Origin of the sequence: Mitsuokella apri (assembly GCF_047974105.1) — a bacterium.
Classification (GTDB): domain Bacteria; phylum Bacillota; class Negativicutes; order Selenomonadales; family Selenomonadaceae; genus Mitsuokella.
In genome coordinates this window covers 1-56091 of record NZ_JBHYRS010000006.1, presented here as the reverse complement: position 1 = coordinate 56091, position 56091 = coordinate 1, and the positions used below count along the sequence as shown (strand labels likewise).

Here is a 56091-nt window from a genome sequence, read left to right as displayed (position 1 = left end):
GGCTGTGGCTAATTATACTTTGCAGTCAGCTTCACTTTCTCCCGCAAGGAAGCCTGCATCGCCACTGTAATCCCTCTCCAATCCTTTCCAAAAAATGGCCTGCTGTTGCTGCAGGTCATTTTTTTGTGCGCATCATGCTTGCTATATCGTGTTCATATTGAATAGTGAAATGCGCTGTTTTTATGAAAACTGAACATTGTTCGAGTACATGGAGTCTCCTATAATAAAACCATCGAGAGCAGAGAACAAGGCACAAGCTCTTGAGAATAAAAGAACGAGCAAGACTTTGCAATGGCGCAAACCTGATTATAATCGGGCTTGCGCCTTTTTCGTTTGTGTGTGCATTAAGAACTTAGGAGGGAAAACAATGGGTGTGGAATTTCAGTACGTTCACAAAGCTTTTGATATTGTCAATGGCAAGCCCAAATACATCCTCAAAGATGTCAATCTCAAGATAGAGACCGGTGAATTCATCTGTGTGCTCGGCAAGAGCGGCTGCGGCAAATCCACGCTTCTGAATCTCTTGGCAGGCTACCTGAAGCCGGATAAAGGACGCATCAGCGTGGATGGCAAGGATGTCGATGGGCCGTCAGAGGAACGCGGCGTCGTGTTCCAGCAGCACGCACTTTTCCCTTGGTACACGGTCCGGCAGAACATCGAGTTTGGGCCGCGCCTCAAAAAACGCGATGACGCTAAGGAGCTCGCCGATAAATACATCAAGATGATCGGCCTCGAGGAATACGAAAATTCCTATCCGGCTGAGCTCTCAGGCGGCATGGCCCAGCGCGTTGGCATCGCAAGAGCCCTTGCCAATGATCCGAAGGTCCTCCTCATGGACGAGCCTCTTGGCGCCCTCGATGCTCTGACGCGTGATTCCATGCGCAAGGAGCTCATCCGCATCTGGCAGCTTTCGCAGAAAACGGTGTTCTTCATCACGCACAGCGTCCCCGAAGCCGTTTATCTGGCCGACCGCGTGGTCATCCTCAAAGATGGGCAGGTTGCCCTTGATGAGCGCATCGAGCTGCCGCGGCCGCGCAATATCCGCAGCCCGAAATTTGAAGAATATGTGGACCTCTTCTCACACAGCATCGCCGATGCACCGGCCGATGAAATGGTCATTGCAGAATAAGCCGTGTGAGGAATTGATCAATAAAGGAGAGCAGAAACCATGGCAACGATGAAAATGAACGACGCAGCAGCCATACCGTATGTACCCGCTGATGCGGGTGCGGCTGATATGGCTGCGGCGAAGAAAAACAAGAATCTGGAGCTCATGTGCTTTGACGGCCTAGTCCTTTCGCAGTACGCACCGGAGCCGGATTTTGAGGAAAAAGTCATTCCGCGAAAATACCGCGATGCACGCAGAGCCAAGGCAGACCGGTTTTACAAAATCCTGTCGCTGTTTTTCTTCTTCTGCATTTGGGAGCTCGTAGCTTACCTCAACACGCAGAGCGGCTGGTTCAATCCGGTGTTCCTGCCGTCGCCGGTTACGGTCATTGAAACGGGCTATGATTACCTGCTTGACGGTACGCTGCTCCTGCACATCGGCATCAGCTTCTACCGCATGATCGTCGGTTTTGTCATCGGCGTCGTCGCGGCACTGGTTGTCGGCATCATGATTGCCATGAGCCGGGACGCGGACAACATCTTATCGCCGATTCTAAACATGGTCGGTCCGATTCCAGTCTTCGCGTTCCTGCCGATTTTCATGATCTGGTTCGGCATTGGCGAAGGTTCCAAAATCGCCCTGATTGCATATGCTACCTTCATTCCGATGCTCATTTACATTGAAAATGGTATTCGCGATACCGACCCGCTGTTGATTCGCTCTGCGAAAAGTCTTGGTGCAACCGATAAGCAGATTTTTACGAAAGTCATCCTGAATTCCGCACTGCCGACGATTTTCGATGGTATGAAAATCAGTCTGGCCCTGACGTTCTCGGCACTCGTTGTCGCGGAAATGATGGGCGCCGATAAAGGCCTTGGCTACATCATCGTCAATGCGAAGAACTGGTTTAAGATGGCCGATATGTTCCTCGCAGCAACGCTGATCGGCCTTGAATACACAGTTTTCTATGCTTTCCTTTCCATCCTTGAAAAGAAGCTCTTCCGCTGGAAGAACATCAACGGTGGCAAGGCAGTAGAAAAATAAATGATGAAGGGATCTATATTCAATCATTCATGAAATGGAGAGAAAGGTGGAAGTCCTTATGAAGATGGAATGGAAGAAAATCAAGAAGCTCGCCTGTGTAGGCCTGGCTTTGACTATGGCAGCCTCCATTGTAGCGGGGTGCGGTTCCGATACGAAAAAGTCCGCAGGTTCCGGAGACAGCAATGAGATTGTTGCTTACGGCGTCATTGACCCGCAGATTTCTGCTCAGCAGATCATTGCGGATAAGAAGGGTTATTTCAAAGAGGAAGGCCTGAATGTCACGAATAAATTTGTGCAGTCCGGCGGTGATATTTCGCCACTGATTTCCGGCGGCGAAGCACAGGTTTCGTTTGAGTCGCCGTATACGGATATTGCCGTAGCGGCCAATGGCGTCGGCGTCAAGATTGTAGCGCCGATGGCTGATATCGGCAACACGCAGTGCGTTGTAGCACGCAAGGATTCGGGCATCGTGAATGCCAAAGACCTGGAAGGCAAGAAAATCGGCATGGCCGCTGGCTCCGGCGTCCTCATTGCCATTCGCAATATGTGCAAAGAGATGGGCGTTGATGTCAACAAGATTCAGTTCGTAACGCTGAGCCCGAGTGATCAGATTGCAGCCATGGAACACGGTGATATTGATGCCATGGCCTGCTGGGAGCCGTGGGTCAGCAACGCGCAGAAGTCAGGCGGCAAGCTGCTCTTCAGCGGTCTGAAATCGTACCTCGGCGATAAGCAGGGCGATGTACAGTGGCTGAGCTTCTATACGACGATGCAGGTAACGGATCAGTTCTTAAAGGCACATCCGAAAGATGTCGAAGCCATGCTTCGCGCTCTGAAGAAAGCAACGGATTTCATCAACGAACATCCGGACGAAGCTGCTGAGATCGTAGCGACGGAGCTCAAACTCGACAAGGAACAGGTTAAGCACATCATGTCTCAGAACAAGTACAATATGACGTTTGACGATCATTTCAAGTCTTCCTGCGATGAGATGGCAGGGTTCATGCATGAGATGAAGAACATCCCGTCGAAGCCGGATTTCAAGAAGTATGCAGATCCGAAGGAACTCAGCAAAGTGGACGCTTCCCTCGTTACCGTTAAGTAACAGAAATTGGATTCCAGAAAAGAAGTGAACCAAGATATGTTTGATCTTCTGGTGAAGAATGGACAGTTTGTAACGCCTTCTGGCATCGTTCATAAGCATATGGCTGTAAAAGACGGCAGGATTGCAGGCTTCCTTGATGAAAAAGACAAGGCAGAAGCCCAAAAGATTGTCGATGCGAAAAATAATTTCGTACTGCCGGGCGTTGTCGATGAACACACGCATTTTGATGAACCTGGTTATGCGGAATGGGAGGATTTTTACCATGGCAGCCGTGCCGCCGCGAAAGGCGGCGTCACGACCATCCTGGATATGCCGCTCAACAATGTCCCGCCTGTTACATCGGCTGTGCGGCTGCAGAAGAAGGCCGCGATTGCCAGTGGCAAATCGTATATCGACTATGGGCTGTGGGGCGCGCTGATCCGCACCAATAAAAAGGATTTGCTTGGCTTAGCCGAAGTCGGAGCGATTGCCTACAAAAGCTTCATGTGTGATGCCGGCCCTGACTATACGGATTTGAATCTCGAGGAGATTGCAGACCGCCTTTCTTACTTAAAAACATGGCATGGCCTTGCAGGTTTTCACTGTGAAGACTATCAGATGCTCAAAGAGGCCGAGGAAGATTGCCTGAAGCAGGGGAAAACATCGCGGCAGGATTACCTCAATGTGCATTCCGTTGCATCCGAGAAGAAAGCCGTAGCCGATTTAATCCGCATCGTGCAGAAGACAGGCACGAAAGCACATATCTGCCATGTTTCCCATCCGGAAGTTGCAGCTCTTGTAGCAGAGGCAAAGAAAAACGGCATTGCCGTTACGGCAGAGACCTGCCCGCAGTACTTGCTCCTGAACGAAGAGGATTATCTGAAACGCGGAGGGATTTTCAAGTGTTCCCCGCCGCTGCGTTCGGAAGAGGCCAGGAAGAAGTTATGGCAGTATGTCGCCGATGGCACGATTGATGCCGTGGCCTCGGATCATTCTCCCTGCACGTTGGAGAGAAAAGACGAGTCAGGCCCGAAAGGTGCTTTCGGTGCCTGGGGCGGTCTTTCCGGTGTGCAGACGACGCTGCAGGGCTTCTGGAATCTCGCCGTCGAGGAGCACGGGGCATCGCCTTTGCTTGTGGCCAAGGTCCTTGCCGAGAATCCCGCGAGAATCTTCGGCCTCTGGGGCCGCAAGGGCGCGCTCCTGCCGGGCTTTGATGCGGACTTTGTATTCTTGGACGCGGAGCACGGCTGGGAGATCAAGGCCAAGCAGCTTGAGTACCTCAATAAATTTTCCGCTTTTGTGGGCCTGCAGGGAACGGGCCTGCCCGTGGCAACATATCTCAGAGGGCGCTGCATCTATGAAGACGGCGTCTTCCCCGAAAAGCCGCAGGGACGTTTCGTGCCGGCCAAGCTTCCGGAACCCGTAGAATGAATAGGCAGAATGAATAGAAAGATATGTAAGGATTTGGAGGAATCATCATGAGTCAAAAATTGGTCATCATCGAGCCAATCGGTATTTCTGCAGATGAGGCACAGGCCCTCAAAGAAAAATACCTGCCCGATGATGTGGAGATGGTTTATTACGAGACGAAGGCCAAAGACGCAGAGGAGCAGGCTGCAAGGCTCAAGGATGCCTCGCTTGTCATGCTGGCCAACTCGCCGCTGCGCGAAGATGCCCTGTCTAAGGGTCAGGACGTAAAGTTCCTGAGCGTAGCATTTACGGGTGTCGACCATGTGGCCATGGATTACTGCCGTGAGCAGAACATCGTCGTTTCGAACTGCTCCGGCTATGCCAATGAAGCCGTCAGCGAGCTCGTCTTCGGCCTCGCCATCGGCATTTACCGCAAACTCGCGGCCTGCGATGAAGCGGTGCGCAGCGGCAAAACGAGAGCAGGGCTCTTGGGGCTCGAACTTTCCGGCAAGACGTTCGGTGTGGTCGGACTCGGCGCGATCGGCCGTCAGACGGCCAAGGTCGCACAGGCTTTTGGCTGCAAAGTGCTTGGCTATAACCGTTCAAAGAAAGACATCGAGGGTGTCGAGCAGGTGGACCTTGAGACGCTCCTAAAGGAAAGCGACATTGTTTCGCTGCATGTGCCTTTGACGGCAGCAACGAAGGGCCTGATTGGCGAGAAAGAGCTCTCTTTGATGAAGCCTTCGGCCATTCTCATCAACACGGCGCGCGGTCCTGTCGTCGATACAGCAGCCCTTGCCAAAGCTCTGACTGACGGCACGATTGCTGCTGCCGGCATCGATGTTTTTGACGGTGAGCCGCCAATCCCTGCTGACAATCCGCTCCTGAAGGCGCCGCATACGCTCTTTGCCCCGCACGTCGGCTTTGCGACGAAAGAAGCTCTTGCAAAGCGCGCGGTCATCGCTTTTGAAAATGTTTCGAAGTATCTGCAGGGCCAGCCGCAGAACGTCATGGGCTGATAGGAGATAACAAGCAGAAAGAAGGTCATTCGCATGAATCTGGCATATGAACAGGAAGACAGCCTCCAGACGGATTTACTGCCAAAAGCCAGTGCTGCCAATATCGAGCGCATCCTGCGCAATCTCAATCATTTTAATTCCACACCGGAATTCGGCACGACGCGCGTGCTCTTTACGGAGCTTGAAGTCGCAGCCCGCAATTACATCAAACAGGAAATGCAGCAGCTGGGCTTAAGCATCCGCGAGGACGCGGCCGGCAATATCTTCGGCACGTACGAAGGTACGGAGCCGGTGCTTGCGCCAATCTGGACGGGCTCTCATATTGACACGGTGCTCAATGCCGGCATGTTTGATGGCATGAGCGGCGTGGTCGCGGGGCTTGAGTCCATTCGCCTTTTGGAGGAAGCACAGCTTCGCCCGAGACGCAGCATTGTCGTAGTCGTCTACACGTCCGAAGAGCCGACGCGTTTTGGCCTCGGCTGTCTCGGTAGCCGTGCTCTGGCCGGTAAATTAGGCGCTGAGGAAGCCAAGAAGCTCAAGGATAAAGATGGCAAAAGCCTCTATGAAGTCTTGCAGTCCCTCGACTTCCCAGTGGATCATTTCGATGAAGTCCCTGTCCGCCGCGGCGATGTCAAAGCAGCGGTCGAGCTCCACATCGACCAGACGGGTGAACTCGAGCGCGAAGGCAAGACACTCGGCATCGTCAGGACCATCTGCGCGCCGAGTGTCTACGATTTCAAGGTCACGGGCCGTCAGTCGCATGCCGGCGGTACGAGCATGGCACGCCGCCGCGATGCTCTGATGGCCAGCGCGGAAATGGCGCTCGCAGCTGAGGAACTGACAAAAGCTTCCCTGGGTCCCGATGACTATGCGACGGCTACGGTTGGCCGCATGAATGTCATCCCGGGAGCCGTCAATGTCATTCCCGGTGAGGTTGATTTTTCCCTCGATGTGCGTGACGCAAGTTTCGCGCATAAAAAAGAACTCACCCAGAAAATCTTAGGCAAGTTCGAGGAAATCGCCGCGAAGCGGCAGGTGAAACTCACGGGCAGGGAATACAACGACGATCATCCGATGCCCTGCAGTGAAGAGATTCAGGCAAAACTCACAGCAGCAGCCGAAGAACTCGGCATCCCGTACATGAAGACCATCAGCGGCGCCTTTCATGATTCCATGCTCGTCGGTGAATTTGCCCCCGTCGGCATGCTGTTCGTGCCGAGCCGTGACGGCATCAGCCACAGCCCGCAGGAATGGACAGATTTTGAAGACATCGCAGCCGGTACGGATGTCCTCGCAAGAGCCCTCTATGCTCTGGCCGATGAATAAGGTCTGCAATGTTTTTTATTCCTGCTCATGCGAAAGCAGGCTTAAGTAAATCAGGAAATTCTCATCGGCATTGCTGAAATCCGTATCGAGGAGTTCGCGGATTTTTTCCAGTCGGTTTGTCATGGTGTTCCGGTGCAGGTACAGGGCCTTGGCCGTTGCGGCAGCGTTGTAATTGTGCTGGAAATAAGCCTTGAGCGTTTCAACGAGCTCCGCGCCGTTGGCCGCATCGTAGTCAAGCAGGGGCTTCAGGATGTTCATGCGCAGGAGCAGCGCGAGATGCGAAGGCTCCGGCTGATTGCTCAGGAAATGGAGCGGCAGCTGCGTCAGGTAGTCGGCAGGTCCGTCCTGTCCGAGTTCGCGCGCGAGATTCATGGCGCGCAGGCTCTCCTTGAGACTTTCGGCAAGGTCTTCGACACGGCGGTGACAGCCGCTGAGGCCGATGGGAAGCGATATTCCCTTAGCCTTGAGGTCTTCTTTCAATTCCTGCATAGCGTGCTTTACTTCATGCATGGCATGCAGGCGATGGCAGCTTGAGGGAAACAGCAGGAAGAAGACACAGAGATTGTCGCTGTGGCAGAGGAAAAGCGTGGCCCCTTCCGGTACATGCTGGGGAATATTTTCCTGCAGAATGGGAAGAAGCTTGCGGCGTTCGTCGGGGTCATCCGGCAAAGGCATGGCGAGACAGATCCAGGCTTTGCGGTAGTCGAAGCCGTAAAAGGCACAGAGCGACTTGAGCTCGTTGATGCCGCGCCGACCGCGGCTGTGGAACAGGGCCTGCAGGAAATAAGCACGCCCCTGCCCGCCGGAAAGGCTGATATCGGGATCCGGAATTTCCGCACTTGCAGCTGCCGGATGTTCGTCCGAAGTCAGCTCATCGACGCCTTCGCCGCGCAGTTTCTCCCGGTAAATCTCTTCAAAGATGCACTGGGATATCGTCGAAAAGCCGTAGAAGAAAGGCAGCTCGACGACGGGAAAGTCGAGGCGGCTGGCTTCTTCGAGAAGCGGCACCGGCACGGTGCGGAAAAAACGGCGCACTTTAACGCCGAGGCCCGCACAGCCGATTTCCTTCATATTGCGGATGATGCTTTTCTGCAGTTCTGGTGAATCCTTAAAGACATAGCCTGTTGTCAGGATGAATTCATCTTTCTGGAACCATTTCAGGACGTCCGGATTATCGAGCACGTTGACACTGCGGATGATCTGTTCGCCGTGGGAAAGGCCAGTCAGGAGGCGCAGGCTGCTGAGCCCGCTCTCCTTGATGAGCCAGGATATCGTAGGCATGAGAATTTCCCCCTTTTGCGATAATTATACCATGTAGAAGGGCTTATGGGAGGTATACATGTGATGTTAGAAGAACAAATGGTTGGCAGTATTGCCCGGCGCATCCAGCAGGAGCTCGCTGCGCTTTCCCATTATTCTGCCACGGAAAAAGGCGTGACGAGGCTGCCCTTTACGAAAGAAGCGGAAGATGCCCTTGTCTGCCTGGAAAAAATGATGAAAGAAGCAGGCCTTTCGACCTGCCGCGATCACAGCGGTGCCCTGCACGGCTTTCTGCCGGGGAAAAGCGAGAAACGCTTTATCATCGGCTCGCATTATGACAGTGTCGTCGAAGGCGGTGCCTACGACGGGATTGCCGGTGTGGTCTGCGGCATTGAGATTGCACGTCATTTTTCTCCGAATACCCTGCCCTTCACGCTGGAAATTGTCGCTTTCAATGATGAAGAAGGCGTGCGTTTTGGTGGCGGCTTCCTTTCGAGCAAGGCTTTGCTCGGTGAATTGAAACCCGCGGAACTTAAAAACTACTGCGATGCAGATGGCCTCAGCTGCTATGAGGCTATGCAGAAATTTGGCTATGACCCTGAAAAAATAGCAGAAGATGTCTGGCCCGTCGAAAATATCGCGGGTTTTCTGGAAATCCATATTGAGCAGGGAGCAAGGCTTTATCAGTCGGAGCTTCCTCTTGGCCTTGTGACCGGCATTGTCGGCATGCGGCGTTTTGATATCGAGATCACGGGACGCGCCGACCATGCGGGCACGACGCCGATGACGATGCGCGCCGATGCCCTGACAGCGGCCGCCGCCTTTATCCTGACGGCACAGAAAGCCGCTGCGGAGCGCGCTGCTCCTGACGTTGTCGCGACCGTTGGTGTCTGCGAGGTAAAGCCGGGGACGGTCAATACGGTGCCAGCTTTTGTTCATTTGACTCTCGATGTGCGCAGCCTTGACGCTGCTGTCCGCGATGAGGTTGTGGAAACATGCTTTGACGCTTTGCACAAAGCAGCTGCTGCAAATGACCTTGCGGTCAAGACGCAGGAAAAGCTGACCGTGGCCCCCGTCAAGATGGATGAAACGCTCATGGCACGCCTCAGCGAGGCCATGACAGAAGAAGATATCCCCTATATGGCCCTGGCGAGCGGCGCCGGCCACGATGCCCTGCCGATTGCCCGCAGGGTGCCTGCAGCCATGCTGTTTGTCCCAAGCCGGGACGGACGCAGCCACTGCCCAGAAGAATACAGCGAGCCCGAAGATTTCGCGCGTGCTGTCCGTGTTGTGATTCACATGTTAGAAGATTGGAGCGAATAAATTATGAGTTACCCAGAACATCCCCTTTCCACCCGTGCTATTGTAAAACCAGGCCTTTGGGCCGTGCTGCCGGAAGGCGGGCTCGTCAATAATGTCATCCCAGCCATCAAGGGCTGCCGCGTCAGCATCGTCGCTTCGCCGAAAATGGGCGCCAGCTTCGTCCAGTACATCATCACGGCACAGAAGGACGGCCATACGGCGACGCCGCTGGCCAGCGAGGAAGGCGTTGAGAGTTTCATCTATGTAGTCAATGGCAGCGCTAAAGTCAAGGCCGGCGACAATGTCTATGATTTGACGGCCGGCGGCTACCTCTTTGCTCCGGCAGAGTACGGTGTTGACTTCACGGCAGAGGATGGCACGAAGCTGTTATTCTACAAGCAGAAATACATCCCGCTTGCCGGCACGAAAGCCCATATCGTCACGGGCAATGTCAACGAGATGAAGTATGAAGTCTATGAAGGCATGGATAATGTCGGCATCAAGGACCTGCTGCCGAAGGATGATCTCGGTTTTGACATGAATATGCAAATCCTTTCCTTTGAACCGGGTGGCTGCCATTCCTTCGTTGAAACGCACGTACAGGAGCACGGCGCTTATGTCCTGACGGGCTCCGGCATGTACATCATGGAACAGCAGTGGCTGCCAATCGAGAAGGGCGATTTCATGTGGTTCGGTCCGTACGTCCCACAGGGCGCCTACGGCGTTGGCCGCGAGCCGTTTGCCTACATCTATTCGAAAGACTGCAACCGCGACGTGCTGCTCTGAGCTTTCCCTGTCTGACAGGTGACAAGCGAATATTAGCAAGTATTTAGGAATGAGACCTTGCCTTTCGGCAGGTCTTATTTTTTTGAAAAAGTCCAGCGCTGGACTTTTTCAGCTTTTCACGTTCATTTTTCGCTTAGGCGGTTGTGTTTGACACAGGCGGGTGATATAATTTTTGTATGATAGTTTTGTACCGAAAAAGTTAAAAAAGTTTTCAATTATCCGATAGCAGGGGAAGGATGGGCGTTCATGTCCCGAAACAATCCTCGGACCAGATTCTCATCGTCGGTATCGAAGGTGCTTTACGAAAAGTTCTGCGTGGTGGCAGATGCCATGGGCAGGCAGAAGACAGCGCTTCTCGATGAGGCCTTGCAGTTAGTGGTTCAAAAGTATAGAAGCCGCGTGCTGGAAAGCGGCGGAGAAGGAGCATCTATTTTTATGGCTAAGACTATTGCATTCTGTTCCCACAAAGGCGGCGTCGGCAAGACGACTTCCGCAGCGGCTTTTGCGGATCTCCTCGGCAGACGCGATTACCGCGTGTTGCTCATCGACGCGGACCCGCAGGGCAATCTCTCGAAACGCTTTGGCTACCATCCAAAGGAATACCGCGGCGATGTGCAGCTGAGTTCGGCTGTCCTCAACATCCTTTCGGACAATCCGAAACCGATGAAGGAATTTACGCTTTCCACGCAGAATGCCAATGTTGACATCATCCCGAATGACGACCGCTACACGGCGACGACGAAGACGCTGCTCGATGCCGTCATGCTCGGCATCAACGCGTATAAAATCATGTTGCAGGAGCTCAGCGGCTTTTACGATTACATCATCTTTGACTGCCGTCCGGCCGTCGACAACGAGATTGCGCAGGTCATGCGGGCCGTGCAGTACCTTATGATTCCTGTGAATGCTGCCGACGATTCCGTCGACGGCGTCGATACGGTGCTTGGCTATGCCGCAAAAATTCGCAATTCGAATCCGGATCTCCGCGTGGCCGGCATTTTCTTTGAATCCATCAACATGCGCACGGCCGTGGCCCATGACTATGTGCCGCAGATCCGTCAGAAATACGCGCCTTTGATTCTCGATACGATTGTCCCCCATTCGGAGGATGCGCATAAAGCCGAAGCGCGTCATCTGCCTGTGACGGAAGCCTATCCTTCGGGCAAAGCGACGCGTGCTTATTCGAAACTCGTAGAGGAGGTATTGAACCGCATTGGCTAAGAGACAGAAATTCTCCATTTCCGCACAGCAGACGCCGGTATTTGATGATGTCGGCGCCATGTCGTCGGCTCCTACGCAGAAAGCTGGGACGAGTATCTCGCCGGAACGCCTCGCCGAACTGCAGGCCTTGATGGCCAAGCCTGTGTCGGCTCCCGCAAAGGACGAACAGGGACAGGAAGACCGCGTGGACTCCCTGCTGCCGGCTCATCATGAGGAGCTCATCGACATCGACAAGCTCGAAGCAGCTCCCGATGAGTGGAACTTCTTTGGCAAACCGAGCCCCGAGCAGTATGCCCTGATTTTCCAGTCGGTCTATAAATACGGCCTTTGGCATCCCTGCACGGTCTGGGAGCAGGAAGACGGCAAATACATGATTCTTGGCGGCCACACGCGCCGCATGGTTTATCAGGAACTTTACGAAGTCACGCAGGACGAGAAGTACAAGAAAATCCCCTGCAAGGTCTACAAGCACGACCAGATCACGGAACCGACGGCCCGCCGCATCGTCATTCTGACGAATATCGCGCAGCGCGCCAAGGAAAATTCGGCCGTGCGCATTCACTGCTACAGCGAGATGGCCCTGCTCGAGAAAGAAGAGGCCTTCTACGGCTCCGGCGTTGACGTCAACACGGCCGTGGCCAAGTTATTTGGCGTCAGCCGCGCGACGGTCTTTTTCTACCGCCGACTTGAAAAACTCATCCCTGAACTCCTCGATGCCTACGACCAGCGTAAAATCTCGCAGGCCGCGGCGAACATGCTCTGCGACGTTCCGCAGGAACTGCAGGAATACATCTATGAGATGGGGTATTATCTTGAACTCAAGCCTGCCATGCGTCAGGAGCTCAAGCAGGCAGAAAAGCCCGAGGATGTCGATGCCATTTTCGCGCAGGCGAAGAAGCCGCTCGAAAAATACCAGTACGTGTTCTCAACGAAAGTCAAAAAGCCCAGCGACTTTGACTTCGTGCCTCTTGCTGTCAATCACGATGAGGTGCAGGCTTTTAAGGATTTCATGGAGCAGACGCTGGATTTGGCCGACAACCTTTCCGACCATACGAAAAAGGTCATTCGCGAAATGCTGAAGAACTGAGAAAACTGTGATGCTGTGATTCTTAGAAGGGAAGCGGTTTTTATGAAACGCGATAAGATTGCCTGTCATTGCCGCCGTGTGAGTTACGGCGATATCGTCGATGCCGTGGCAGCCGGTGCCAAAACCTTTGATGAAGTCTCTGCCAAGACGGGCTGCAGCACGGGCTGCGGCAAGTGCAGAGAGTTCATCACGCATATGGTCGAGGATATTCAGCGCTATCCGGAGGACTATGACCTGCCGGCGAAGACAAAAAGTTGATTTTTGTTTGTCCATTGAGTACATACCCATGTTACAAAAAATCGAGAAATTTTTAGCAAAAACTTGACAATATTACACCTTCCTGCTATAATACAATTAAACAAAGGAAGAAAGTCATAGACAAAGGTCAACGAGAAATGACTTCTTACCTCTTGTGAATATCACTTCCAGCACAGCAGGGAGGCGAGTCCGATGGGCCGTTAATTGGTTCATGCGGTAAGAATTACATGGACAAACAAACAGAAAGCAAATAGCCGCTTAGTCGAAACAGATTGAGCGGCTTTTGCTTTGCCTAAAAAACATTCCTGCGTTTTCAGCAGGATGCAGCGGTATTTTCTTTAGGAAAATCTCATGTTTCTTTCAGGGGATTCCTATTCTTGTTGTGCTATATTATCGTCATAATGACATACGGGCTGTGTTGGAGCCTGACCATTTAACGGCAGCTTGGCTGCCGCAGTATGGCGAAAAAAATCGACGCATCTTCCTTGGCGAAGTGCGTCTTTTTTTATGCGAAAGGGGAACTTATCGTGAAGAAATGGAAAAAAGCGGCACTTTGTGCCGGCATTGCCACAGGGGTCTTGTTTAGCGGTGCACTGCAGGCGGAGCCGACGGCCCAGGCAGCAGCGGCTGTCACCACACCCGCAACGGCGCAGAATGGCATCCAGTCGGTGTCGGTCATCGCGAGAGTCTACGGTGATGGTGAGAAACCAGCCTTTGCCGTGGTCACATATCCAAAGGCTATTGATGGAACGAAACTTTCCGCAGATGATTTCAGTGTGGAGGGTCAGACAATTGAGAGCGTCACGACAAACGTCACGCCGAACCCGACACCAAATAAAGTCTCGGGACGTTATGTACTCCTGAAGCTTGCACATACGAATATGGTCTATGATGGCGATCTTGCCAAACAGCCGGGGCATGAGAAAAAGATGGCTGCTGGCGCGCAGAGAAATAGCGATAAGATGCAGCAGGATGCCCCGATGCATTCGGACCGCCAGCTGCCGGACCTTACGGTGAAAGTTAAGCAGCTCAAGGACATCAAGGCCATTGACGGCACGGTTTACCATGCCAAAGGCAAAACGGTGACGAGCAGCAGCGTCTCGGAGCCGGAAATCGAGCAGTTCCAGCAGTTCACTTACACGGACCCAGAGACGGGCTATCAGCTGCCCTGCAATATCTATCTGCCAAAAGGCTACGACAGCAGCAAAAAATATCCGCTGCTCTTCTTTGTGGCCGATGCCAGCGCGGATATTAATGTGACGGCGACGCCGCTTTTCCAGGGCAATGGTGCGACGGTCTGGACGGAGCCGGAGGCGCAGGCAAAACATCCCTGCATCGTCTTTGCACCGCAGTACACGGATGATCTCATCAATCAGATCGGCATGCTGACGGCCGACAGCAACACATGGACACCGGGGCTGACGCTCGTTTCCCACGCCCTGCAGTCCGTCATCGACAATTATGCCGTTGATACGAACCGCATTTACGGCACGGGCCAGTCGCAGGGAGGCATGACGAACATTGCTCTGAGTGACAAATATCCGAACCTTTTCGCCGCGCAGTGGCTCGTGGCCTGCCAGTGGAATACGGACGAAATGAAAGTACTCAAGGACAAGAACCTCTGGATCACGGTCTGCGAGGGCGATACCAAGGCGCATCCAGGCATGGATGAAGCCGTGGCTAAATGGGAGGCCCTCGGCACAAAGGTCGCGAAGAACGACACCTTCTGGGACAGCAAAGCCCCGCTTTCTACCATTAACCAGCAGGTTAAAGACCTCGAAAAACAGAATGCCCATATCAATTACACGGTTTTTGCCGGCGGCAACCACATGTATACATGGTCCTTTGCCTATAACATCGAAGCCATCCGCGACTGGCTGTTCAGCCAGTCCAAGGACGGCACGCCCGTGAAAAATTCATAAACATGAGAAAATGCATCAGCAGCATTTTGACAGTCAGCCCTGTTCTACACAAAAAAGTAGGACAGGGCTGTTTGTATATACACACGCATGAATTATCACTAAATTTCAATAAATTTGCTTGTTTTGTTTCGTTGTTTCGATTCCATCGGCTTGTTACCTATTGTTATTTTTTTAACAAATATGCGTGATACCTCTGGACTTTATCGGATGGTATGTTATAATATGAACAAATAAAATTGATGAGATAAATAGGAGGATAAATCATGGCTATCGTAATTTGGGGAATCATGATCGCGTTTGTTCTTTGCATTGGCAGAAACATCGCTGCAAGATAAGAAGCGACGGGATTCATAGGACAAAAAAGAAGCTGGCCTGAGCCAATTGACCAGTTTGTAACCATCTGTAACGTTCTCAAGTGAAAAAGAGAACTTTCTAGCTTTCTTAGGAGGAATTTATCATGGCTATCGTAATTTGGGGTATTATCATTATGTTCACGCTCTGCCTGCTCGGGAAATTCACGACGGACTGACTTTCAGAACAGAGGAACTCTAGCAAAATAACAGAAAGAAGGTTGTCAGCTGGTCAGACACGGACTTGTTTCCTGTCGCCGATTGCGCTATACTGAACACATCGATGCAAAAACAAAATAGAAAGCAGAGTAAGTGCCTGTGCGTAAAGTGCCGGATGAACGGGGAGTTGACATCTGGACGAAGGCTAAAAGCCGCGGTACAGGCATTGCATCCCGCTGCTGCAGATATGGAAATCAAAAAGGCTTTTCTTGCTGCGGCAACGCTGCAGAGATCCTCGATTTAATGAATCGGGAATTCAAAAGGAAGGTCTTTTTTTATGTCCAAATTTTCCGTGAAGGCCATGGTCTATGCCGGTGTATCGGTGGCTCTGGCCGTATTGTTCTCGTATGTTTTCGCCATCCAGACGCCGTTTGTGCGCGTGACGTTTGGCTTTTTGCCCATCGCCATTTACGGCGCGATGTACGGCCCGTGGAAGGGAGGGCTCGTGGCGGCAGCGACTGACTTTATCGGCACGGCCCTGCTCGGCACAAGCATCTTTTTCCCCGGCTTTCTCGTGTCCGGTTTTCTGACAGGATTTGTCTATGGCTGGTTTTTTCATCGTCATCGCGTGACGATCTGGCGCGCCTGCGTGCCGTTTTTCCTTGTCATGATTTTCATCCATCTGGGGCTCAACACGCTCTGGCTGACTATCTTCTACCATAAGGCAGCTTCAGCGATTTTTCTGAGCCGCCTTATCAAGAATATCATCTGCTATCCAATGGAAGTCGGACTTTTCCTCGCCGTATATCGTCCGCTCGTGCGCTTTCTGCCCGAGCAGTTCCCACAGGCTATGGCCGTCAAATGAATACAGGGAGCAGCGGCATGGTGATGCTGACCATTGTTGTAAAGAAATGATAATGAACAATATTGTTTCGGTTTGCACGATAATAAATAATAAATAGAAGATAATGAGAGAAAAAGCTTGAAAAATGAAGGATATAGGATGATATTTTGTTTCTTACATGTATTTCGCTCTTGCTGATTCGCTTCGTTTGTGGTGTAATATACGTGTAAACGATGTTAATCGATTGCGTAAATCGATTGCTAAGGAGATGAGAGATTTGCCAAGAGGAAAAAAAGACAGCATCACCATTGCGGATATTGCCAAACGGGCAAATGTCTCAACGACGACGATTTCCCGGTATCTGAACGGCAAGTACGAATACATGTCGGAAAAATCCCGTGAAAAGATCGCCGGCATCATCAAGGAGACAGGCTACCGTCCGAATAAGATGGCCCGCGGTCTCAAGATGCAGCAGAGCAAGATCATCGGGTTTGTCGTGGCCGATATCGCCAATCCGTTTTCTTCGATTCTCGCCAAGGGCATCAGCGATGCCTGCCGTCAGCATGGTTATTCCATGACCCTGGCCAACACGGATGAAGATCCTCATCGGGAACGCAGTGCAATTCGTTCCATGATGGACCAACAGGTAGATGGTATCATCGTGCACCAGTCCGGTGAGAACGAAGCCTTCTTTCGGGAACTTGCCAGGGAAGGCGCGGCCGTCATTTTTGCCGAGCGTCCTTTGGGCAATCCGCCAATTTTAGACGCCTTCCGGACACAGGATGATGCAGCCATCAGGCAGATGCTTCTCTGTATGAAGGAAAAAGGCTATGAGCGTGTGGGGTACTTCACCGCGCCGCTGCGTCACTTCGATACCCGCATACGGCGCAGTCAGGCCTATCACACGTACAGCAGAGAATTCTTCGGGCAGGAGCCGCTTGAATACGTCATCGACCTCAAGCAGCCCGACTTGTTAAAAGAACAGCTGAAAGGGTTTCTGAATCAGTCCGGCAGGCTGGCCTTGCTGACCAGCAACGGCGTGATGACCCTGCAGGTTCTAAAAGCCCTGAAGTCACTTGGCGTGCAGTATCCCCGCGATGTCGGTGTCGGCAGCTTCGATGACTGGGACTGGATGGAACTCGCTGATATCACAGCCATTCATCAACCCTCTTATGAACTGGGCTGTGCCTGCGTCAAAAGGCTGATGGAGCGCATCGGGCAGCCGGGGCTTGCACCCGCGCTGCAGGAGCTTCCCTGTACTTTGACGATTCGCAACTCCCTCTGATACGGAGCTGCTTCTTTTTCCCCTCTTTGTTAATCGATTGCTATAAATTGTCACAATCTTTTATAGCATCGAAAAAATAATAATAACGCGTATTTGTTCGAATATCACTTCGAATTTTATTTTTATCCTGTTTGTTAATCGATTGCGTTAATCGATTTCTGAATGATTTAGAAAGAAGGGTTTCTCTTGACAAGATTGATTCTCCCGACCTTGATTTTTCCTGATCAGGCCGGACTAAAGGCAGACATCGAACGAATTGCAGCGCTGGGCGCTGATGGCATTGAAATCCGGCGTGAGCGGCTGGAACCTGAGGAAAGCTTATTCCAGCAGGCGGGCCGGCTGCTTCGGGAAAAAAACTTAAGTCCCGTCGTTTATTCCGTACCAGCCGATTTCTGGCAGGACGGCAGGATAAATCCGGATTTCGAGCTTTATGCCAGAGAAGCAAAGAGCCTTGGTGCTGGCTTCATCAAATTCGGCTTGGGCAATCCGCCGGAGCAGATGGATGCAAAAAGTCTTGTCGCCATCCTGCAGAAGCTGCCCTGCCGCCTGCTGGTGGAAAACAGCCAACTTGCCCTGCATGGCGGCACTGCTAAGGCCTTTGCCCGCTTCTTCCTGCAGCTGCCGCAGGGGCTTGCAGCCATGACGTTTGACACGGGCAATTGGCAGACCGTAGGGGAGTCCGCAGATGAAGCGTATGCAATGCTGCAAAAATACATCACCTACGTCCATATCAAAGGGGTTCGGAAAAAAGCGGCAGGCTGGGACAGCATCCCGGTGAAAGCAGATGATGTCTGGTTCAGCCGCTGCCGCGGGCACGCGCTGGCCGCTGTGGAATTTCCGCTGCAGGACCCCGCAAAAGAAGGTAAGTTCTGGCTCAGCCAGTTGAGAGGAGAGAAGAAAATGAAACGATTCCTGACATTTGGTGAACCGATGGTCATGTTTACGGCACAGTCGGAAGGCGATCTGGCCGACCAGATGATGTTCCGCAAGTTCGTGGCCGGTGCGGAAACGAACGTTGCGACCGGCATGGCGCGTCTGGGCTACGAATCGTATTTTGCCAGCCGCGTCGGCAGGGATTCGCTGGGACGCTTCATCAAGAAGGCCCTCGCAAAAGAAGGCATCCATATGAATTTTGTCTCTACCGATGACAAATGGCCAACGGGCTTTCAGCTGAAATCGCATACGACACACGGAGACCCCGAAGTCGAGTACTTCCGCGAATTCGCGGCCTTCCGCCATATCCCATGTGAGGGCATGACGGATATGCTGATGGGCATGGACCATCTGCATGCCACGGGCATTCCGCTGGCTCTTTGCGAAAACACCAGGCAGTACGGCTTTCAGATGCTGAAGGCCGCGAGAGCCGCGGGCCTAAGCATCAGCTTTGACCCGAATCTGCGTCCGAATCTCTGGTCTTCGCGCGAAGAGATGGTTCGCGTCACGAATGAAGCCGCGGCCCTTGCCGACTGGTTTCTGCCGGGCATCCATGAGGGCGAAATCCTTACTGGTTTCAAAGAGCCTGAGGCCATCGCCGACTTTTATCTGAAACGCGGCGTGAAGCTCGTCATCATCAAGCTCGGTAAGGAAGGGGCCTTCTTCAAGGCCAAAGACGGACGCAGCGGCATGATGCCGGGTGTGCAGAACGTCAAGGTGGTCGACACGGTCGGTGCCGGCGATGGCTTTGCCGTCGGCGCGGTCAGCGCTCTTTTGGAAGGCTGTACGGAGCTTGAGGCACTGCAGCGCGGCAATGCGATTGGCGCTTTGGCCGTGCAGTTCCCCGGCGACAGCGACGGCCTGCCGACAAGGCCGGTTCTTCGAGATTATATGAATGCCGTTTACGCCAGGATTGCCTGAAAATAGGGGTTAGGGAAAAATGAAAGGATGAGATTTCCATGGCAAAGGTTTTAAGTGCAAAAAGATGGTATCGTTTGATGCCTGTTGTATTCATTACGTATAGTTTGGCCTATCTGGACCGCGCAAACTTCAGCTTCGGTTCAGCCAGCAGCATGGCCTCGGATCTTATGATTACGCCGGCCGTTTCCTCGCTGCTCGGTGCACTGTTCTTCCTCGGTTACTTCTTCTTCCAGGTCCCGGGTGCTGCTTATGCGGAAAAACGCAGCGCGAAAAGACTGGTTTTTGTCTCGCTGATTCTCTGGGGCTTCCTGGCTGCCGCTACGGGCATGCTTTCGGACCCGACCCAGCTGATGATTGTCCGCTTCATGCTCGGCGTAGTCGAAAGTTTCGTCATGCCGGCCATGCTCGTCTTCCTCTGCCATTGGTTCACGAAGAAAGAACGCTCCCGCGCGAATACCGTTCTCATTCTCGGCAACCCTGTCACCGTCCTTTGGATGTCCATCGTTTCGGGCTATTTCCTTCATCTCTTTGGCTGGCGCATGATGTTCATCATCGAAGGCATTCCTTCCTTGATTTGGGCGTTTGTCTGGTATAAACTGGTCAACGATCACCCGCGTCAGGCAAAATGGCTGAAAAAAGAAGAACGCGATGCCATTGAAGAAGAACTGGCAGCCGAACAGAAGGGCATCAAGCCGGTCAAGAATTACCGCGAAGCATTCCGCAATAAAAAAGTCATTGCACTCTGCGCACAGTATTTCCTCTGGAGCATCGGCGTTTACGGCTTCATGATGTGGCTGCCGTCCATCCTGAAATCGGCTCCGAACATGGACATCGTCACGACGGGCTGGCTCAGCTCCGTTCCGTATCTCCTCGCCATCATCGGCATGGTCGCCGCTTCGTATTTCTCGGATAAACTCCTCAACCGCCGCGATTTCGTCTGGCCGTTCCTGTTCATCGGTGCCATAGCCTTCTACGGCTCGTTCCTCATCGGCAGCTCCAGCTTCATCATCTCCTATGTCCTGCTCGTGCTGGCCGGCGGCATGATGTACGCACCGTATGGTCCGTTCTTCGCCTTCATCCCGGAGATGCTGCCGTCGAACGTTGCCGGCGGTGCCATGGCCCTCATCAACAGCTTCGGCGCACTTGGCAGCTTTGTCGGTGCTTTCCTCGTCGGCCTGCTCAACAGCTATACGGGCAGCTACGGTGCCTCCTATATCTTCATGGCCTGCTCGCTGCTCATCGCCTCGGCCATCACGTACCGCGTCTTTACGGTAAAAAAAACGACAGCAGAAGGAGCTCTGAATCATGACAACAACGAAATTTCAACTCGCGCTTGACCGCTTTTCCATTGAAGAAGCCTTAAAAATCGCCCAAAAGGCAGCCGACGAAGTGGATTGGTTGGAAATCGGCACGTCGCTCGTGAAAGAATTTGGCATGGCAAGTGTCAGGGCCTTTCGTCAGGCGTTTCCTGACAAAGTTCTGTTAGCGGACACGAAGACCATCGACAACGCCATTTACGAGGCAAAGATTGCCTACGATGCCGGCGCAGACGTCATTACGGTCATGGGCTGCGGCCCTGAGGTCACGATTGAGCTCGTGGCAGAAGAAGCACGGAAACGCAAAAAAGACTATATGATCGATTTGCTCAACACGACGCCGGACTGTCAGCGAAAACTGAGGGATGCTTTCCCAGATGCCGTGTTCTGCCTGCATACGAGCAAGGATGTGCAGGAACACGGGCAGGCTGCAGCTGCAGAGAATATTTCCTGGCAGGGACGCCGCTTGGCCGTGGCCGGCGGCATTAAAAAAGAGACGATTGGCACCATCGCTGCCCGTCTTGCCCCTGAGGTCTATATCATCGGCGGGGCCATCACGAAGCAGGAAGACCCGCGCGCTGCAGCAAAAGCCCTGCGCAGCCTCATCAAATAACGCTGTAAATAGAAAGATAGGAAGGATTCACATCATGGAAAATACAATGAAAAAAATTCTGGCAGAGATCGCTGGTGTCATGGATAAAATGAACGAACAGGATGTCGAGAATGTGGCAAACCGCTTGGAAAAAGCGCCGCGCATCTTCGTGATTGGTGAGGGCCGCAGCGGCCTGATGGCCCGTGCCTTTGCCATGCGCCTCATGCATCTCGGTGCTGTCTCCTACGTCATTGGTGAGACCATCACGCCGTCCATTGCCAAAGGCGATGTTTTGGTTGCCATTTCTGGCTCGGGCCGCACGCATCATGTCGTCTGGACGGCCGCGAAGGCCAAAGAAGAGGGCGTTTTTGTACAGGCCCTGACCACGAATCCGGATGGGGACCTCGCCAAGACGGCCGATGCGGCTCTCATCGTGCCGGCCGCGACGAAATTCCGTCGCGAAGGAGAAGCTCCGAGCATCCAGCCGCTCGGCTCCCTGTTCGACCAGAGTGCCCATATTGTCTTTGATGCCATCTGCCTGAAATACGCTGAGGCAAAGAAAATCAGCCAGCAGGCGGCGTTCCAGAAGCACAGCAATCTGGAATCCTGAGTCTCAGTTTAAGTGAAATTTCTATCCTATAAAGAAAAGGATGGTCTTCATGCATTATCTTGAAAAATATAGGACCTTACAACAGATTGCAGCGCAAGGACTCATTGCCGTGGTGCGCGGCCGCACTATGGAAGAGGGCATCCGCACTGCAGAGGCCTGCATTGCCGGCGGGGTCAGGATCATCGAGCTTGCCTTTACGACGCCGCAGGCAACAAGGGCCATCGAAACGCTGACGAAAAAATACGCTCAGATAGATGATGTTGTCATCGGTGCCGGCACGGTGCTCGAACCGACTTCCGCGCGTCTCGCCATTCTTTCCGGTGCCAAGTTCATCGTCTCCCCGACCTTTGATGAAGAAGTGGTCCGGCTCTGCAATCTCTACCGCGTAGCCTGCTGTCCCGGTGTCATGACGCCGGATGGCGTCACGAAGGCCTTGTCCGCAGGTGCCGATATCATCAAGATGTTCCCCGGCGACCTGCTAGGTCCGCGCGCAATTAAGGACATCCACGGCCCGCTGCCGCAGGCCCCTCTGATGCCGTCCGGCGGTGTCTCTCTTGAAAACATCGCAGCCTGGCTGCAGGCCGGCTGCATCGCTGTTTCTGCCGGCAGCAGCCTCACAGCTCCCGCGAAGCACAGTGATTTCCAGGGCGTAGAACGGATGGCCCAAAAATTCACGGCGGCCGTAAAGGAAGCGCTGGGGCAGGTGCCTGCAGAGCCTGTCCTGACGCCGGTTGCTTAAAAAAGACGATGTACCAAACAGCGTGGCTTGGTACATCGTCTTTTTATTTTCTGTTTGAAAAAGTCCAGTACTGGACTTTTTCAGCCAATCATGGTTTCAGGAAAAGTAAGGAATGAGCACCTGTGGCAGGATGGCACGGAACCAGCGAACCATTTCTTTGTCCGAAATTGTCATGCCGTCCAGAATCCATTTGCGCATGGCGTAGGTGCCGCTGACATCTTTGGCTTCAAGGGCAAATTGGATTAAGGGCTCCTGAATGTCAATTCCTTTTCTCTGCAGAAAGCCGCGGTCAAATTCTAAAGTCTGCTGAATTTCGTGCTCTACAGCACACCCTTGTGCACGGCTTTTGTAGAGATGCTGGACGAGTGTCAGGTGCTCGCGAAAAGCGGTAAACTGCTTCAAATACAGACTTTCCCATTCTGCCATGGTCGTGGCGGGAGTCTCTGGATAAATTGGCCTCGTGAAAAAGTCATCGTAAACATCATTGCCCAGTGCGTATTTATCTGCATAATAGCGGTAAAAGGTCTGCTTGCTGACTTCGGCAGCATTGAGGACTTCCTGCACCGTGATGTCATCGATGGTTTTTTGCTGCAGGCAGGAAATCATCGCCTGCTTCAGGAGTTTTTTGCAATTCATGGTAAATTCCTTTCTGAGCCTAGTATAGCACAGGTGCTTTGTTCATAGAAAGTCAGCCGATCCTATGTGATAGAAACTCCAAAAAGGAAAATCACAACGACGCAATGCCTCAGTCTTTGGTGAAAATATCGAGGCCTTGCATGGTCTGCTGCAGGCGGATGGCGTCCCAGGGCAGGTATTCGGCAATCGTCAGTCCGACGATATCAGCTGCCTGCTGGATGGCCTGCAGCTTTTCGCTCATCTCGCGGATCGTGCTGATGCCATGCGAGCTGCCTGCAAACATCGGCACGTCAGGCTCGGCAAAATACTGGGCATGGAAATCGTTTGGTGACAGAACGTCAATATCCCAGTGTATCGCGATTTTGCTGAAATGATGCTGCTTAAGCCAAGTAAGGATGGCATCTGTCGGCAGCATGCCGTGCTCCTGTACCGTGTAAGTTACGCCAAGGCGATGGAGCTCCTGTGCTTCGGAAGCGAGAAGCGGCTGCAGGCCGGCATAAAGGATTTGTGCAGGCCGCAGCGGATGCTCAACTTCCGCATGCAAAACAGGGTCACCGGCACCTAGAAGGTTGGCCACGACCATTGCATGCTCATGATTGAACATCTGTGGATTGGAAATATCGGGATGGGCATCAAACCAGATGACGCCGAGAGTTTCGCCGTATTTGCCATGCAGATAATCAAAAGGAGCCTGCGACACGAGGCAGTTGCCGCCGAGTGTGATGATGCGGTCAGGCTGTTCTTTTCGAATGACAGCCTTGGCATGCTGCACATTGCCGAGAACAGCCTGCTGCGCTGTCACACCATTTTCCTCTTTTAACGGTACATCCGTCGGGGCATCAATAGGCACGACGATATGCTTCTGGTTTGGGTTTTCGGGCGCGAGCATGGAAAGCAGCTGACTTCCTTTATAATACGCTGTCTTGGCACCAGCCTGCCAATCGCCAATCTGCAATCGTATGGTTTTGCTCATTTTTTCACTCCATTTCTGCAAGAATCAAGCTGTGCTTTTTGGATAAGTTCATCATAGCGATTTTTCGGGGGCTCGGCCAGTCACATTTTTTACCAGACGTCTGATCTGTGACGTTTTCATGGAAAAGTCACTTTGGCAGTACAATGAAAAAAATCCCGATACACGAGCCATGTATCGGGAATATTTCTGTATCAAGGGGAGAGGGTGGGATGTATGATTTAGTAGCGCGGCGGGAAGGAGACGACGAGGAGCATCTTGAAGGGCTCAACGCCGTAGACGGCATGCGGGTGATTGGCCGGCATGACGATGGAGTCGCCTTTCGTGAGCTCGTAGTCCTTGCCGTCAATCGTAATGCGTCCTTTGCCGTCGAGGGCAACGACGAGGGCATCGCCCTTTGATTCGTGCGTGCTGATGCCTTCGTCTTTGGCGAAAGCAAACAGCGTGATGCCGACGCCGTCATTCTGTATGAGGGTCTTGCTCACGACCTGACCGTCTGCATAGGCGACCGAGTCAGCCAGTTTGAGTACTTCGGCTTTTGGGATATTTCTAAGGATTTCACTCATGTTGCATGACCTCGCTTTCTTTTTCTGTCTTTATCATAGAACGGAACACCGCCTTTGTTTGTCATCATGGCAACAATTCACAAAATACGCGCTGACAATCGTTTTCCGCAACTGACAAATAACCCGGCGCATGAGCAGTACGCCGGGTTATTTGCTGTGTATTATATCTTAGGAGAGCTTTGCGCTTCTTGAAAAGAAGTGCTAACGAAAGCCTATAGATAATATAGCATATATGAGAATGAATATCAATAGTATTTTTAAAATTTTTATAACGAAAGAGGACCCGGCTCTGCTCAGCCAGGTCCTCTCTTCCGTTTCATCGTTAGCGATGAAAGCTCTCCTGAAAAGTATTGTAACACAGGATGCAAGTTTTGTCGTGTGATTGAGTCGCAAAAGGATTTTTTCCAACTTTGTCGAATACAAAAGTAGAGATGTAAAACTCTTAGTAACAGAAGGGAAGCCAGTAAAATGAGTACGGAATTTTTAGGGAAGAAAGCCTGCATTGCGCCGGAAGGCGTTTTCATCATTGGTACGTACGATGAAAACGGTGTGCCGAATGCCATGAATGCGGCCTGGGGCGCGCAGTCGGACTACGGCGAGATCACGCTGTTCCTCGCACCGCATAAGACGACGGACAATGTCAAGAAGACGAAGGCCTTCACGGTGGCCTTTGCGACAAAGGATACGGTCGAAATTGCCGACTACTTCGGCGTCGAGACGGGCCGCAAAGTCAACAAGATCGAGAAGGCCGGCTGCCACGTCCATAAGAGCGCGCATGTCAACGCGCCGATCATCGAGGAATTTCCGGTGACGCTCGAATGCGAGATGAAGAGCTACGATGACGAAACGGGCATCCTCGTCGGCAAAATTATTGCCGAGCAGGCAGATGATTCCGTTCTGACGGACGGCAAGGTTGACTACGACAAACTCCAGCCGATTATTTTCGATATCGCGACCATGACCTACCGTGTCATCGGCCCTGTCGTAGGCAAGGCCTTTCACGATGGGATAAAGCTAAAAGCCTAAGTAATAAGTAAGATCATACAAGCGGTATTCGCGGTGATTTTTTTGAAACATAAGAAGCTCCCGACAAATGAGCAGGTTGTCGGGAGCTTTTGTATGTCATAGTTCATCGCCTTTGTCGCGGCAGTAGTTGACGAGGGCGTCGATGAAGGCGCGGGCCGCGTGGGAGAGGTAGGATTTTTTGCGCCAGGCGATGAGGGCATGGCGGCGGGGGCGTGTCGGGAGGGCCGCATAGCAGGGGGCTGTCTGGGGGTTGAAGGCGCGCAGCAGCGTCATCGGGAGCAGCGTGGCGCCGAGTCCTGCACTTGCAAGCGTCAGGGCCGTTTCCATGCTGCGCGTCTGCAGGTAGATTTTAGGCGTGAAACCGGCTTCGGCGCAGATATTCAGAAGCTGCTGGTGGAGTTTCTGCTCACTGTGCATCTGGATGAACGGCGTGTCCTTGAGAAGCTCCATCGGCAGAATCGGCAGAGTCTGCTGGCAGTCTTTTGGCAGGTGATACTGCTGCGAAAGTTCGTGGTTGGCCGGCAGTACGAGAATCATTTCCTCAGAATAGAGCTCCGCGAAGGCAAAGGCATCGGTATCGACCGGCTGCGTGGCGATGATGAGGTCGGCTTCGCCGGAGAGCACGGATTCTTCGAGTCGCTTTGAGGTGTGTTCGGCAAGCTGCAGGCGGATGCCGGGGTATTTTTCCTGAAACTGCGGCAGGAAAGCTGCGAGAAAATATGTGCTGCGGAATGGCGAGCTGCCGACGACGAGATTGCCCTTCGCACAGCCGAGCTCATCTTCGACATAGCGATGAAATTCTGTTTCAAGTTCGGCGATGTGCTGCCCAGTCTCCAGATATTTTTTGCCGATGGTCGTGAGGCGCAGAGGCTGGGAGCCGCGGTCAAACAGAGGTGCTCCAATCTTCTTTTCCACATTCTTTAAAAGCTGGGACAGAGAGGGTTGGGAGATATAGAGTTTTTCAGCTGCACGGGATATCGACCCCGTCTCGGCAATGGTGCGGATGTACTGAAATTGACGGCTTTCCATGATAAATACTGCTACTTAAAACATAGACAAATATGTCTATATCAAGATGTTTTGCCGCAGCCTCGCGGCTTGCGGTTCCTTCTTCATTGTACACTCTTTGGCTCTGAGCAAAGCTCATCAACTACTCGAGGGGGTTCTGTACTCCAAAGGCGTAAATTCCCGACTAGCCATCGGTACATATATCGGCGTTCTTGGACTTAAACGACCCGATATTCTGTTGCATCCCGCAGATTGAGTGCAGCGTTGAGATCGCGGTCAGCCGTATAGCCACACTTTGGGCAGACATACACGCGGTCTTTGAGTTTCAAGCCTTTGTGAATGTGCCCGCAGGCATGGCAGGTTTTGGAACTTGGGTAAAACCTGCCCACGACTCGCACTTCGATGCCGATAACTTCTGCCTTGCGTTTCAGTTTCGACAGGAACGAATGGAACCGTTCTGCCGCAACTGCTTTTGCGAGATGCATGTTCTTCATCATGCCTTTGATGTTCAGGTCTTCCACGGTAATGAAGCTTGGTTTTTGCTTCACGATTTCGTGGATGGCCTTATTTTCGTGGTTTTCGCGGATTTGTTCAATCCGCTGATGAAGTTTCTGCACCTTGATTTTTTGTTTGTCAATGTTTGCAGAGGCTGCAGCAGGTACACCGCCTTTCTTCTTTCGAAACTCATATTTCCGGCTGAGCTGCCTCTGCATCCTTCTCAGCTGCTTCTCCAGTCGTCTGACTTTTGAAGATTTATTGATATTTTTGAAGGACTGGCCATTGCTGACAATCGCCAGATCCTTGATACCTAAATCAATTCCTACACCTTCGTCCTGCGGATGGTAGGATGCCTCCAAATCGTTGTTGTATTTGGACTTCTTATCGACATCTGCCACAACAGAAACATAGAATCTGCCTGCCTGATAAGAAACAGTACCGCTTATGATGGCGATGCCAACGGGCAGGTACCCGTATTCTTTCAGCTTTACCTGCTTCAGGGTCGGTATCATCAATTTATGCCGCCATATCTTCCAGTCACCTTTGTTGTTTCGCGGAAAATATAGTTTCACGTCCTGCCGGGATTTCTTTTTGAAACGCGGGAATCCTGCCTGTCCCTTGAAGAACTTCTTAAAGGCAGCTTCGGCATTGACAAGAGCTTTCTTGCGGGCTTTGGACCCGCATTCGTTTATCCAGGGCAGTTCCTTTTTCAGCTTGTGATTGACATACTTATCGAAGTCATTGGCCGAAACGAAATGCTTCTGATGGCTGTCGAGTATGCCACGCTGATACATCCGGTAAAGCTTCTTATTGTAGGCGATGTACTGATTGTACAGGAAGCGGCAGACGCCGATGGAGCGGATAATCTTATTGGTCTGCTCCATTGTCGGAGCAATTTCCGTTTTGAATGCCTTTAGCAATCGTCTCATCTCCTTCGATTTGCTTCTTGTATTTCCGCAGGCCATACAGACGGTCTGAGAATACATGGAGAATGCTTACGATATCCTGTACGAGTTCTTCATGCGGAGACAGCTTTTCATTTTTGACGACAATAATCTCCGTATTGAACTTATTACAGAATCTCTCGAACCAGTCAAAGCCGAAGCGTACAAACCGGTCCTTGTGTGTCACCAGTATGGTCTTAACTTTCCCTTCCATGACTTCGTTCAGGAGCTGATTCCACTTTTTTCGGTTATAGTTCAACCCACTGCCAAAGTCGCGGATAATGGTATCCACAATCATGCCTTTTGCATTGGCATAGGTTTGCAGAAAATCGACCTGATTCTCGAGATCATCTGCCTGATTTCGGGTCGATACCCTTGCATAAATCACAACGGTACGGGTGTCCGCAGCTTTGGAGATCCCTTTAAACTGTAGGTATTGTTCATAAGTATAGTATCTGCGATTCGTAGGGGAACGATTTGCTTTCAAGATTCCTTGGTTATCCCAACGCTGCAGTGTTCTGACTGACACGTTGAGAAGCTCCGCAAATTCTTTCGGTTTATAATTTGTAATATTGGATGTGTTCATAATGTATCCTTTCTCCACATCCTCATTATATTACAAATGTGTATATTTATCTATGTAATTAGTTACTTATAAATTCCTCCTTATAGCTTTTCTCTTATAAAATTTTCCCTTCATTAAATACCTGCTTATATTATACAATGTTTTCGCGCAATGCAAAAGGCTGCCGGACCTGCGGCAGCCTTTGCTGTATGTGAGAAAAAGATAAGTGGGAAAGGCGGATGTTTACTTCTGCGGGTAGAAGCCGGACGGCTGGCCCGAGAGGTTGACGAGGATATTCTTCATCTGCGTGTAGTGTTCGAGGATGACTTTGTGCGTCTCACGGCCAATGCCCGACTGCTTGTAGCCGCCAAACGGCGAACCTTCAGGAATTTGGTTGTACGTATTGACCCAGACACGGCCCGTCTCAATGGAGCTGGCAACGCGGAATGCACGGTTGATATCCTGAGTCCAGACAGCACCGCCGAGACCGTAATCGCTGTCATTGGCCATCTTGATGACCTCTTCTTCCGTCTTGAACTTGATGACGACAGCCACAGGTCCGAAGATTTCCTCACGGGCGACGCGCATATCATTTGTGGCATTCGTGATGAGCGTCGGCTTCATGAAAATGCCGTTCTTGAGCTCACCGTCGACTGCCTGCTCACCGCCGCAGGCGATGGTTGCACCCTCTTTTTTGGCGAGTTCGACATAGGAAAGGACCTTGTCGAGCTGGGATTTGTAGATGGTCGCACCGAGCTGCGTGTCTTCTTTCCACGGCAGGCCAATCTTGACCTTGTTGAAGCGTTTGACAAGCTCTGCTACAAATTCGTCGTAAATACCTTCCTGGACGAAGATGCGCGAGCCGGCGCAGCAGACCTGCCCTTGGTTGAAGAGGATGCCGAGCTGGGCACCGTCATAGGCTTGTTCAAGGTTGCAGTCGTCGAAGAAAATATTCGCCGATTTGCCGCCGAGCTCAAGCGTTGCCGGAATGAGTTTTTCGGCTGCGGCTTTGGCGACGGAAAGTCCGACTTCCGTGGAGCCCGTGAACGCGAGTTTGCGGAAGCCCTTGTGGTCGAGCATGTACTGGCCGGCTCTCGACCCTGCGCCCGTGATGACGTTGAACACGCCCGGCGGCAGGACGTCCTTGATGAGGTTGGCAAAGTACAAAACGGAAAGGGAGGTCGTCTTCGATGGTTTCAGGACCGTGCAGCAGCCGCTGGCGAGCACCGGTGCGAGCTTCCAGGCTGCCATGAGGAACGGGAAGTTCCACGGGACAATCTGGCCGACAACGCCGATCGGCTCGCGCAGAATGATGCTCATCGTCGTATTGTCGAGCATCGTGGCCGAGCCTTCTTCGGCGAGAATGCAGCCGGCGAAATAACGGAAATGCGCAGCGGAGAGCGGCACGTCGATGTTTTTCGTCTCGCGGATGGGCTTGCCGTTGTCGAGAGTTTCGATCAGGGCGAGCTCGTCGGTATGTGCATCGATGATGTCGGCAATCTTGTTGAGAAGGGCTGCACGTTCCTTGACCGTAGTCTTTTTCCACGTGGCAAAAGCCTTCCAAGCTGCGTCTACAGCAGCATCGACATCCTGCGGCGTGGCCTCTGCGCAGCTCGCAAGTTTATCGCCCGTAGCGGGGCAGAAAGAATCAAATGTCTTGCCATCGGCCGCTGGACGCCAGGTCCCGCCGATGAAAAGGCCGTACTGACTGTTTAATTTTGTCTCTGGAATCATGATAATCCCTCCTATATATTGGATTGAAAAATTATTTTTTATGTGAAAGCATTTTTTGCTTTACAGGCTTTTCGATTTTTCGGTTTTCAGGATGCCTGCTTCTGTGCGCCGGAATTTTTTATTTCCGGTGCATTTTTGATGGACTCGGGCAGTCCGGGCAGCTCCGGACGCGTGATCAGGCGGCCAAGGCGTGTGCCGGAAAGATAATTGAAGATCCATTTAAAAGTGACGGTGATATTGCTGTGGAACCCTGCCTTGGTGAGCAGATGAATCCAGAGCCAGGCCGACCAGGCGAGAAAGCCGTGAACGCGCAGCGGACCTGCTGCCATGACAGCTTCACTGCTGCCGATAATGGCCATGACGCCTTTGCTCTTGTAATGGAAATGTTCCGGCTCTTCGCCGCGCAGTTCATGCAGAATGTTCTTGGCTGCAAGTTCTCCTTCGGCCATCGCGACCGGCGCAAGTGTCGGCAGAGGCCGCTGCTCACCTGGCTGCGTGTAGCTCGAGCAGTCGCCGACGGCAAAGATATCATTGCTGCCCTGCAGGTGAATCGTATCGTCAATGAGCAGGCGTTTGCCGCGGTCTTTTTCACAGGTGAAGCCACTGAGACACTCTACAGGGCGTACACCTGCCGACCAGACGACGGTTTTTGTTTTGAGCGTAGAGCAGGGCGCATCTTTTGGAGCACTGCTCGGACGGTAGGAAAGCGTCTCGCCGTCATAGCCTGTTACGAGCATCGAACACTGAACGTCAATGCGTTTCTTCTGCAGAACATGCAGGGCATCTTCGCGGAGATTTTCGGGCATCATGCCGAGCACGCATTTATCGGCCCCGATTAAATGGATGCTGACTTCATCGAAATTGATATGATGGAACTCTTTCTGCAGGACATCGTAGACGAGTTCGGAAACGCCGCCTGCGCCCTCGACGCCAATCGGACCGGCGCCGACAAAGACGAAAGTCAGCAGGGCTTTGCGCTTCTCCGGGTCTGTCTCGGCAGAGGCTTCTTCAAAAACGCTCAGGAGATGACTGCGGATGCGAATGGAATCCTGCAGAGTCTTCAGAGGGAACGCGTTGCGTTCCACTTCTTTATTGCCAAAGAAATTCGGCGTCGAGCCAAGCGCGATAATCAGGTAATCGTAGGGAACATCCCCATGGCTTGTCTTGACAATTTTTTCTTCCGGCTGAATGCCGCTGACCTCTGCCAGCAAGAAATCAACATTATTTGCTTTTTTAAAGAATCCGCGAATGGGGTAGACGACCTCATCCGTTGAGAGCATCGATGTCGCTACCTGATAAAGGAGCGGCTGGAATACCTGGTAGTTGTTGTGATCGATGATCAGTACATCCACCGGCTGATTGGCCAGCTTCTGTGCTGCTTTTATGCCGCCGATGCCTCCACCGAGGATGACGACGCGTGGCCGTTCTTTCATGTCCAATCCCGCCTTTCTGCAGGTTTTCTATAAAATGAAGAAGAAAACCTGTTTCTTCATAAAATGTTGGAACATCCGTGTGATGTTCGTCACATTTTTTGATAGTTATTTCATTTCAATATTTATTATCTTTTAAGTATATTATACACTTATAAACAATAAAGATAAAATACTAAAAATTTATGGTATATAGCATAACGATATTTTTTTATCATGGTTCATATTGTTTTGTGCATATTTTCACGAAAGTTATAGGCCTGTGCTTATGTTCCATATAGGTGAACTTTGTTACACCTTGAACGGAATGTTGCTTTTGGCAGTTGATTTTTATGAGAATTAGCGCTATTTTTTCGTATATTGTCTTTGTTTAATACAATATATATAGGCAAAAACCTATTGATAATTTAAAATATCTAGTATTATACTTAATCTCGCTGACGTCGTATAATAAAGACAACAAAGCGAACAACAAAAGCGCATGAAAAGAATAAGAGAAAACAAGTTCTGTATTATATAGGGAGGTTTTTGCGATGTCGTTAACGTATTATTTCCTGCCGACCCGTAATGTTTTTGGTGAAGGTGCTGTCAAAGAAGCCGGCAAACTCATGAAGAGCCTCGACGGCACGCATCCGATGATTGTCACCGATGCTTTCCTTGCAAAATCCGGCATGGCCGATGAATTGAAGAAAATTCTTGAAGACGAGGGCCTGCCGACCTTTATTTTCGGCGGTGCCGAGCCAAACCCGACGGATAAGAATGTTGTCGCTGGTGTCAAGGCGTTCCAGGAGCAGGGCTGCGACTGCATCATCTCACTTGGCGGCGGTTCGTCCCATGACTGTGCCAAGGCTATCGGCCTCATCGCAGCCAACGGCGGCGAGATTTATGATTATGAAGGCATTGACATTTCGAAGAATAAGATGGTGCCTTTGATGGCAGTCAATACGACGGCCGGTACGGCTTCTGAGATCACGCGTTTCTGCATCATCACGGATACGCGCCGCAAGGTCAAAATGGCCATCCTCGATTGGCGTGTCACGCCGCAGATCGCCATCAACGATCCGGTGCTCATGAAGGGCATGCCGCCGCGCCTGACGGCTGCCACGGGTATGGATGCCCTGACGCACGCAATTGAGGCCTATGTTTCCTCCGCTGCGAACCCGCTGACGGATGCCGCTGCCCTGCAGGCCATCAACATGATTCAGAAGTACCTGCCAAAAGCTGTGGCCAATGGCGATTATCTCTATGCCCGTGACAAAATGGCTTATGGTCAGTACCTCGCCGGCATCGCCTTCAACAATGCTTCGCTCGGCTACGTCCATGCGATGGCACATCAGCTCGGCGGTGTCTACAACCTGCCGCATGGTGTCTGCAATGCCATCCTGCTGCCGTATGTCTGTGAGTTCAACCTCATCAGCAACCTCAACCGCTTCCGCGATATCGCCCGCGCTATGGGCGAGGTCATTGACGGTCTCAGCACGAACGAAGCGGCTGACAAGGGCATCGCTGCTATCCGCCGCCTGAGCCGCGAGGTCGGCATTCCGCGCACGCTCAAGGAACTCGGCGTACAGCCTGAGGACTTCGAGCTCATGGCTGAAAATGCCCTCAAAGATGCCTGCGCTCTCACGAGTCCGCGCAAATACACGAAGGGCGAAGTTGTCGAACTCTATCGCCGCGCTTACGAAGGCGACTGGGTCGACGCAACCTGCTGATTCTTTCACATTACTGATATCCCCTGTTATACGCAAAATGGCTGCTGCATTTTAAGATGCGGCAGCCATTTTTGCTGTATGTGCTGTATGCAGAGATTTATTTTTCGATTTTATGGCACCAAATGGCATCGGTCAATAGCAGCACCGCGACAATGAAGAACATCTGCCGGATGCCGAAGACAGCGGCGAGATGGCCGCCTAAGAAAGCTCCGGAGAACATGCCGATGAACTGCGCTGACTGGTTGAAACCGTAGATGCGGCCAAGGCAGAAGGAAGGCGTCAGATTGCGGATGAGTGTATTGATGGACGGCATGAGGCCTGCAACCGCGACCCCATGGATGAAGCGCAGCAGGGCGAGCTGCCACGGCGAGGTGACGAGTCCCTGCGGGATGGAGACGGCGCCGGCAAGCAGCAGGCAGGCCGGCAGGACCTTCTGCGCACCGATTTTATCGGAGAGATGCCCGATTTTTGAGGCGAACAGCATGCTGGCGAAGCCGGCGCTTGAGTATAGCACAGCGCGAAGCCGTCAAAAAAGAATGCCCCCGTTTTGTCAACTGGTTGGCGACTGACAAAACAGGGGCATTTCTATCATAAAGGATGCAGAAGGCATCCCTTATAAATGTGATAATAAGTGGTCAATAGACGATAACTGGCGTGTTTTTATCGACGTTCTGGTAAATCTCGGCAGCTTTTGCCGGCGGCAGGTTGATGCAGCCATGGGAGCCGTTGGTACGGTAGGTCTGACCGCCGAAGGTTTGGCGCCACGGGGCATCGTGCAGGCCGACATTGCGGTTGAACGGCATCCAGTATTTGACTTTGGAATCGTATCCCTGACCGCTGAGCATCGCATCACGCGTTTTGTACGTAATGCCGTAGATGCCTTTCGGTGTAGCATGGCCGCGCGTCGGATTGCCCGAAACGAAATAACTTTCGAGGACGCATTTGCCATCTTTATAGAGCCAGAGATACTGTTCGTGCAGATTGACTTCGACGTAGCTCGTACCCCAGTCTTTTGGGGCATGGACGGCCGCGGTCTGGGCGTAAATCGGTTCGCAGGCAGCGCTTTGTTTCTTTGCAAGCAGGTCGAGGAGATGAGCCGTTTCCTGCTCCTGATCGATGCGCCAGCCGTAGTCGCCCTGCGTGATTTTGATGTCCTGACCCGTTGAGGTGTGGAAGTCACGCGTCGTATAAGCCGTGTCGTATTTGTCGGCAAGCTCTTTGACGAAGGCCTTGACCTGGTCCTTGTCAAAGGAAACACTGCCATCCTCGTCTTCCTTAAGCCACGAGAGGATGCGGTCGCTGTCAAGCGTTTCGCTCTGGTCGCCAATCTGGTAGGTGATGGTGACTCCCGCGTAATCCTTCTGGGCCTGCTGCATCGGCGTGAGCTGGACCTCGGCTTTTTTGCCAAAAAGTCCGCCTCCCGACTGACTCGAGAGGGCAAACCCGCTGCAGGCAATCAGGATGAACACGCAGACGGCACCCAGAATCATGAGATATTGCTTTCGCTCCATAAAAATCATTCCTTTGAAGAGCGTTAAAATGAATTCTTTCACCAATTTACCACATAATGCGCTGGAATGCAAAGGGTGACAGCAATTTCCTTTGACAATGCAGGAAATATCTGCGGGACCGCATAAAAGAAACGGAAAAAGTCCAGTACTAGACTTTTTCCGTTTCTTGACGAAGCCGATTTTTTATTTGTGTCTGCAGTTCGACGAGGGGTTCGCTGCCATTGGCAAGGGATTTTAGGCAGAAACACTGCGGAGCGAAGGCGGTCAGGCCAATCTCGCAGGAAGCAGCAACAGGGATTGTTTCGATAAAATCCCGCAGTTCCTCTTCCTGCAGGGGAAAATTCATCAGCAGATAAGTACCGAGATGAGTATAGCCTTCGTACTGTGTCAGGCCGGCATAGTCAAAAGGATTGTCTTTCGGGGTAAAGCGAAGGTTGTCAAAGTAGACGAGCTCGTCTGCCTGGTAGATTTTCACGCGCGAACGGTAAAGACGGTAAAGAAAATGTTCCCCGCGGGCTGCGCGTCCGCAGGCGAGGATATCAGAATAAAACAGCCTGCTGGAAGCATCCCTGAGCTCGATATGAAACGTATTGCGAAAGGCCGAGTCCGCAAAGGGCAGGACGGGCAGCGGCGCGTAAAAAAGCGTGGCGTTTCTGCCGACCTCGATATGGCCGCTGCGCACGGCCTCGCCCTCGTCCATGCGGTGAATCTTTTCGTAGGACTGCGAGAGAAATTCTGCTTTGGCGCCGTCTTCGAGGCAAATATCGACATCCTGACGGTCACCGGCCATGGTGCCGGCTGAAACCTTCACGACCATGATCTGCAGAAAGCCCTGCTGATGAAAGGGACGTAAGATTTTGTAGGGAGCCGTAAAAAAGAGTTCCCGGATTTTTCCGGGAGCAATGACGAGGGAAAGCTTTGAGGTGCGTCCAAAAGCATTTTCACCGGCGGGAACGTCAGCAGCGGACTGCGTATGTTTTTGTGCATCCATATATGTCACATCTTTCAAATTTTAAGCCTTGGCAGCAGGGAACGGATTCGGAACATCTTCCAAAAGGACGTTGTGGCGAATCCAGTTGATGATGGTGTCAACGCCTTCTTTTTTCATGAGATTCGTGAAGAGGAAGGGCCGCGTGCCGCGCATTTTTTTGGCATCGTGTTCCATGACGCCGAGGTCGGCACCGACATAGGGAGCAAGGTCTTTTTTATTGATGACGAGCAGGTCAGAGCGCGTGATGCCCGGACCGCCTTTGCGGGGAATCTTATCGCCCTCGGAGACGTCGATGACAAAAATCGTGGCATCGGCGAGTTCGGGGCTGAATGTCGCCGAAAGATTGTCGCCGCCGCTCTCGATGAAGACAATCTGCGTGTCGGGAAAACGGTCCGTGAGCTCTTCAACGGCTTCCAGGTTCATCGAGGCATCTTCGCGGATGGCCGTGTGAGGGCAGCCGCCGGTCTCGACGCCTAAGATGCGCTCGCGCTCCATGGCGGAATGCTTGACAAGGAATTCGGCATCTTCTTTCGTGTAGATATCATTCGTGACGACGCAGATGCTGTAGATATCGTGAAGCTTCCTCGTCAGGGCTTCAATCAAGGCTGTCTTGCCGGAGCCGACAGGTCCGGCAACGCCGATTTTGACATAGGACATGATGATTCTTCTTTCTATATAAATGAAATCACGACATGTAGAGGCGTGAGTAAAGGACTTCGTGCTGCATGGCCCGGATATCGAGGCCGGGCGAGGCGAGACCGAGGTCGTCCTCGTCTGCTTCGAAAACGCGGTCAATGATGGCACTGTACTTCGTGCGGAAAGAGGCGACGAGGCGTGCGCCATCCGTCTGCGAGAGCGGAATGAGCTTGACGCAGGTGTTGATGAGGGCTGAAAGCTGCGCGTAGAAATAATGAAGCAGAGCCTGCCGCTCCGGCAGGTGCAGGGCAGCAGCAAGTGTCCCGTAACAGATGGGATGCGTACAGGAATGCTGCGTTTCTTTTACGTAGGCTGCGAACTTCGGCTCAAAGGGAAGTCCGATTTTCTGGACGTTCTTTGCCAGGCGTCGGCCGAGTTTCTGCAGGGCCTCACGCGGTTCACGCGGAACCTTGGCAGCACGCAGTTCTGTTTCAAGCTGCAGGAGCTTTTCGAGACCGTCGGTCTCAGGAAAATACTCGTAGGCAAGTCTCGCGGCCAAGAGTTCGCTGTAGAGAAAACTGCCAGAAAAATAAGCGCAGAGCCATGCAGAAGCCGTCTTGCTGTCATGGACAAGCCCCTGCTGCACATAGGTCTCGAGTCCGTAGGAATGGGCGTAGGCGCCAATCGGGAACAGGGCATCGTTGAGCTCAAGCAGCAGGAAAAGAGCTTCTTCCTGCTGTGGGGACACTTTTTCCTCTATGATATATTTTGCTGTAGGTTTTGGCTTTGCTGATTTTGCTGCTGCCATAGTCAGGCCTCGAATGTATGACGGTGTTCATGCTCATGCGTATGGGCATGATGATGCGTGCCGCTTACAAGCTTGAGACGATATGCATCGTCAAGCTTCAATTCCTTTTTCTCATAGGGGATGCCGAGCTTCGCGAAGAGGAGCCCCATGGAAGCATCCCAGACTACGGCAAAAGCTGGAGTGTCGCCGGGCAGGGCATAAAGCGGGGCATGGCGGTTGCCGATTTCATAGCAGAAGCGGGCTGCTTCCATGAGGCTGCGCGGTTCTGCTATGAGTGCAGGGACAGGCAGGATCTGGAGGACAACGAGCGTTTCCGCTTCTTCGAGCAGCACATCGCCGTCGTGCAGGCCGTGCTTCTGGGCTTCTGGCGAGAGGCGGATGGCAATATCGCGTCCTTCGTTTGTCAGGGCGCGCAGAATGTGTTTCTGAACGTCGGTATATTCAAGCGGCAGATAGTCGATATGCTTATTCTGCCTGCCTTCCATAAAAGCAGGGTCGAGCAGGCTGCCGCAAATTTTTGTCAAAATCATATAAATCCCCACCTTTTAAAAAAGATGATAGAGCTGCGTCAGCGGCAGTTTTTCCGCTGGTTTGCTCGTAATTTTCTGGCCGTCTACACGGACCTCGTAAGTCTCGGGATTGACCGTGATCTGCGGGGTCTTGTTGTTGAAGTACATATCCTTTTTCATGATGTCGCGGCAGTGCGAAACGGGACGGACGAGTTTCTGCAGGCCGAGTTTTTCCTTGATGCCGTCTTCCATGGCTGCCTTGGAAACAAAGGTGATGCAGGTATCGTGGCGGGCTCCGGCGGCTGCGCCGAACATATGACGGTAGAAAACGGGCTCCGGCGTCGGGATGGAGGCATTGGGGTCGCCCATCTTGGCGGCAATGATGAAGCCGCCTTTGATGATGATATCCGGACGGACGCCAAAGAACGCAGGATTCCAGAGCACGAGATCCGCGAGTTTTCCCCCTTCAATCGAGCCGACTTCTGCGGTAAGGCCGTGCGTGATGGCCGGATTAATCGTGTATTTCGAGAGATAGCGCAGGATGCGGAAGTTGTCGTTATCGCCCTTTTCTTCGGGCAGGCGGCCGCGCTCTTTTTTCATTTTATCGGCCGTCTGCCAGGTCCGCACGATGACTTCGCCGACGCGGCCCATGGCCTGAGAATCCGAACTCATCATGGAGAAGATGCCCATGTCATGCAGGACGTCTTCGGCGGCGATGGTCTCAGGACGGATGCGCGAATCGGCAAAGGCCACGTCTTCGGGGATGCGGCTGTCGAGATGGTGGCAGACCATCAGCATGTCAAGATGCTCATCGAGCGTGTTCTTCGTAAACGGCATGGTCGGATTGGTCGACGAAGGCAGGATGTTTTCGTAACCGGCCGCGCGGATGATATCGGGGGCATGGCCGCCGCCGGCACCTTCCGTGTGGTAGGTGTGAATGGTACGTCCGCCAATCGCCGCCAAGGTATCTTCGACGCAGCCCGCTTCATTTAACGTATCGGTATGAATCGCCGTCTGCACGTCGTAAGCATCTGAAACGCGCAGGCAGGCATCGATGACGGCCGGTGTCGCGCCCCAGTCCTCATGAATCTTCAGGCCCATGGCTCCTGCCTTGACCTGCTCGACAAGCGGAGCAATGCTCGAGCAGTTGCCCTTGCCGAGGAAGCCGAGATTCATCGGATAGGCATCGGCAGCGCGCAGCATCTCGCGCAGGTTCCATGGCCCCGGCGTGCAGGTCGTGGCGTTTGTGCCGTCGGCAGGGCCTGTGCCGCCGCCAATCATCGTCGTGATGCCGCTGTAAAGCGCCGTGTCAATCTGCTGCGGGCTGATGAAGTGGATATGCGTATCAAGGCCGCCGGCCGTGACGATGAGACCTTCGGCTGCCAGTGCTTCCGTAGAGGCACCGACCGTAAGGCCGGGCGTGACACCCTCCATGATGTCCGGATTGCCGGCCTTGCCGATACCGACGATGCGGCCGTCCTTGACGCCGATATCGGCTTTGACGATTCCCTGCACGGGGTCCATCACAATAGCATTCGTGATGACAAGGTCGAGAGCACCATTTTCACTGGTGATCTCGGAGGCCTGTCCCATGCCGTCACGCAGCGTCTTGCCGCCGCCAAATTTGATTTCATCGCCGTAGCTCGTGTAGTCCTTCTCGATTTCGAGCAGCAGGTCCGTGTCAGCAAGGCGCACCTTGTCGCCTGTCGTCGGCCCGTACATCAAGGCGTATTTTTCCCGACTGATTTTTTGACTCATTTTGCTGCCTCCTTATCGTTTGTCTCCATCAAAAAGCCGCGTTCTCTGGCGCGGCGCAGGGCAGCTTCTTTATCCAGTTCCCCCGCAGGTCCCATGGTCAGGGCGTTGAAGCCAAGGCAGCGCCGACGCCCGCGCAGTTCGACGAGCTCGACTGTTTTCTGCTCACCCGGTTCAAAGCGGACGGAGGTGCCTGACGGAATATCGAGACGCATGCCAAAAGCTTTGGCGCGGTCAAATTTCAGGCAGCGGTTGACTTCAAAAAAATGATAATGGGCACCGACCTGCACAGGACGGTCGCCGACGTTCGTCACGACGAGTTTGAGGCTTTCGCGCCCTTCGTTCAGGGTAATATCTCCTTTTTGGAGAAGCATTTCTCCCGGTATCATATGCTGGCCTTCTTTCGTATTTTTACTGAATCGGTTCGTGGACCGTCACGAGTTTTGTGCCATCGGGGAACGTCGCCTCAATCTGTACGGAGCCGACCATCTCGGGGACGCCTTCCATGACGTCTGCGCGCGTCAAGAGCTGGCGTCCGGCTGACATGAGCTCCGTGACAGAATGGCCGTCACGGGCCATTTCCATGAGTTCCATACTGATGTAGGCCACGGCTTCCGGATAGTTGAGCTTGAGGCCGCGTCCTTTTCGTTCTTCCGCGAGTTTGCCCGCGTAGTGGAGCATGAGTTTTTCCATATCCTGAGGTGCTAAGCGCATAGTTTATGCCTTCCTCTCTTCTATATAATGCGTTCTGTGCCTGCTGACAAATTGCTCAGGATGCCAGCATGTACTGCTGAATTTCTTCTTTGTCGGCGTCGCTGGAATTTACGTGCAGGACGATCTGTCCTTTATCCATGACGTAGCATTCATCGGCCAAGTCCAGGGCAAAGTCGAGGTACTGTTCAACGAGCAGGATGGAAAGACCGGTCTCCTTGTTGATGGTACGGATGGCATGGCCGATTTCCTGAATGATGGAAGGCTGGATGCCTTCTGTCGGCTCATCGAGCAACAGAAGCTTCGGATGGGCGATGAGCGCGCGGGCAATGGCGAGCTGCTGCTGCTGGCCGCCTGAAAGGTCGCCGCCTTTGCGCGGCAGGAATTTCTCGACAATCGGGAACAGGCGGAAAAGTTCCGAGGGGGCCTGTTTTTTGCCGCCGCAGACTTCAAGGCCGAGGCGCAGATTTTCGGCCACGGTCATCTGCGGGAAAATGTCGCGGCCCTGCGGCACATAGCCAATGCCCATGCGGGCGCGCTCATACGGTGGTTTTTTCTGAAGCTCCTGACCGGCAAGCTCGATGCTGCCCTTAGGCGTTTTGACCAGCCCCATGATGCTCTTTAAAGTTGTCGTCTTACCCACGCCGTTGCGGCCGACAAGGGCGATGATCTTGCCGTCGGGGATGGCAAGGTTTATGTCGTGCAGGACCTCGCTTTCTCCGTAGCAGGCCGTCAGTCCGTTGATATTAAGCATGTTTTTCTTCACCTCGTCCCAGATAAACTTCCTGTACCTTGGCATTTTTCATGACACTTTCGGCGGAACCTTCCGTGAGGATGGCTCCTTCGTGCATGACCGTCACGCCGTCTGCGATGCTCTTGACGAAATTCATATCGTGCTCGACGACGGCCACGGCACAGCGGTCCTTGATTTCTTCAAGGATGCGGGCCGTTTTTTCCGTCTCGGCCTGTCCCATGCCGGCGACAGGTTCATCGAGCAGCAGGAGCTTCGGCTCTTCAACGAGCAGCATCGCAATCTCGAGCCACTGTTTTTCGCCGTGGGAAAGGAATTTTGCGCGTTCCTTGCTCTTTTTGTCGAGGCCGACAAGGTGCAGGACATCGTAGATCTTGCGCGTATCGAGGTAGCGCTTGCGCATCATCAGAGAGCCGAAGACGCTCTTGTCGCGGTTGATGGCAATGCGCATATTGTCGTAGACACTGAGGTTGACGAATGTCGATGGCACCTGGAATTTGCGGCAGATGCCTTTTTTGACAATCTCGAATTCCTTGAGTTTCAGGATATTGCCGACGCCGGCATAATCGACTTCACCGGCTGAAGGCTTCGTCTTGCCGCAGATAACGTCGAGAAGCGTTGTCTTGCCGGCGCCGTTCGGGCCGATGAAGAAATGGATTTCATGCGGGGCAATGGAAGTCGTCACATCATTGACGGCCTTGAAGCCGTCGAATTCGACGGAGATATGTTTGAGATTCAGCAAAGCTTCATTTGAGGCAGAAGCGGCCGAAGATCTTGGTATCATGAGGCAATCCCCTTTCTCTTATTGGCAGACTTGCTGCGAAGACCAAATGGGAGATGAACGGTCGGCAGGTAAGGCTGTGCTTTTTCGTAAAGCGATTCAACCACGCCGACAAGTCCTTTCGGCATGAAGAGGACGACGAGCACGAAGAGCAGGCCGATGAAGTAGAGCCACATATCGGGGACCGTCTCACTGACGCCCGTTTTCATGGCGTTGACGAGCAGGGCACCGATGACCGCGCCAATCAGCGTGCCGCGGCCGCCGACGGCGACCCAGATGACCATCTCGACGGAAAAGGCGATGTCGAGTTCCTTCGGGGAGATCATGCCGGCAAAGAGTACATAGACGGCACCGGCAATGCCCGTGATGATAGCCGAAATGCAGTAGATGAACGTCTTATAACGGCTGGAATCGTAGCCCGTGAAGTACGTGCGGTTCTCACCATCGCGGATGGCGATGAGGATTTTGCCGAGGCTGCGGCTCATGAGCCACGTGCAGAAGACGTACGTCAGGAAAAGCAGCGCGACGGCAAAATAATAGAAGGAAACGAGATTCATCGGGTTCTGCAGCTGGATGCCTAAGAATGTCGTGAAGCCCGTGATGCCGTTGCTTCCGCCGGTATAAGCCTGCATGCCGACGAAAATTGTCACGAACGCCCAGGCAAGTGCCTGCGAAAGAATGGAGAAATAAACACCCTTGATGCGGTTTTTGAAGGTTGAGAAGCCGACGAGCAAGGCCAAAAGCAGCGGCAGGGCCACGACAGCGATGAGCGCAAACGGCGCAGAAGCAAAGGGCTTCCAAAAGGCCGGCAGCTGCGTCAGGCCGCCTGTTACCATGAATTCCGGCAGGGAACTGCCGCTCGCGACAAGCTTTAAATGCATCGCCATGGCATAAGCACCGAGGCCGAAGAATACACCGTGGCCGAGGCTAAGAATACCCGTATAGCCCCAGATGAGATCGATGCCGAGAGCCACAATGGCGTAGCAGATGAACTTGCCGAGCAACGTGAGGCGGAACAGCGTCAGCACGAATGGCATAGTCAGAAGAACGAGGATTAAGGCGAGAAAGACGAGATTTTTCTTTTCCCGCAGCCAAAATTTAATACCCAAGGTTCGGACCTCCTTTCTTGGCCGTCTCAATCGTCAAGAGCACGGCTGCGCAGGGCGAAGAGTCCCTGCGGCTTTTTCTGCAGGAAGAGGATGACGAGAAACAGCACCGCAGCCTTGGCGATGGAAGCCGTGCTGCCGAATTCGAAGACCGTTCCTGCCACGCCGATGATCAAAGCGCCCGAGATGCAGCCGATGAGTTTGCCGACGCCGCCGAGTACGACGACCATGAACGTGTCGACGATGTAATTCTGTCCGAGCGTCGGTCCGATGGAACCGAGCAGCGTCAGGGCGCAGCCGGCGATGCCGGCAAGGCCGCTGCCGAGAGCGAACGTCAGGCAGTCAATGCGCTTCGAGCGGATGCCGAGGCACTGTGCCATATCGCGGTTCTGGATGCAGGCACGCATCTTGCGGCCAAAATCCGTATGATAGAGGAAGGCCCAAACTGCCACGAGGCAGGCGAGGACCATGGCCATGATGAACAGGCGCTTGTAGGACATCGAAACGCCGAGCAGCGTGATGCTGCCGCTCAGAAAAGAGGGAGCCACGACATTGACGTTCGGTGCGCCGAAAATGCTGCGCGCCAGCTGCTGCAGGATGAGGCTGACGCCCCAAGTGGCGAGCAGGCTGTCTGTCGGCCGGCCGTAGAGCCTGCGGACGACGATGAGCTCTAAAAGCATGCCCAAAATAGCGGCCGTGATAAACGATAAGATGATGGAAACGAAGAAATAGCCATCGCCGAGTATCGGCATCAGGATGCCCTGTGCGACATACGTCGTATAAGCACCGACCATGATGAATTCACCATGTGCCATATTGATGATGCCCATGAGGCCAAAGGTGATGGCCAGTCCCAAGGCTGCTAAGAGCAGGATAGAGGATAGGCTCAGGCCATTGAATAGTATGGTTAAAATGTCCATAAGAACCTCCGGATCAATGCAAATCTTAAGGAAAGAGAAATGCCAGTCACGCGATGAATTCGTTTTCTGAATCAATCCGGACTGGCATGAATCATTTTTTCAGATACGGATTATTTTGCGTCTGCACTCAGACCCTGTGCCCAGCTGTACGATTTGAGGAACGGGTCTGGCTTAATCGGGTCCGTGGCGAAGACTTCATCGATGAGGCCGTTGGCGTTGACCTTGCCGATGCGCACGTATTTGTAAAGGTGCTGATTGTCGCCATCGATCTTGACCGTGCCTTCCGGTGCGTCGAAGCTGATGCCGCCGGCCGCTGCGCGTACCTTGTCGACATCAAAGCTGCCGGCTTTTTCGACGGCTGCTTTCCAGAGGTAAACAGCGTCGTAGGCGGCTTCAATCGGGTCATCCGTTACGCGGTCATCGCCATAGGCTTTTTTGTAAGCGGCGACGAATTTTTCATTGGCCGGAGTCTTGGTCGTCTGGTAGTAGTCCCACGAGACGAGGTCGCCTTCGATGTTCTGTGCACCGATGCCCTTGATTTCTTCCTCAGCAATCGAGAACGACATGACCGGGCATTCCTGCGCCGTGATGCCGGCATCCTTAAGCTGTTTGAAGAACGCGACGTTCGAGTCGCCGTTCAGCGTGTTGACAATGACATCCGGTTTTGCCGCTTTGATCTTGCTGATGATCGTAGCGTAGTCCGTATAGCCCATCGGCGTGTATTCCTCACCGACGACCTCGCCGCCTTCTGCTGCAAGCTGAGCCTTGATGATGCGGTTTGCCGTCTGCGGGAAGACGTAGTCACTGCCGACGAGGAACATCTTTTTCTTGCCATTCTTCAAGAGATACTCAATGGCAGGAACAATCTGCTGGTTTGGAGCGGCGCCCATGTACATGATGTTTTTGGACTGCTCCATGCCCTCATACTGCGTCGGATACCAGAGAAGACCGTTACTGCCCTCCACGACAGGTTTGACGGCTTTGCGTGAAGCGCTGGTCCAGCAGCCGAAGATGGTTGCGACTTTATCATTCATGAGGAGTTTCTTGGCTTTCTCCGAGAAAATCTGCGGGTCGGAAGCACCGTCTTCCTCTACGATTTCAATCTTTTTGCCGAGCACGCCGCCTTGGTCATTGATTTCCTGAATGGCGAGTTTCTCAGCATCGCGGACGGAAGTCTCACTGATGGCCATCGTGCCGCTCAGGGAGTGAAGAAGTCCGACTTTGACGGTATCACCGGAAGAAGAACCCGTGCTGCCGCTCATGGCACTGTCGCCGCCGCAGCCTGATAGCATCAGGCTCGAGGCGAGGAAGGAGATGCCCAGTAGTTTTTTCCACATTCTCATACGCTTACACTTCACTTTCTCACTGTCTTAAAAGGCTTGGAACTGTATCTCTAGAGAAAATCAATGCTTCAACAAAATGGGAGAATAAAAAAGCAGCTCACATACTGCGCGCCTGCGCAATATCGTGAGCTGCCTTGCTCTGCTGTTCTGTTGAATATGGTGCTAGTATAACACTGATGTTTGTACCGTGTCAACTGTCTATTGTATGTATACAATAGACAAAACGAAATAATATACTAATAAAACGAATAATTTAGATATCGAAGAAGAAAACGACGAGATGCTGCTGATGATTTTCCCGCTAAGAATATGCAGACAGCAAGAGCGGATGCCAGCGTATTTTGGTATAATAAAAGAAATCAGACACAGATGGTTTACTGCGGCCCGGCAATAGGCAGCAGGCTCTTTGTGCAGAAAGCAAGGGATGTATTTATGATTTTTTGGGATATTATCGAGCATACGATGCTGCCGCTGTTCTTTCTGGTAGGCGTGGGGTATTTTCTCGATAAGAAGTTTCATATGGACATCAAGACGATGTCGAAGATGATTTTCTACCTCATTGTGCCATCTTTTCTGTTCACGAATATTTATACGACAGAGTTTCCCGCGGCGAGCTTCCATATGGTCGGCAGCCTGGTGCTCTTTATGTTCCTTTCGTTCCTGCTGGCGACGGCGGTCGGCAGGATTCGTCACTATGACCAGGGCATGATGTCATCCTGCCGCAATGCGCTGATGTTCAATAATACCGGCAACCTTGGCATCGCGGTCATTCTGCTGATTTTCTCACATTCGCCTTTTGTCGTGGACGGGCAGACGCCTTATCTGCAGGAAGCGATGACCGTGCAGATCATTTTCTTTGTGTCGCAGAGTGTCCTCTTAAATACGCTTGGCCTTTATCAGGGGGCACGCGGGCATTATACGCCGCTTGATGCCCTGCGCGTCATTTTGCATATGCCGATTATTTATGCCTTTCTCGCGGCGTTGCTTTGCCGTTGGGGAGGCGTGGACGCCAAGTCGTTTTTCCTCTGGCCGGTGCTTGAAATGGCCGGCAAATGCCTGCTGCCGGTTGCGATGGTCAGCATCGGCGCGCAGCTCTCGCAGACAAGAATCGAATGGTTCAACCGCGAAGTCGAGATCGTCTGCCTCATGAAGCTCTTTGTGATGCCGGCAGTCGGTCTTTTGATGATTTTTGCTGCCAACCGCTTCCTGCCGGGGCTGTTCACACCGATCTCGGCACTGGTCTTCCTGATTTACTGCAGCATCCCGACAGCCGTCAACACCTCGCTCTACGCCATCGAATTTGACAACCACCCCGACTACGCGACCCAATGCGTACTCAACACGACCGTGCTGAGCTGCATCTCGATTACCGTGTTCACGGCCGTCGGTAAGTCGTTATTCTTGGGTTGAGCATAATTTTGCTATATATAATAGTTTTAGAAGTAAATCAGCGAGGTGATAGGATGCGGGGGCAATATGATATCTTAGTTGAAAACCGCCGTATGCAATATAAATTCACGATTCGACGCAATATAACAGTTCTTCGCGGAAACAGTGCAACGGGAAAGACGACTCTGATCGAAATGATTCAGGAATTCAACGATAATGGGCCGGAGAGCGGTATTTCTCTGGTTTGTGAGCGTGATTGTGTCGTTTTATCGGGACGATATTGGCAAAATGAGCTTGATGCCATAAATGACAGCATCGTTTTTATTGACGAAGGCAGCCGCTTTGTTTTATCGGAAGAATTTGCCCAGAAAATCAAGCGCACGAATAATTATTATGTCATTGTTACAAGAAACCGTCTGGACAACATACCGTATAGCGTTAATGAAATTTACGGTATTCGGAATCCCGGTAAATACGGAACGCTGCAAAAGACTTACCATGAACTGTATCGGCTCTATGAGGATGATTATGCACATTTGCCGCTGTCGCCTGTGGAATTAATAGTAGAAGACTCAAATTCCGGCTATCAATTCTTTCATGCTTGCTGCGATGACAAAATGATTGACTGTATTTCGGCAAATGGAAAATCAAATATTTTTCTACTGGCAAAACAGAATATGCAAAAAGAGCTGCTCATTATTGCAGATGGCGCTGCCTTTGGCCCGGAAATGAATCGCATAGATTCTTTGATGAAGGTGACCCCGCATATTCATCTGTACCTGCCTGAATCCTTTGAATGGCTGCTGCTGATTTCAGGAATAATCGACAAAAAGGCTGTTGCAGAAATTCTGGCAAATCCTGTTGATTATATAGAAAGTAAGGATTTTTTTAGCTGGGAGCAGTTTTTTACCGATGTATTGATTCAGGCTGCTGCCGACACGATATGGCATTATCAGAAAAGAAATCTTAATCCGGTATATCTGCATACTGGCAATAAAGATAAGATACTGCATGCAGCAGCGCCTGTGTTGGATTTTCTGAAGGGTGAATAATTCATGTTAAAGATATTTTTCGGCGATATGCCAAAAGCAATTTTTAATACAGCCGTATATTTTAAAAACGTGTATGCAGATGAATGGATTACGGATGCTTTTGACCGGGAGATGATTCTCGATGTAGATCAATCAGTAGTCCTGGATTCCGGCGTGATTGATAGTCCTGTCATGGGAAAAATTCCACCGGAACGCTTATCCGGCGGTGTTAAGACCTTGATGCTTGTCTATAATATGCCCGAGCAGGTGTTCAATGTTTCGACATGCGGTGATAACTGTGCAAAATGGCTTTTAAAAATGACCGAGCATGCAGATCGAACTGTGAATTTGCACCATATCATGGATTTTGGCAAAGAGCCATTTTCCATTTATATCATGAATACGCAGCAGATTGTTCATTCGATGGAAGAACTCGTGCCAATCGCCGGCGAGTTTGTTTGACCAAAAAGAAAGAGGGATGTTTTATGCGATTAGCTTTACTGGGAACAGGCAAGATTGTCCGGGAGGTTCTGGATGCGGTAAAGGACCTCAGCCAAATCGAGCTCAAGGTCATTTGGGCAAGGGAGCACAGCAGGGATAAGGCCGCAGCCCTGGCTGAAAAATACGGGATTCCGGCAGTCAGCACGGATTATGAAGAGCTGCTTGCGCGGGATGATATTGACTTTATTTATGTCGGCCTGATCAACAGCGTGCATTATGCCTATGCGAAAAAGGCGCTGCTGGCAGGAAAACACGTCATTTTGGAAAAACCGTTCTGTCCGACGGAAAAGGAGACGACGGAGCTCATTGCGCTGGCAAAAGAGAAGCATCTGTTCCTGTTTGAGGCAGTATCCTTCCTTCACATGCCGAATTTCCATTTCCTGCAGCAGCATCTAAAGGACGTTGGCAAAATCAAGCTCGTACAGGCCAACTATTCGCAGTATTCGAGCCGTTATGACGCCTATCGCAAAGGTATCGTGCTGCCGGCCTTTGACCCTGAGGTCTATGGCGGCGCGCTCTATGATATCAATTTCTACAATATTACCTTGGCCACGAATTTGTTCGGAGCCCCGACTGACTTTGACTACACGCCAAATATCGGCTTCAACGGCGTCGATACATCCGGCATCATGAAGCTGCAGTATCCGGATTTTCAGGCTGTCTGCATCGGTGCCAAGGATTCGGAGAGCCCCTGCTTCTTTATCGTGCAGGGCGAGGATGGCTGGCTCGCAGTCAAAGGCGGGCCGAACCGCATGGATACCATCGTTCTGAAGCAGCACGGACAAATGGAAAAAACCGTCACGCTCAACGGCAGTACGCCGCGTCTTGCACATGAATTTGCTGCCTTTGACCGCTTCTGGCACGAAGGGCGCTATGAAGAAGCCTATGAAAAATTGGCAGCAACACAGCAGGTCATGCATATTTTGGAGCAGAGCCGCTGCCGGATGCTGAAAAATAAATAAACTCAAGAGATTACAGAAAGAAGGGAGCCGATTTTAATGGATGACAAAAAGACAGAAGAACTCAAAAAGCAGGCTGCCATTCTGCAGGAACGGGAAAAACGCATGATTGCCGAAGAGCGGCGGGCTCATAAGGCAAAGGCCCGCACGGCTGATGCATGGAAAAGTGTCACACGGGCCAAGGCCTACCGCGACCGCGTCGCCATGGAAAAAAGTCAGTCCGGCAAGCCTGTGTCGGAAGAACGCCCGCAAACTAGTCAGCATGACAGCAGTGCACCGCAGGTTCCGAGCAAAAAGAAAGGCTCCCTGCTCGACCGCATCATGGGCGACTGACCGCGGCTGACAAATGATATCAACAAAAAGAGGGAAAAAGTCCAGCGCTGGACTTTTTCAGGCAAAATAAAAGGCAGCCGTAATTTTTGCGGCTGTCTTTTATGATAGGGAAGTATATCAAGTATTATCGGTTAATCGAAGTAATGCTCGGACAGGTCGACGAGGCCATCTTCCAGCAGGTTCTGAAACTCTGCCGAGGAGATATTTTCAGCCGTGATGGAGAAATGATAACCGTCTCTCTGCCATTCAGCTGCATAGCCCTTCGGGTCTGTGCTCATGACGGTCGGCAGTTCTGCAACAGCGACTTGCGTATGATCGATGTTTTGTTGTTTCCAATTTACACCGTTTATACCGCTTAAATGTGTCATGCTTGTTTTCGTAGTACGTACACGCAGTCTCGTCTGAGTCTCGCCATCACGTACATAGCTGAGGTCTACTGTATCATTGCCAATGACCGAAATATAATCAACATGGTAGCCGGAAATCTTCGGCAGATAAAGCGGTGTGATGCCGGCGGCCTTAGCGGCATCCTGTACCGTATTGTACGTTACAATGGGATTTGGAATCTGTTCAGCGGCATTGACCGTCGCAGTCATGCCCGTCGTCATCAGGCCGGCTGCAGCAAAAGCACCTGCGGCAATATACATTTTCAACTTCATCATTCATTTCTCCAAATGGCTGTAATGTTCGTCCATGTCTTTTACTGAAGAACATCTTATACCAATTAATTGCTTTTGTCAATATTTTTGTGGTGGACAGTATCAGGCTATGGCAATTTTTCTGAAAGGGCTATGCAGCATCGCGACGATGTGATACAGCAGCTGGACTCATAATCTATTTGCCCAGTAATCAGGCCAATACGCAAGCATTTGATACTAGCTCAAGCAAAAAATCGTTCTTGCCGCGCTTCCCTTCTTCGTATATCATGTAAGTATGAAATGATTATCCATTACGAAAAAATACTGACTCATGAAGGAGGAATCATCATGAACGCATTACAGCAGCTCAACAACTTTATTGCATCCAAAAAAGATCTTGGACTTCTCGTCTTCCGCATTCTCATCGGTCTGGCCTTTATCTGGCACGGCGTGCCGAAAATCCTCAGCGGTCCTGAGGGATGGACGGCGCTGGGCTCGATGATGGGGGCTCTCGGCATTCACCTGTTCCCGACGTTCTTCGGACTTGTCTCGGGCCTGACGGAGACGTTTGGCGGACTCTTCATCCTGCTCGGCCTGCTCTATCGTCCGATGTCGGCCTTGCTTTTCGCCAATCTCATGATGGGCACGGCAATTGTCTACGCGATGGGCGCTCCGATTCTTGAGGTAACGCGTCCTCTCGAAGAAGGCATCTTCTACCTTGGCACGCTCTTTGCCGGTCCGGGCCGCTACAGCCTCGACTACATGCTCGGCGCGGAACGCGACGAGTCGGAGCTCGACTAAAATCTTCATATATATAAGATACTTTTGGCATCCTGGTGCTTGTCACATCGGGATGCCAAAATTTTTTATTTTTTTTGATGTAATAAAAGTGTTGACAATATGTACCTGCTCTGGTATAGTATGACTTGTAAGACGTAATCGCGAACATTACATAAAGAAAAAACAAAGATTGATTGGAAGGGAAAAGCCCTTCGGAAGGAGAAACATATTATGAAAATCGCAGTTGTAGCAGCAAACGGCCGTGTCGCACAGAATGTCATCAAAGAGGCCCTGAATCGCGGCCATGAGGTTGTCGCTTTTGGCCGTCATGACGAAAATAACACGCAGGCCAAGAATTATATCAAAAAAGATGTCTTCGCTCTGACGAAGGAAGATCTGCAGGGCTTTGACGTTGTTGTCGATGCAGTCGGCACGTGGACGCTCGAGACGCTGTATATCGTACCGAGAGCTGCCATTTACCTCGCAGACCTGTTGAAGGGCACAAAGACGCGCCTCGTCGTTGTCGGCGGTGCAGGCAGCCTTTACACGAACAAAGAGCATACTTCCACGGTAGAGCTCGCTCCGAATTTCCCGGATGCCTTCAAGGGTGTCAGCGCCGCACATGGTCTGGCTCTTGCTGAACTTCGTGCCACGGAAGATGTCAACTGGACGTACATCTCCCCAGCTGCTGATTTCCAGGCAGATGGCGACCGCACGGGCAAATACATCCTTGCCGGCGAAGAGTTCACGCTCAACAGCAAGAATGAGTCCATCATCTCGTATGCCGACTACGCCATTGCTATGGTCGATGAAATTGAGAGCGGCAAGCATGTAAAACAGCGCATCTCCGTTGTCCGCGCTTAAGCCCGCCAAATCCCCTTATGCATAATCCCCAAAAGACTGCCGTTTCCCCGCGGCAGTTTTTGCATGTCTAAAAAGAGAAAGGATGTTAGCGATGGATACCGTATATTATCTCAAGATGCTGGTCAAAGATTTTCATTCCGTCGTTATGGCGACGCTGAATGACGAAGGACGCCCCGAGACTCGCGTCATCGACCTGATGCTCTATGATGAACAGGGCCTTTATTTCCTGACAGCCAAGGGCAAGAATTTTTATCATCAGCTGCAGGAGCAGGGATATATCAGCCTGTCCGGTACGCGCGACAAGCGGGCTGTGCGTTTCGATGGCTTTGTACGCAATATCGGACAGGAGAAACTCGCGGAAATTTTTATTGAAAATCCGTACATGGCAAAGATCTATCCGGAGAATACACGTCAGGCTCTCGAAGTGTTCCAGATTTATCAAGGGACAGGGGAGTATTTCGATATCAGCAATCCGTCGCACATCGAGCGGGATGACTTTATCCTCGGCGACGCAGAGACACACGCATGCGGCTATCGGGTCAATGAAGATGCCTGCATTGGCTGCCAAAAGTGCCTGTCCGTCTGTCCACAGCACTGCATTTCAATTCGTCCGAATGGCAAGGCTGTTATCGACCGTCATCATTGCCTGAGCTGCGGACGCTGCGCAGAAATCTGCCCCGTACAGGCCATAACCAAAAGTATATAATAGAAGAAATGGAATCGTGGAGGAAAATCATGTTTGGTTTTGATACCGTACTTTGCTACAAAAAAAATAATAGATCGTATGAAGAGCAGCTTACTTTGCTCAAAGAAAAAATACAAAAAGCCGATGCCGTCCTGATTGGCGCCGGCGCGGGGCTTTCGACGGCTGCGGGGCTGACGTATGGCGGTGAACGCTTCCGGAAATATTTCTTTGACTTTGCCGAGAAATTCGGCATCACGGATATGTACACGGGTGGCTTTTATCCGTTCCCAAGCCCTGAATTTTATTGGGGCTGGTGGAGCCGTCAGATTTATTTCAACCGCTACATCGACGCACCGTCTTCGGTCTATCCGGATCTTCTGAAGCTCGTCAGAGACAAGGATTATTTCGTGCTGACGACGAATGTCGACCATCAGTTCCAGAGAAGCGGCTTTGACAAGAAGCGCCTTTTCTACACGCAGGGCGATTACGGCCTGCTGCAGAGTGTGCAGCCCGAGGTGCAGAAGTCCTACGACAATCAGGAAATTGTCGAAAAGATGCTCGCGGCGCAGGGCTTTGTCAAAAATGAACAGGGCATCTACGAGGTGCCGGCTTCCGGAAAACTCAACATGACAATCCCTAAAGAACTCATCCCCAAATGCCCCGATGATGGCCGCGATATGATGGTCAGCGTGCGCAGCGATGACCGTTTTGTTGAAGATGAGGGCTGGCATGAGGCACAAATGCGTTATCATACATTCTTGGAGCAGCATGAGGATGATCATATCCTTTATCTCGAGCTCGGTGTCGGCATGAATACGCCCGTCATCATCAAGTATCCGTTCTGGTATTATACGGAAGAAAATCCAAAAGCTTTTTATGTCTCCATCAACAAGGGATGGGCAGCCTGCAGTAAAAAAATACAGGACCGCAGCCTCTGCATGGAGCAGGATATCGGAAAGGTCCTGAAAGATTTGCTGAACGAAAAGAAGGTCTGAACATGACGCAGGAAGAAAGAAGAATCTGGCTTATCAAGGCCCTGCAGAAGGAAATGCCGGAATACGCAGGGTACCGCATCCCCGAAGACGCAGAAGGACAGTGGCTGCTTCTGCGCGCCTTGTTCAATGTCCGCATGCCGGCACCGCTTACGGCTGAATTTGCGGCCATCGAAGGGGCTTTTCTTGAACAGATGACACGCGAAAAGGGCATTGTCGAAGTGACGGACATCCCGGCGAGTGTGCTTAATGCGCGGCTGTTTGTCTGGCAGGGCGATATTACGCGCCTGCATGCCGATGCCATCGTCAACGCGGCCAACAGCCAGATGCTCGGCTGCTTCCGTCCGAATCACAACTGCATTGACAACATCGAGCAGACTATGGCCGGCGCAGAGATGCGTTATGAACTCTATCAGATCATGAAGAAGCAGGGCCATGAAGAGCCGACGGGGCAGGCCAAAATCACCAAAGGCTATCATCTGCCGGCTCGCTATGTCCTGCATACCGTCGGCCCCATTGTGCAGGGCGCTTTGACGGAACAGCATAAAAAGCTGCTGGCCTCCTGCTATACCGCCTGCCTCGACCTCGCTGCAGAATATGGCCTCACAAATATTGTCTTCTGCTGCATCTCGACGGGCGTATTCTCGTTCCCGCAGCGGGACGCTGCCGAAATTGCCGTTCGGACGGTCCGCAATTGGCTGGACAAGCATCCGGGCGCAGCGCTGCAGCGCGTGATTTTCGACGTCTTTAAAGACAGTGACCGCGATATTTACGAAAATATCTTGGGCCGTCCCGAATGATAAAAGCATGTTTCTGAGATAGACCTAAACTTGCACAGGCAGGAAAAAGGCAGGGCGAGACGAAATCTTTATGAGAATACAGGAATATTCTTAGAGACAGAATGGAGCCTTATTTATGAAGATTTTCGTTGATGCCGATGCCTGCCCAGTCGTCAGGCAGATTGAAACAATAGCCGAGAAATACAAAGTCCCCGTCACGCTGCTCTGCGATACGAATCACATCCTGACTTCCAATTACAGTGAAGTCAAAATCATCGGGGCAGGAGCCGATGCCGTGGACCTCGCGCTCATCAACCTCTGCCACAAAGGCGATATCGTCGTAACGCAGGATTACGGCGTTGCGGCCATGGCACTTGGCAAACACGCCTATGCCGTGCATCAAAACGGCTGGCAGTACACGAATGAAAATATCGACCGGCTGCTGATGGAACGCCATCTGGCAAAAAAGGCGCGGCGTGCCTCGAAGAAGAATCATCTGAAAGGACCTCGAAAACGCACATCCGAAGATGATGAGCATTTCTGCCAAAGATTTGGGCACTTACTGCAGCATATTTTACAGCTTCAGAAAGATGCGGAGTGAATCTGTTCAACCCAAATGAGGCTCTGACATTTCATTTGTCAGAGCCTCATTTGGGTTCGCATTTTTCTTTTTGTGACTGTCTGCGATAAGCAGATGGCGTGAGGGAAAGTTCCTTTTGGAAGAAGCGGTAAAAGGCTGACAGACTGCCAAAGCCTACGGCATAGGCGATGTCGATGATTTTTTTATCCGTGGCGGTCAGCAAGTGCTTTGCTTCCTGCAGACGCAGTTTATCCATATAGGCCTTGGGCGTCATGCCGTAGACATCGCGGAAAACGTCCGTGAGACGCCGGCCGGTGACGCCGACTTCGCCGAGTTCATGATAGAGGGCCGACTGTTCGCGGTAAAAGGCTTCGATTTTCTGTTTGACGTCTTCGGCCAGCTGCTTCATGGGCTCGTAGTCGAGCAAATCGCTGCGGCAGCGCTTGCAGGGGCGAAAACCGGCTTTGCGGGCTTCTTCAGAAGTCGCAAAGAAGCAGACATTTTCCCGTTTCGGGGCTTTTGATTTACAGGATGGCCGGCAATAGATGCCAGTCGTCTTGACACCGTAGAAAAACACGCCGTCATAACTTGCGTCGTTGTGCAGCACAGCCTGCCACATTTCTTCATCCGTCATGCTCTCAAGTGCCCGAATATCGAAAGCGCCGCTATGGACCTTTGCGGCAAAGTCCTGAATATAGTCGGCCTTTTTGTATGTCATGCCGATGGACTGCAGCTCTTCGCGGCTCAGGGATAAGATGCTCTCGGAGTCGATGGTTCCGAGCTTTGCGGACAGCCGCTGCCAGAGCGTGGCCTGTGCGGCCGTGGAAATCTGCTGACCAATGATATGATGGACAACAGACGAGAATATATCATCGTCTACCCGACGCTTTATGGGCCCAATCGCTTCTATGGCCGCTGCCAGTTTTTTGTCTCGCGACTTTAGATAGTCGAGTTCCTTTTCTGGTATGTAAAACATAGAAGAATATAGTTAATATCGATTTTAACCATATTAGCAGGAGAGTTACATACCTCTCCTTTCTCAAACTTCTACAGATTTACTCATCGCCGTCAAC

The 56091-nt window shown here is 52.1% G+C and carries 58 protein-coding genes and 1 riboswitch (1 of these 59 only partly in view); of the genes, 33 read left to right on the top strand and 25 right to left on the bottom strand.

The window, feature by feature from the left end:
- The 7 genes from ACE419_RS08805 to ACE419_RS08775 all read left to right on the top strand — a co-directional run.
- A protein-coding gene (locus ACE419_RS08805) for a dicarboxylate/amino acid:cation symporter (protein ID WP_435721747.1) crosses the window boundary here: on the top strand, positions 1-70 show its end. It extends 1235 nt beyond the left edge of the window; only the last 70 of its 1305 coding nucleotides appear in the window; its start codon lies beyond the left edge, outside the window; the stop codon is at positions 68-70.
- Between the two features lie 297 nt (positions 71-367).
- The gene (locus tag ACE419_RS08800) at positions 368-1129 is read left to right on the top strand and encodes an ABC transporter ATP-binding protein (protein WP_432646294.1); all 762 of its coding nucleotides are present in this window, start codon (positions 368-370) and stop codon (positions 1127-1129) included.
- A gap of 39 nt (positions 1130-1168) precedes the next feature.
- Positions 1169-2152, top strand: coding sequence for an ABC transporter permease (locus ACE419_RS08795; RefSeq protein WP_435721746.1), 984 nt, complete (start codon positions 1169-1171; stop codon positions 2150-2152).
- 58 nt (positions 2153-2210) lie between these two features.
- Positions 2211-3257, top strand: coding sequence for an ABC transporter substrate-binding protein (locus ACE419_RS08790; protein ID WP_432646296.1), 1047 nt, complete (start codon positions 2211-2213; stop codon positions 3255-3257).
- A gap of 36 nt (positions 3258-3293) precedes the next feature.
- Positions 3294-4667 (top strand): allantoinase AllB, encoded by a 1374-nt coding sequence (gene allB / locus ACE419_RS08785; RefSeq protein WP_435721745.1) that lies wholly within the window; start codon positions 3294-3296, stop codon positions 4665-4667.
- Positions 4668-4714: 47 nt separating this feature from the next.
- Positions 4715-5665: an NAD(P)-dependent oxidoreductase gene (locus ACE419_RS08780; protein WP_435721744.1), complete on the top strand. Its 951-nt coding sequence runs from the start codon at positions 4715-4717 to the stop codon at positions 5663-5665.
- A gap of 33 nt (positions 5666-5698) precedes the next feature.
- A complete protein-coding gene (locus tag ACE419_RS08775; protein ID WP_435721743.1) occupies positions 5699-6991 on the top strand; it encodes a M20 family metallo-hydrolase in 1293 nt (430 codons plus the stop codon).
- A 15-nt stretch (positions 6992-7006) separates the two neighbouring features.
- Here the strand turns inward: ACE419_RS08775 and ACE419_RS08770 are convergent, their stop codons facing one another.
- A complete protein-coding gene (locus ACE419_RS08770; RefSeq protein ID WP_435721742.1) occupies positions 7007-8272 on the bottom strand; it encodes a PucR family transcriptional regulator in 1266 nt (421 codons plus the stop codon).
- A 63-nt stretch (positions 8273-8335) separates the two neighbouring features.
- On the opposite strand from ACE419_RS08770, the gene ACE419_RS08765 reads away from it, so the two are divergent.
- The 13 genes from ACE419_RS08765 (at position 8336) to ACE419_RS08705 (ending at position 22576) form a co-directional block, all read left to right on the top strand.
- Positions 8336-9574: a M20 family metallo-hydrolase gene (locus tag ACE419_RS08765; RefSeq protein ID WP_435721741.1), complete on the top strand. Its 1239-nt coding sequence runs from the start codon at positions 8336-8338 to the stop codon at positions 9572-9574.
- Between the two features lie 3 nt (positions 9575-9577).
- Positions 9578-10339, top strand: a complete 762-nt coding sequence (allE, locus tag ACE419_RS08760; RefSeq protein ID WP_435721740.1) for a (S)-ureidoglycine aminohydrolase — start codon at positions 9578-9580, stop codon at positions 10337-10339.
- Positions 10340-10774: 435 nt separating this feature from the next.
- Positions 10775-11560 (top strand): ParA family protein, encoded by a 786-nt coding sequence (locus ACE419_RS08755; protein WP_435721739.1) that lies wholly within the window; start codon positions 10775-10777, stop codon positions 11558-11560.
- A complete protein-coding gene (locus ACE419_RS08750; RefSeq protein WP_435721738.1) occupies positions 11553-12647 on the top strand; it encodes a ParB/RepB/Spo0J family partition protein in 1095 nt (364 codons plus the stop codon). The genes ACE419_RS08755 and ACE419_RS08750 overlap by 8 nt, the downstream gene beginning before the upstream one ends.
- 42 nt (positions 12648-12689) lie before the next feature.
- On the top strand, positions 12690-12905 hold the full coding sequence (locus ACE419_RS08745; protein WP_432646305.1) for a (2Fe-2S)-binding protein: 216 nt from the start codon (positions 12690-12692) through the stop codon (positions 12903-12905).
- A 527-nt stretch (positions 12906-13432) separates the two neighbouring features.
- Entirely contained in the window at positions 13433-14827 is a 1395-nt protein-coding gene (locus tag ACE419_RS08740; RefSeq protein ID WP_435721737.1) for a prolyl oligopeptidase family serine peptidase, read from the top strand.
- Positions 14828-15479: 652 nt separating this feature from the next.
- A riboswitch (THF riboswitch) is annotated at positions 15480-15577 on the top strand.
- Positions 15578-15673: 96 nt separating this feature from the next.
- The gene (locus ACE419_RS08735; RefSeq protein ID WP_435721736.1) at positions 15674-16201 is read left to right on the top strand and encodes a folate family ECF transporter S component; all 528 of its coding nucleotides are present in this window, start codon (positions 15674-15676) and stop codon (positions 16199-16201) included.
- Positions 16202-16457: 256 nt separating this feature from the next.
- Positions 16458-17465 carry a LacI family DNA-binding transcriptional regulator gene (locus ACE419_RS08730; protein ID WP_435721735.1) on the top strand — a complete coding sequence of 336 codons (1008 nt, stop codon included), beginning with the start codon at positions 16458-16460 and terminating at the stop codon, positions 17463-17465.
- 186 nt (positions 17466-17651) lie between these two features.
- Positions 17652-19319 (top strand): PfkB family carbohydrate kinase, encoded by a 1668-nt coding sequence (locus ACE419_RS08725; RefSeq protein WP_435721734.1) that lies wholly within the window; start codon positions 17652-17654, stop codon positions 19317-19319.
- Between the two features lie 38 nt (positions 19320-19357).
- Entirely contained in the window at positions 19358-20656 is a 1299-nt protein-coding gene (locus ACE419_RS08720) for an MFS transporter (RefSeq protein ID WP_435721733.1), read from the top strand.
- Entirely contained in the window at positions 20625-21248 is a 624-nt protein-coding gene (gene hxlA / locus ACE419_RS08715; protein WP_435721732.1) for a 3-hexulose-6-phosphate synthase, read from the top strand. The genes ACE419_RS08720 and hxlA overlap by 32 nt, the downstream gene beginning before the upstream one ends.
- 34 nt (positions 21249-21282) lie before the next feature.
- Positions 21283-21837, top strand: a complete 555-nt coding sequence (gene hxlB / locus ACE419_RS08710; protein WP_435721731.1) for a 6-phospho-3-hexuloisomerase — start codon at positions 21283-21285, stop codon at positions 21835-21837.
- A 49-nt stretch (positions 21838-21886) separates the two neighbouring features.
- The gene (locus ACE419_RS08705) at positions 21887-22576 is read left to right on the top strand and encodes a bifunctional 2-keto-4-hydroxyglutarate aldolase/2-keto-3-deoxy-6-phosphogluconate aldolase (protein ID WP_435721730.1); all 690 of its coding nucleotides are present in this window, start codon (positions 21887-21889) and stop codon (positions 22574-22576) included.
- 96 nt (positions 22577-22672) lie between these two features.
- On the opposite strand, the gene ACE419_RS08700 is transcribed toward ACE419_RS08705, so the two are convergent.
- The 3 genes from ACE419_RS08700 to ACE419_RS08690 all read right to left on the bottom strand — a co-directional run bounded on the left by ACE419_RS08700 (position 22673) and on the right by ACE419_RS08690 (position 24748).
- The gene (locus ACE419_RS08700; protein WP_432646315.1) at positions 22673-23212 is read right to left on the bottom strand and encodes a TetR/AcrR family transcriptional regulator; all 540 of its coding nucleotides are present in this window, start codon (positions 23210-23212) and stop codon (positions 22673-22675) included.
- Positions 23213-23321: 109 nt separating this feature from the next.
- The gene (locus ACE419_RS08695; protein WP_435721729.1) at positions 23322-24185 is read right to left on the bottom strand and encodes an arginase family protein; all 864 of its coding nucleotides are present in this window, start codon (positions 24183-24185) and stop codon (positions 23322-23324) included.
- Between the two features lie 218 nt (positions 24186-24403).
- The gene (locus tag ACE419_RS08690) at positions 24404-24748 is read right to left on the bottom strand and encodes a cupin domain-containing protein (RefSeq protein ID WP_435721728.1); all 345 of its coding nucleotides are present in this window, start codon (positions 24746-24748) and stop codon (positions 24404-24406) included.
- A gap of 468 nt (positions 24749-25216) precedes the next feature.
- Here ACE419_RS08690 and ACE419_RS08685 point away from each other — a divergent pair, with 468 nt between their 5' ends.
- On the top strand, positions 25217-25774 hold the full coding sequence (locus ACE419_RS08685; RefSeq protein ID WP_435721727.1) for a flavin reductase family protein: 558 nt from the start codon (positions 25217-25219) through the stop codon (positions 25772-25774).
- A 96-nt stretch (positions 25775-25870) separates the two neighbouring features.
- On the opposite strand, the gene ACE419_RS08680 is transcribed toward ACE419_RS08685, so the two are convergent.
- The 5 genes from ACE419_RS08680 to ACE419_RS08660 all read right to left on the bottom strand — a co-directional run bounded on the left by ACE419_RS08680 (position 25871) and on the right by ACE419_RS08660 (position 31956).
- Positions 25871-26803, bottom strand: a complete 933-nt coding sequence (locus ACE419_RS08680) for a LysR family transcriptional regulator (protein WP_435721726.1) — start codon at positions 26801-26803, stop codon at positions 25871-25873.
- Between the two features lie 197 nt (positions 26804-27000).
- The gene (locus ACE419_RS08675) at positions 27001-28209 is read right to left on the bottom strand and encodes an RNA-guided endonuclease InsQ/TnpB family protein (RefSeq protein WP_435721725.1); all 1209 of its coding nucleotides are present in this window, start codon (positions 28207-28209) and stop codon (positions 27001-27003) included.
- The gene (locus ACE419_RS08670; RefSeq protein WP_432646339.1) at positions 28148-28795 is read right to left on the bottom strand and encodes an IS607 family transposase; all 648 of its coding nucleotides are present in this window, start codon (positions 28793-28795) and stop codon (positions 28148-28150) included. Before ACE419_RS08670 ends, ACE419_RS08675 begins: the two co-directional genes overlap by 62 nt.
- Before the next feature lie 237 nt (positions 28796-29032).
- Positions 29033-30523 (bottom strand): aldehyde dehydrogenase family protein, encoded by a 1491-nt coding sequence (locus tag ACE419_RS08665; protein ID WP_432646321.1) that lies wholly within the window; start codon positions 30521-30523, stop codon positions 29033-29035.
- A gap of 86 nt (positions 30524-30609) precedes the next feature.
- A complete protein-coding gene (locus tag ACE419_RS08660; RefSeq protein ID WP_435721724.1) occupies positions 30610-31956 on the bottom strand; it encodes an NAD(P)/FAD-dependent oxidoreductase in 1347 nt (448 codons plus the stop codon).
- 530 nt (positions 31957-32486) lie between these two features.
- Between ACE419_RS08660 and ACE419_RS08655 the strand changes: the two genes are divergently transcribed.
- Positions 32487-33665, top strand: coding sequence for an iron-containing alcohol dehydrogenase (locus tag ACE419_RS08655; RefSeq protein WP_432646323.1), 1179 nt, complete (start codon positions 32487-32489; stop codon positions 33663-33665).
- Positions 33666-33762: 97 nt separating this feature from the next.
- Here the strand turns inward: ACE419_RS08655 and ACE419_RS08650 are convergent, their stop codons facing one another.
- From ACE419_RS08650 to urtA, 14 genes are all read right to left on the bottom strand, one after another.
- Entirely contained in the window at positions 33763-34179 is a 417-nt protein-coding gene (locus tag ACE419_RS08650; RefSeq protein WP_435721723.1) for an MFS transporter, read from the bottom strand.
- 121 nt (positions 34180-34300) lie between these two features.
- Complete coding sequence (locus ACE419_RS08645; RefSeq protein ID WP_432646325.1) at positions 34301-35176, bottom strand: L,D-transpeptidase family protein; 876 nt, start codon at positions 35174-35176, stop codon at positions 34301-34303.
- Positions 35177-35324: 148 nt separating this feature from the next.
- The gene (locus tag ACE419_RS08640; protein WP_435721722.1) at positions 35325-36167 is read right to left on the bottom strand and encodes an urease accessory protein UreD; all 843 of its coding nucleotides are present in this window, start codon (positions 36165-36167) and stop codon (positions 35325-35327) included.
- Between the two features lie 21 nt (positions 36168-36188).
- Entirely contained in the window at positions 36189-36824 is a 636-nt protein-coding gene (gene ureG / locus ACE419_RS08635; protein WP_432646327.1) for an urease accessory protein UreG, read from the bottom strand.
- Between the two features lie 28 nt (positions 36825-36852).
- Positions 36853-37611, bottom strand: coding sequence for an urease accessory protein UreF (locus tag ACE419_RS08630; RefSeq protein ID WP_432646328.1), 759 nt, complete (start codon positions 37609-37611; stop codon positions 36853-36855).
- Positions 37612-37613: 2 nt separating this feature from the next.
- Positions 37614-38141 (bottom strand): urease accessory protein UreE, encoded by a 528-nt coding sequence (locus ACE419_RS08625; RefSeq protein WP_432646329.1) that lies wholly within the window; start codon positions 38139-38141, stop codon positions 37614-37616.
- Between the two features lie 15 nt (positions 38142-38156).
- Positions 38157-39878 (bottom strand): urease subunit beta, encoded by a 1722-nt coding sequence (gene ureB / locus ACE419_RS08620; RefSeq protein WP_432646330.1) that lies wholly within the window; start codon positions 39876-39878, stop codon positions 38157-38159.
- Positions 39875-40264 carry an urease subunit beta gene (ureB, locus tag ACE419_RS08615; protein WP_439784383.1) on the bottom strand — a complete coding sequence of 130 codons (390 nt, stop codon included), beginning with the start codon at positions 40262-40264 and terminating at the stop codon, positions 39875-39877. The genes ureB (ACE419_RS08620) and ureB (ACE419_RS08615) overlap by 4 nt, the downstream gene beginning before the upstream one ends.
- A 22-nt stretch (positions 40265-40286) precedes the next feature.
- Complete coding sequence (ureA, locus tag ACE419_RS08610; RefSeq protein WP_432646332.1) at positions 40287-40589, bottom strand: urease subunit gamma; 303 nt, start codon at positions 40587-40589, stop codon at positions 40287-40289.
- A gap of 55 nt (positions 40590-40644) precedes the next feature.
- A complete protein-coding gene (urtE, locus tag ACE419_RS08605; protein WP_435721721.1) occupies positions 40645-41340 on the bottom strand; it encodes an urea ABC transporter ATP-binding subunit UrtE in 696 nt (231 codons plus the stop codon).
- Positions 41333-42121 (bottom strand): urea ABC transporter ATP-binding protein UrtD, encoded by a 789-nt coding sequence (gene urtD, locus ACE419_RS08600; RefSeq protein ID WP_432646334.1) that lies wholly within the window; start codon positions 42119-42121, stop codon positions 41333-41335. Before urtD ends, urtE begins: the two co-directional genes overlap by 8 nt.
- Positions 42118-43227, bottom strand: a complete 1110-nt coding sequence (gene urtC / locus ACE419_RS08595; protein ID WP_432646335.1) for an urea ABC transporter permease subunit UrtC — start codon at positions 43225-43227, stop codon at positions 42118-42120. Before urtC ends, urtD begins: the two co-directional genes overlap by 4 nt.
- A 26-nt stretch (positions 43228-43253) precedes the next feature.
- Complete coding sequence (urtB, locus tag ACE419_RS08590; RefSeq protein ID WP_435721720.1) at positions 43254-44144, bottom strand: urea ABC transporter permease subunit UrtB; 891 nt, start codon at positions 44142-44144, stop codon at positions 43254-43256.
- 110 nt (positions 44145-44254) lie between these two features.
- Positions 44255-45487, bottom strand: a complete 1233-nt coding sequence (gene urtA / locus ACE419_RS08585; protein WP_435721719.1) for an urea ABC transporter substrate-binding protein — start codon at positions 45485-45487, stop codon at positions 44255-44257.
- A gap of 432 nt (positions 45488-45919) precedes the next feature.
- Here urtA and ACE419_RS08580 point away from each other — a divergent pair, with 432 nt between their 5' ends.
- From ACE419_RS08580 to ACE419_RS08560, 5 genes are read left to right on the top strand one after another with little or no spacing between them, the layout of a single operon-like run.
- The gene (locus tag ACE419_RS08580) at positions 45920-46897 is read left to right on the top strand and encodes an AEC family transporter (protein ID WP_435721718.1); all 978 of its coding nucleotides are present in this window, start codon (positions 45920-45922) and stop codon (positions 46895-46897) included.
- A 53-nt stretch (positions 46898-46950) separates the two neighbouring features.
- Positions 46951-47928 (top strand): translation initiation factor 2, encoded by a 978-nt coding sequence (locus tag ACE419_RS08575; RefSeq protein WP_435721717.1) that lies wholly within the window; start codon positions 46951-46953, stop codon positions 47926-47928.
- A gap of 3 nt (positions 47929-47931) precedes the next feature.
- Positions 47932-48369: a DUF4869 domain-containing protein gene (locus tag ACE419_RS08570; protein ID WP_435721716.1), complete on the top strand. Its 438-nt coding sequence runs from the start codon at positions 47932-47934 to the stop codon at positions 48367-48369.
- Between the two features lie 23 nt (positions 48370-48392).
- Complete coding sequence (locus tag ACE419_RS08565) at positions 48393-49370, top strand: Gfo/Idh/MocA family protein (RefSeq protein WP_435721715.1); 978 nt, start codon at positions 48393-48395, stop codon at positions 49368-49370.
- Positions 49371-49406: 36 nt separating this feature from the next.
- Positions 49407-49700, top strand: coding sequence for a hypothetical protein (locus ACE419_RS08560; RefSeq protein ID WP_435721714.1), 294 nt, complete (start codon positions 49407-49409; stop codon positions 49698-49700).
- 131 nt (positions 49701-49831) lie between these two features.
- Here ACE419_RS08560 and ACE419_RS08555 read toward each other — a convergent pair whose 3' ends face one another.
- Positions 49832-50362: a hypothetical protein gene (locus ACE419_RS08555; protein ID WP_435721713.1), complete on the bottom strand. Its 531-nt coding sequence runs from the start codon at positions 50360-50362 to the stop codon at positions 49832-49834.
- Between the two features lie 324 nt (positions 50363-50686).
- Here ACE419_RS08555 and ACE419_RS08550 point away from each other — a divergent pair, with 324 nt between their 5' ends.
- From ACE419_RS08550 to ACE419_RS08525, 6 genes are all read left to right on the top strand, one after another.
- The gene (locus ACE419_RS08550; RefSeq protein ID WP_435721712.1) at positions 50687-51139 is read left to right on the top strand and encodes a DoxX family protein; all 453 of its coding nucleotides are present in this window, start codon (positions 50687-50689) and stop codon (positions 51137-51139) included.
- 210 nt (positions 51140-51349) lie between these two features.
- Positions 51350-51982, top strand: coding sequence for an NAD(P)-dependent oxidoreductase (locus ACE419_RS08545; protein WP_435721711.1), 633 nt, complete (start codon positions 51350-51352; stop codon positions 51980-51982).
- Between the two features lie 91 nt (positions 51983-52073).
- Positions 52074-52688, top strand: a complete 615-nt coding sequence (locus tag ACE419_RS08540) for a 4Fe-4S dicluster-binding protein (RefSeq protein WP_435721710.1) — start codon at positions 52074-52076, stop codon at positions 52686-52688.
- A 29-nt stretch (positions 52689-52717) separates the two neighbouring features.
- Positions 52718-53662 (top strand): SIR2 family NAD-dependent protein deacylase, encoded by a 945-nt coding sequence (locus ACE419_RS08535; RefSeq protein ID WP_435721709.1) that lies wholly within the window; start codon positions 52718-52720, stop codon positions 53660-53662.
- Between the two features lie 2 nt (positions 53663-53664).
- Positions 53665-54459, top strand: coding sequence for a protein-ADP-ribose hydrolase (locus ACE419_RS08530; protein WP_432648343.1), 795 nt, complete (start codon positions 53665-53667; stop codon positions 54457-54459).
- A gap of 115 nt (positions 54460-54574) precedes the next feature.
- A complete protein-coding gene (locus tag ACE419_RS08525) occupies positions 54575-55039 on the top strand; it encodes a YaiI/YqxD family protein (protein WP_435721708.1) in 465 nt (154 codons plus the stop codon).
- A 46-nt stretch (positions 55040-55085) separates the two neighbouring features.
- Here ACE419_RS08525 and ACE419_RS08520 read toward each other — a convergent pair whose 3' ends face one another.
- Positions 55086-55994, bottom strand: coding sequence for an Ada metal-binding domain-containing protein (locus ACE419_RS08520; RefSeq protein ID WP_435721707.1), 909 nt, complete (start codon positions 55992-55994; stop codon positions 55086-55088).
- Positions 55995-56091: the final 97 nt, after the last annotated feature.

What these genes read in the sequence shown, in the direction of transcription:
- ACE419_RS08800 (WP_432646294.1), top strand. Translation starts at nt 368, where the DNA reads ATGGGTGTGGAATTTCAGTACGTTCACAAAGCTTTTGATATTGTCAAT.
- ACE419_RS08795 (WP_435721746.1), top strand. Translation starts at nt 1,169, where the DNA reads ATGGCAACGATGAAAATGAACGACGCAGCAGCCATACCGTATGTACCC.
- ACE419_RS08790 (WP_432646296.1), top strand. Translation starts at nt 2,211, where the DNA reads ATGAAGATGGAATGGAAGAAAATCAAGAAGCTCGCCTGTGTAGGCCTG.
- allB (WP_435721745.1), top strand. Translation starts at nt 3,294, where the DNA reads ATGTTTGATCTTCTGGTGAAGAATGGACAGTTTGTAACGCCTTCTGGC.
- ACE419_RS08780 (WP_435721744.1), top strand. Translation starts at nt 4,715, where the DNA reads ATGAGTCAAAAATTGGTCATCATCGAGCCAATCGGTATTTCTGCAGAT.
- ACE419_RS08775 (WP_435721743.1), top strand. Translation starts at nt 5,699, where the DNA reads ATGAATCTGGCATATGAACAGGAAGACAGCCTCCAGACGGATTTACTG.
- ACE419_RS08770 (WP_435721742.1), bottom strand. Translation starts at nt 8,272, where the DNA reads ATGCCTACGATATCCTGGCTCATCAAGGAGAGCGGGCTCAGCAGCCTG.
- ACE419_RS08765 (WP_435721741.1), top strand. Translation starts at nt 8,336, where the DNA reads ATGTTAGAAGAACAAATGGTTGGCAGTATTGCCCGGCGCATCCAGCAG.
- allE (WP_435721740.1), top strand. Translation starts at nt 9,578, where the DNA reads ATGAGTTACCCAGAACATCCCCTTTCCACCCGTGCTATTGTAAAACCA.
- ACE419_RS08755 (WP_435721739.1), top strand. Translation starts at nt 10,775, where the DNA reads ATGGCTAAGACTATTGCATTCTGTTCCCACAAAGGCGGCGTCGGCAAG.
- ACE419_RS08745 (WP_432646305.1), top strand. Translation starts at nt 12,690, where the DNA reads ATGAAACGCGATAAGATTGCCTGTCATTGCCGCCGTGTGAGTTACGGC.
- ACE419_RS08735 (WP_435721736.1), top strand. Translation starts at nt 15,674, where the DNA reads ATGTCCAAATTTTCCGTGAAGGCCATGGTCTATGCCGGTGTATCGGTG.
- ACE419_RS08720 (WP_435721733.1), top strand. Translation starts at nt 19,358, where the DNA reads ATGGCAAAGGTTTTAAGTGCAAAAAGATGGTATCGTTTGATGCCTGTT.
- hxlA (WP_435721732.1), top strand. Translation starts at nt 20,625, where the DNA reads ATGACAACAACGAAATTTCAACTCGCGCTTGACCGCTTTTCCATTGAA.
- hxlB (WP_435721731.1), top strand. Translation starts at nt 21,283, where the DNA reads ATGGAAAATACAATGAAAAAAATTCTGGCAGAGATCGCTGGTGTCATG.
- ACE419_RS08705 (WP_435721730.1), top strand. Translation starts at nt 21,887, where the DNA reads ATGCATTATCTTGAAAAATATAGGACCTTACAACAGATTGCAGCGCAA.
- ACE419_RS08700 (WP_432646315.1), bottom strand. Translation starts at nt 23,212, where the DNA reads ATGAATTGCAAAAAACTCCTGAAGCAGGCGATGATTTCCTGCCTGCAG.
- ACE419_RS08695 (WP_435721729.1), bottom strand. Translation starts at nt 24,185, where the DNA reads ATGAGCAAAACCATACGATTGCAGATTGGCGATTGGCAGGCTGGTGCC.
- ACE419_RS08690 (WP_435721728.1), bottom strand. Translation starts at nt 24,748, where the DNA reads ATGAGTGAAATCCTTAGAAATATCCCAAAAGCCGAAGTACTCAAACTG.
- ACE419_RS08685 (WP_435721727.1), top strand. Translation starts at nt 25,217, where the DNA reads ATGAGTACGGAATTTTTAGGGAAGAAAGCCTGCATTGCGCCGGAAGGC.
- ACE419_RS08680 (WP_435721726.1), bottom strand. Translation starts at nt 26,803, where the DNA reads ATGGAAAGCCGTCAATTTCAGTACATCCGCACCATTGCCGAGACGGGG.
- ACE419_RS08675 (WP_435721725.1), bottom strand. Translation starts at nt 28,209, where the DNA reads ATGAGACGATTGCTAAAGGCATTCAAAACGGAAATTGCTCCGACAATG.
- ACE419_RS08665 (WP_432646321.1), bottom strand. Translation starts at nt 30,523, where the DNA reads ATGATTCCAGAGACAAAATTAAACAGTCAGTACGGCCTTTTCATCGGC.
- ACE419_RS08660 (WP_435721724.1), bottom strand. Translation starts at nt 31,956, where the DNA reads ATGAAAGAACGGCCACGCGTCGTCATCCTCGGTGGAGGCATCGGCGGC.
- ACE419_RS08655 (WP_432646323.1), top strand. Translation starts at nt 32,487, where the DNA reads ATGTCGTTAACGTATTATTTCCTGCCGACCCGTAATGTTTTTGGTGAA.
- ACE419_RS08645 (WP_432646325.1), bottom strand. Translation starts at nt 35,176, where the DNA reads ATGGAGCGAAAGCAATATCTCATGATTCTGGGTGCCGTCTGCGTGTTC.
- ACE419_RS08640 (WP_435721722.1), bottom strand. Translation starts at nt 36,167, where the DNA reads ATGGATGCACAAAAACATACGCAGTCCGCTGCTGACGTTCCCGCCGGT.
- ureG (WP_432646327.1), bottom strand. Translation starts at nt 36,824, where the DNA reads ATGTCCTATGTCAAAATCGGCGTTGCCGGACCTGTCGGCTCCGGCAAG.
- ACE419_RS08630 (WP_432646328.1), bottom strand. Translation starts at nt 37,611, where the DNA reads ATGGCAGCAGCAAAATCAGCAAAGCCAAAACCTACAGCAAAATATATC.
- ACE419_RS08625 (WP_432646329.1), bottom strand. Translation starts at nt 38,141, where the DNA reads ATGATTTTGACAAAAATTTGCGGCAGCCTGCTCGACCCTGCTTTTATG.
- ureB (WP_432646330.1), bottom strand. Translation starts at nt 39,878, where the DNA reads ATGAGTCAAAAAATCAGTCGGGAAAAATACGCCTTGATGTACGGGCCG.
- ureB (WP_439784383.1), bottom strand. Translation starts at nt 40,264, where the DNA reads ATGATACCGGGAGAAATGCTTCTCCAAAAAGGAGATATTACCCTGAAC.
- ureA (WP_432646332.1), bottom strand. Translation starts at nt 40,589, where the DNA reads ATGCGCTTAGCACCTCAGGATATGGAAAAACTCATGCTCCACTACGCG.
- urtE (WP_435721721.1), bottom strand. Translation starts at nt 41,340, where the DNA reads ATGCTTAATATCAACGGACTGACGGCCTGCTACGGAGAAAGCGAGGTC.
- urtD (WP_432646334.1), bottom strand. Translation starts at nt 42,121, where the DNA reads ATGATACCAAGATCTTCGGCCGCTTCTGCCTCAAATGAAGCTTTGCTG.
- urtB (WP_435721720.1), bottom strand. Translation starts at nt 44,144, where the DNA reads ATGGACATTTTAACCATACTATTCAATGGCCTGAGCCTATCCTCTATC.
- urtA (WP_435721719.1), bottom strand. Translation starts at nt 45,487, where the DNA reads ATGAGAATGTGGAAAAAACTACTGGGCATCTCCTTCCTCGCCTCGAGC.
- ACE419_RS08580 (WP_435721718.1), top strand. Translation starts at nt 45,920, where the DNA reads ATGATTTTTTGGGATATTATCGAGCATACGATGCTGCCGCTGTTCTTT.
- ACE419_RS08575 (WP_435721717.1), top strand. Translation starts at nt 46,951, where the DNA reads ATGCGGGGGCAATATGATATCTTAGTTGAAAACCGCCGTATGCAATAT.
- ACE419_RS08570 (WP_435721716.1), top strand. Translation starts at nt 47,932, where the DNA reads ATGTTAAAGATATTTTTCGGCGATATGCCAAAAGCAATTTTTAATACA.
- ACE419_RS08565 (WP_435721715.1), top strand. Translation starts at nt 48,393, where the DNA reads ATGCGATTAGCTTTACTGGGAACAGGCAAGATTGTCCGGGAGGTTCTG.
- ACE419_RS08560 (WP_435721714.1), top strand. Translation starts at nt 49,407, where the DNA reads ATGGATGACAAAAAGACAGAAGAACTCAAAAAGCAGGCTGCCATTCTG.
- ACE419_RS08555 (WP_435721713.1), bottom strand. Translation starts at nt 50,362, where the DNA reads ATGATGAAGTTGAAAATGTATATTGCCGCAGGTGCTTTTGCTGCAGCC.
- ACE419_RS08550 (WP_435721712.1), top strand. Translation starts at nt 50,687, where the DNA reads ATGAACGCATTACAGCAGCTCAACAACTTTATTGCATCCAAAAAAGAT.
- ACE419_RS08545 (WP_435721711.1), top strand. Translation starts at nt 51,350, where the DNA reads ATGAAAATCGCAGTTGTAGCAGCAAACGGCCGTGTCGCACAGAATGTC.
- ACE419_RS08540 (WP_435721710.1), top strand. Translation starts at nt 52,074, where the DNA reads ATGGATACCGTATATTATCTCAAGATGCTGGTCAAAGATTTTCATTCC.
- ACE419_RS08535 (WP_435721709.1), top strand. Translation starts at nt 52,718, where the DNA reads ATGTTTGGTTTTGATACCGTACTTTGCTACAAAAAAAATAATAGATCG.
- ACE419_RS08530 (WP_432648343.1), top strand. Translation starts at nt 53,665, where the DNA reads ATGACGCAGGAAGAAAGAAGAATCTGGCTTATCAAGGCCCTGCAGAAG.
- ACE419_RS08525 (WP_435721708.1), top strand. Translation starts at nt 54,575, where the DNA reads ATGAAGATTTTCGTTGATGCCGATGCCTGCCCAGTCGTCAGGCAGATT.
- ACE419_RS08520 (WP_435721707.1), bottom strand. Translation starts at nt 55,994, where the DNA reads ATGTTTTACATACCAGAAAAGGAACTCGACTATCTAAAGTCGCGAGAC.